At 64.2% G+C, this 57671-nt stretch carries 47 protein-coding genes, 1 tRNA gene and 1 pseudogene (1 of these 49 only partly in view); 12 read left to right on the forward strand and 37 right to left on the reverse strand.

Features of this window, described 5'->3' with window-relative positions:
• Positions 1 to 201 precede the first annotated feature (201 nt).
• The 10 genes and pseudogenes from LNV28_RS07680 to LNV28_RS07725 all read right to left on the reverse strand — a co-directional run bounded on the left by LNV28_RS07680 (position 202) and on the right by LNV28_RS07725 (position 12954).
• Positions 202 to 3345, reverse strand: a complete 3144-nt coding sequence (locus LNV28_RS07680) for a type I restriction endonuclease subunit R (protein WP_263568773.1) — start codon at positions 3343 to 3345, stop codon at positions 202 to 204.
• On the reverse strand, positions 3342 to 4025 hold the full coding sequence (locus LNV28_RS07685; RefSeq protein WP_263568774.1) for a hypothetical protein: 684 nt from the start codon (positions 4023 to 4025) through the stop codon (positions 3342 to 3344). Before LNV28_RS07685 ends, LNV28_RS07680 begins: the two co-directional genes overlap by 4 nt.
• On the reverse strand, positions 4012 to 4560 hold the full coding sequence (locus LNV28_RS07690) for a hypothetical protein (protein ID WP_263568775.1): 549 nt from the start codon (positions 4558 to 4560) through the stop codon (positions 4012 to 4014). Before LNV28_RS07690 ends, LNV28_RS07685 begins: the two co-directional genes overlap by 14 nt.
• Before the next feature lie 16 nt (positions 4561 to 4576).
• A complete protein-coding gene (locus LNV28_RS07695; protein WP_263568776.1) occupies positions 4577 to 5203 on the reverse strand; it encodes a HEPN domain-containing protein in 627 nt (208 codons plus the stop codon).
• A gap of 15 nt (positions 5204 to 5218) precedes the next feature.
• On the reverse strand, positions 5219 to 7336 hold the full coding sequence (locus LNV28_RS07700) for a DUF4357 domain-containing protein (RefSeq protein ID WP_263568777.1): 2118 nt from the start codon (positions 7334 to 7336) through the stop codon (positions 5219 to 5221).
• Positions 7337 to 7359: 23 nt separating this feature from the next.
• A complete protein-coding gene (locus LNV28_RS07705) occupies positions 7360 to 8715 on the reverse strand; it encodes a restriction endonuclease subunit S (protein ID WP_263568778.1) in 1356 nt (451 codons plus the stop codon).
• Entirely contained in the window at positions 8712 to 10550 is a 1839-nt protein-coding gene (locus LNV28_RS07710; protein WP_263568779.1) for a type I restriction-modification system subunit M, read from the reverse strand. The genes LNV28_RS07705 and LNV28_RS07710 overlap by 4 nt, the downstream gene beginning before the upstream one ends.
• 818 nt (positions 10551 to 11368) lie before the next feature.
• Entirely contained in the window at positions 11369 to 12133 is a 765-nt protein-coding gene (locus LNV28_RS07715) for a FecR family protein (protein ID WP_263568792.1), read from the reverse strand.
• A 117-nt stretch (positions 12134 to 12250) separates the two neighbouring features.
• Positions 12251 to 12475: pseudogene (locus LNV28_RS25065) on the reverse strand (FecR/PupR family sigma factor regulator); the annotation flags it as partial.
• Complete coding sequence (locus LNV28_RS07725; protein WP_263568780.1) at positions 12475 to 12954, reverse strand: RNA polymerase sigma factor; 480 nt, start codon at positions 12952 to 12954, stop codon at positions 12475 to 12477. The gene LNV28_RS07725 and the pseudogene LNV28_RS25065, both read right to left, overlap by 1 nt.
• A 262-nt stretch (positions 12955 to 13216) precedes the next feature.
• On the opposite strand from LNV28_RS07725, the gene LNV28_RS07730 reads away from it, so the two are divergent.
• Both LNV28_RS07730 and LNV28_RS07735 read left to right on the forward strand, forming a co-directional pair.
• Positions 13217 to 13468 (forward strand): helix-turn-helix domain-containing protein, encoded by a 252-nt coding sequence (locus LNV28_RS07730; RefSeq protein ID WP_263568781.1) that lies wholly within the window; start codon positions 13217 to 13219, stop codon positions 13466 to 13468.
• A gap of 267 nt (positions 13469 to 13735) precedes the next feature.
• A complete protein-coding gene (locus LNV28_RS07735) occupies positions 13736 to 14587 on the forward strand; it encodes a hypothetical protein (protein WP_263568782.1) in 852 nt (283 codons plus the stop codon).
• Positions 14588 to 14690: 103 nt separating this feature from the next.
• Here the strand turns inward: LNV28_RS07735 and LNV28_RS07740 are convergent, their stop codons facing one another.
• The 16 genes from LNV28_RS07740 to LNV28_RS07815 form a co-directional block, all read right to left on the reverse strand.
• On the reverse strand, positions 14691 to 15164 hold the full coding sequence (locus LNV28_RS07740) for a hypothetical protein (protein WP_263568783.1): 474 nt from the start codon (positions 15162 to 15164) through the stop codon (positions 14691 to 14693).
• Between the two features lie 98 nt (positions 15165 to 15262).
• Positions 15263 to 16285 carry a hypothetical protein gene (locus tag LNV28_RS07745; protein ID WP_263568784.1) on the reverse strand — a complete coding sequence of 341 codons (1023 nt, stop codon included), beginning with the start codon at positions 16283 to 16285 and terminating at the stop codon, positions 15263 to 15265.
• 249 nt (positions 16286 to 16534) lie between these two features.
• On the reverse strand, positions 16535 to 17401 hold the full coding sequence (locus LNV28_RS07750; protein ID WP_263568785.1) for an OST-HTH/LOTUS domain-containing protein: 867 nt from the start codon (positions 17399 to 17401) through the stop codon (positions 16535 to 16537).
• Between the two features lie 541 nt (positions 17402 to 17942).
• A tRNA-Pro gene (locus tag LNV28_RS07755) sits at positions 17943 to 18019 on the reverse strand.
• Between the two features lie 33 nt (positions 18020 to 18052).
• On the reverse strand, positions 18053 to 18619 hold the full coding sequence (locus tag LNV28_RS25165) for a MerR family transcriptional regulator (protein ID WP_411969926.1): 567 nt from the start codon (positions 18617 to 18619) through the stop codon (positions 18053 to 18055).
• Between the two features lie 34 nt (positions 18620 to 18653).
• Positions 18654 to 19052 carry an integration host factor subunit alpha gene (locus LNV28_RS07765; protein ID WP_102766625.1) on the reverse strand — a complete coding sequence of 133 codons (399 nt, stop codon included), beginning with the start codon at positions 19050 to 19052 and terminating at the stop codon, positions 18654 to 18656.
• 34 nt (positions 19053 to 19086) lie between these two features.
• The gene (gene pheT / locus LNV28_RS07770) at positions 19087 to 21513 is read right to left on the reverse strand and encodes a phenylalanine--tRNA ligase subunit beta (RefSeq protein WP_263518287.1); all 2427 of its coding nucleotides are present in this window, start codon (positions 21511 to 21513) and stop codon (positions 19087 to 19089) included.
• A 60-nt stretch (positions 21514 to 21573) separates the two neighbouring features.
• Entirely contained in the window at positions 21574 to 22611 is a 1038-nt protein-coding gene (gene pheS, locus LNV28_RS07775) for a phenylalanine--tRNA ligase subunit alpha (protein WP_263518289.1), read from the reverse strand.
• A 159-nt stretch (positions 22612 to 22770) separates the two neighbouring features.
• The gene (gene rplT, locus LNV28_RS07780; protein ID WP_102766472.1) at positions 22771 to 23127 is read right to left on the reverse strand and encodes a 50S ribosomal protein L20; all 357 of its coding nucleotides are present in this window, start codon (positions 23125 to 23127) and stop codon (positions 22771 to 22773) included.
• Positions 23128 to 23150: 23 nt separating this feature from the next.
• The gene (rpmI, locus tag LNV28_RS07785; protein ID WP_263518291.1) at positions 23151 to 23354 is read right to left on the reverse strand and encodes a 50S ribosomal protein L35; all 204 of its coding nucleotides are present in this window, start codon (positions 23352 to 23354) and stop codon (positions 23151 to 23153) included.
• A gap of 244 nt (positions 23355 to 23598) precedes the next feature.
• Entirely contained in the window at positions 23599 to 24144 is a 546-nt protein-coding gene (gene infC / locus LNV28_RS07790; RefSeq protein ID WP_263518783.1) for a translation initiation factor IF-3, read from the reverse strand.
• Between the two features lie 71 nt (positions 24145 to 24215).
• Positions 24216 to 26135 (reverse strand): threonine--tRNA ligase, encoded by a 1920-nt coding sequence (gene thrS / locus LNV28_RS07795; protein ID WP_263518293.1) that lies wholly within the window; start codon positions 26133 to 26135, stop codon positions 24216 to 24218.
• Between the two features lie 234 nt (positions 26136 to 26369).
• A complete protein-coding gene (locus tag LNV28_RS07800) occupies positions 26370 to 26675 on the reverse strand; it encodes a glycine zipper 2TM domain-containing protein (protein WP_263518294.1) in 306 nt (101 codons plus the stop codon).
• Between the two features lie 108 nt (positions 26676 to 26783).
• Entirely contained in the window at positions 26784 to 27875 is a 1092-nt protein-coding gene (locus tag LNV28_RS07805; protein ID WP_263518296.1) for a patatin-like phospholipase family protein, read from the reverse strand.
• A gap of 19 nt (positions 27876 to 27894) precedes the next feature.
• Entirely contained in the window at positions 27895 to 30087 is a 2193-nt protein-coding gene (locus LNV28_RS07810; protein WP_263518298.1) for a TonB-dependent receptor plug domain-containing protein, read from the reverse strand.
• Between the two features lie 182 nt (positions 30088 to 30269).
• The gene (locus tag LNV28_RS07815) at positions 30270 to 32627 is read right to left on the reverse strand and encodes a Tex family protein (RefSeq protein WP_263518300.1); all 2358 of its coding nucleotides are present in this window, start codon (positions 32625 to 32627) and stop codon (positions 30270 to 30272) included.
• A gap of 215 nt (positions 32628 to 32842) precedes the next feature.
• On the opposite strand from LNV28_RS07815, the gene LNV28_RS07820 reads away from it, so the two are divergent.
• A complete protein-coding gene (locus LNV28_RS07820; protein ID WP_263518302.1) occupies positions 32843 to 33652 on the forward strand; it encodes a MipA/OmpV family protein in 810 nt (269 codons plus the stop codon).
• Here the strand turns inward: LNV28_RS07820 and LNV28_RS07825 are convergent.
• From LNV28_RS07825 to LNV28_RS07845, 5 genes are all read right to left on the reverse strand, one after another.
• Positions 33640 to 34305, reverse strand: coding sequence for a PEP-CTERM sorting domain-containing protein (locus LNV28_RS07825; RefSeq protein ID WP_263518304.1), 666 nt, complete (start codon positions 34303 to 34305; stop codon positions 33640 to 33642). The genes LNV28_RS07820 and LNV28_RS07825 overlap by 13 nt on opposite strands.
• Before the next feature lie 23 nt (positions 34306 to 34328).
• On the reverse strand, positions 34329 to 36980 hold the full coding sequence (locus LNV28_RS07830; protein WP_263518305.1) for a phosphocholine-specific phospholipase C: 2652 nt from the start codon (positions 36978 to 36980) through the stop codon (positions 34329 to 34331).
• A gap of 141 nt (positions 36981 to 37121) precedes the next feature.
• Positions 37122 to 38420 carry a BaiN/RdsA family NAD(P)/FAD-dependent oxidoreductase gene (locus tag LNV28_RS07835; RefSeq protein ID WP_263518307.1) on the reverse strand — a complete coding sequence of 433 codons (1299 nt, stop codon included), beginning with the start codon at positions 38418 to 38420 and terminating at the stop codon, positions 37122 to 37124.
• Between the two features lie 66 nt (positions 38421 to 38486).
• The gene (locus LNV28_RS07840) at positions 38487 to 38972 is read right to left on the reverse strand and encodes a GNAT family N-acetyltransferase (RefSeq protein ID WP_263568786.1); all 486 of its coding nucleotides are present in this window, start codon (positions 38970 to 38972) and stop codon (positions 38487 to 38489) included.
• Positions 38972 to 39988 carry an NADP-dependent oxidoreductase gene (locus tag LNV28_RS07845; protein ID WP_263518312.1) on the reverse strand — a complete coding sequence of 339 codons (1017 nt, stop codon included), beginning with the start codon at positions 39986 to 39988 and terminating at the stop codon, positions 38972 to 38974. The genes LNV28_RS07840 and LNV28_RS07845 overlap by 1 nt, the downstream gene beginning before the upstream one ends.
• 255 nt (positions 39989 to 40243) lie before the next feature.
• On the opposite strand from LNV28_RS07845, the gene LNV28_RS07850 reads away from it, so the two are divergent.
• Together LNV28_RS07850 and LNV28_RS07855 are read left to right on the forward strand one after the other, a co-directional pair.
• Positions 40244 to 41797 (forward strand): methyl-accepting chemotaxis protein, encoded by a 1554-nt coding sequence (locus tag LNV28_RS07850; protein WP_263518314.1) that lies wholly within the window; start codon positions 40244 to 40246, stop codon positions 41795 to 41797.
• A complete protein-coding gene (locus LNV28_RS07855) occupies positions 41794 to 42687 on the forward strand; it encodes a transporter substrate-binding domain-containing protein (protein WP_263518316.1) in 894 nt (297 codons plus the stop codon). Before LNV28_RS07850 ends, LNV28_RS07855 begins: the two co-directional genes overlap by 4 nt.
• On the opposite strand, the gene LNV28_RS07860 is transcribed toward LNV28_RS07855, so the two are convergent.
• The 5 genes from LNV28_RS07860 to LNV28_RS07880 are packed head-to-tail and all read right to left on the reverse strand — an operon-like array spanning position 42688 to position 48591.
• Positions 42688 to 43146, reverse strand: a complete 459-nt coding sequence (locus LNV28_RS07860) for a PaaI family thioesterase (protein WP_263518318.1) — start codon at positions 43144 to 43146, stop codon at positions 42688 to 42690. It lies immediately after the preceding gene.
• Positions 43147 to 43201: 55 nt separating this feature from the next.
• Positions 43202 to 43435 carry a hypothetical protein gene (locus tag LNV28_RS07865; RefSeq protein WP_263518319.1) on the reverse strand — a complete coding sequence of 78 codons (234 nt, stop codon included), beginning with the start codon at positions 43433 to 43435 and terminating at the stop codon, positions 43202 to 43204.
• 20 nt (positions 43436 to 43455) lie between these two features.
• The gene (locus LNV28_RS07870) at positions 43456 to 45267 is read right to left on the reverse strand and encodes an acyl-CoA dehydrogenase (protein ID WP_263518321.1); all 1812 of its coding nucleotides are present in this window, start codon (positions 45265 to 45267) and stop codon (positions 43456 to 43458) included.
• Complete coding sequence (locus LNV28_RS07875) at positions 45267 to 46442, reverse strand: acetyl-CoA C-acyltransferase (RefSeq protein WP_263518322.1); 1176 nt, start codon at positions 46440 to 46442, stop codon at positions 45267 to 45269. Before LNV28_RS07875 ends, LNV28_RS07870 begins: the two co-directional genes overlap by 1 nt.
• Positions 46443 to 46494: 52 nt before the next feature.
• Positions 46495 to 48591, reverse strand: coding sequence for a 3-hydroxyacyl-CoA dehydrogenase NAD-binding domain-containing protein (locus tag LNV28_RS07880; RefSeq protein ID WP_263518324.1), 2097 nt, complete (start codon positions 48589 to 48591; stop codon positions 46495 to 46497).
• Between the two features lie 199 nt (positions 48592 to 48790).
• Here LNV28_RS07880 and LNV28_RS07885 point away from each other — a divergent pair, with 199 nt between their 5' ends.
• Entirely contained in the window at positions 48791 to 49828 is a 1038-nt protein-coding gene (locus LNV28_RS07885) for a DUF3667 domain-containing protein (protein ID WP_263518326.1), read from the forward strand.
• 76 nt (positions 49829 to 49904) lie between these two features.
• Positions 49905 to 51146, forward strand: a complete 1242-nt coding sequence (locus LNV28_RS07890; RefSeq protein WP_263518327.1) for a lipase family alpha/beta hydrolase — start codon at positions 49905 to 49907, stop codon at positions 51144 to 51146.
• A gap of 6 nt (positions 51147 to 51152) precedes the next feature.
• Here the strand turns inward: LNV28_RS07890 and prsT are convergent, their stop codons facing one another.
• On the reverse strand, positions 51153 to 54005 hold the full coding sequence (prsT, locus tag LNV28_RS07895; RefSeq protein WP_263518328.1) for an XrtA/PEP-CTERM system TPR-repeat protein PrsT: 2853 nt from the start codon (positions 54003 to 54005) through the stop codon (positions 51153 to 51155).
• Positions 54006 to 54122: 117 nt separating this feature from the next.
• On the opposite strand from prsT, the gene LNV28_RS07900 reads away from it, so the two are divergent.
• The 5 genes in view from LNV28_RS07900 to LNV28_RS07920 are tightly spaced (at most 59 nt apart) and all read left to right on the forward strand, a layout consistent with a single transcriptional unit that may run on beyond the window.
• Entirely contained in the window at positions 54123 to 55682 is a 1560-nt protein-coding gene (locus LNV28_RS07900) for a protein adenylyltransferase SelO (RefSeq protein ID WP_263518330.1), read from the forward strand.
• The gene (gene msrB, locus LNV28_RS07905) at positions 55679 to 56098 is read left to right on the forward strand and encodes a peptide-methionine (R)-S-oxide reductase MsrB (protein WP_263518332.1); all 420 of its coding nucleotides are present in this window, start codon (positions 55679 to 55681) and stop codon (positions 56096 to 56098) included. The genes LNV28_RS07900 and msrB overlap by 4 nt, the downstream gene beginning before the upstream one ends.
• Positions 56099 to 56147: 49 nt before the next feature.
• Positions 56148 to 56816 carry a septation protein A gene (locus LNV28_RS07910; protein ID WP_263518335.1) on the forward strand — a complete coding sequence of 223 codons (669 nt, stop codon included), beginning with the start codon at positions 56148 to 56150 and terminating at the stop codon, positions 56814 to 56816.
• Positions 56813 to 57088 carry a BolA family protein gene (locus tag LNV28_RS07915; RefSeq protein WP_263518337.1) on the forward strand — a complete coding sequence of 92 codons (276 nt, stop codon included), beginning with the start codon at positions 56813 to 56815 and terminating at the stop codon, positions 57086 to 57088. The genes LNV28_RS07910 and LNV28_RS07915 overlap by 4 nt, the downstream gene beginning before the upstream one ends.
• A gap of 59 nt (positions 57089 to 57147) precedes the next feature.
• Positions 57148 to 57671, forward strand: the 5' portion of a protein-coding gene (locus LNV28_RS07920) for a peptidylprolyl isomerase (RefSeq protein WP_263518339.1). Its footprint extends 280 nt past the window's final position; the window shows 524 of its 804 coding nt (coding positions 1-524); it begins with the start codon at positions 57148 to 57150; its stop codon lies beyond the right edge, outside the window.

Here is a 57671-nt window from a genome sequence, read left to right on the forward strand (position 1 = left end):
ACGGGCCTGAACACGAGCATCAAGCCAACCCTTGCCGCTTTAGAGGTGGGGAAGCTTTTTTGCGGCTTTTCCGTTCAATGAATCGAGGCGCGATGGCAGCGTTATCCGTCACTGCGCTTCGGCGCTTGAGCAGAGAGCCCCGCCAAATTCTGGCAGTTCTTCCAATTGTCCGACAGCACTTCGCAGGGGCTCAGGTGCTACTCACGGTCGTGCGGAGTGCGCACTTTCCGAACGCGCCCGCAGCGCTTCATAGAGCTGAGCCGGACCGAGCAGGATGTCTTTTAGCCCATCGCGCACACGCTCCGAGCCTAGGGCCTGCGTGCTCATGGACTGATGGGCCTCGAAGGCGTCGATGATGGCGTCCATCAGTGCCTTACCCAGGTCGGGCGAGTTCGCGAACTGTTCCTTGGTATTGCTGCCAGCCTGCTGCACCAGGGTGTCGTTCTCCAGCAGCTTGCCCCTGAGTACGCCGTTCACATAGACCAGTTGGTCGTCGTCGCTCAGCTCGCCTTCGAACAGCCCGTTCACCTTCTTGATGATTTCGCCCAAGTAGGCCTGCTGCTTCTCTTGCACCGAGCCACTACCTACAGCGTCCATCGGTGGCAGCTTGTAGCTACCTTCCGCGTTCAAGTTCAACGGCTGATTGCCAGTTTTCTTCAGCGTGTGGTGAGTCAAAACCACCTTACTCAAATCCACCGTGTCTCGCTCGCGGCCAAAGTCCAGCAGTGGGATGAGGCGCTTGAAAAATAGGAACCGCTTCTCGATGCCGGTGTTTCCGTAGTCAAAGATTTGGCTCAGAAAGGCATAGAGCCGCGCATAGGCGCCCATATCGCTCTTGAACAGCAGCAGGGCATCGAGCATGTCCTTGGCTGCCTGGCTGGCCTTACCGTCCTGCTCTGCATCGGCAGCGACCTTGCCCTGCTGTGCGACTTTGTAGCGTTTGAGCAGGCGGTCGGCCACCGGCGCAATCGCCGCATCCAGCGCCTTTTGAGTGCCCTTGGGGTCAAGGTCCACTTTGGCCACGCGCTCGACCTCGAAGTCGTCGTAGTTGCCGCTGGCATCGAGCTTGGCGCGCAGGTCGTAGACAAGATGCGGGTCAGTCGCTGCCTCCAACTCGGCGGTCTCGAAATAGGTCTTGAAGGCCTTCAGGATTTCTGCCGGCTCGTTGACGAAGTCGAGGATGTAAGTGCAGTCCTTCTTCACTCCACCCGCCTCAAAGGCGCGATTCAGGCGCGAGAGCGTCTGTACCGCCTGGATGCCGCCCAGCATTTTGTCCACGTACATGCCGCACAGCAGTGGCTGGTCGAAACCTGTCTGGAACTTATTGGCCACCAGCAGCAAGTGGTAGTCGGGTTCAGCGAAGGCATCGCGGATATCGCGGCCCTTCAGCCCCGGGTTTAGGTCCTTGCTGGTCTCGGTGACGGCCTGCGGATAACTCTCCGGGTCGTTCACCTCCCCCGAGAAGGCCACCATCACGCCGAGCGGGTAGTTCTGCTTTTCGATGTAGGCGCGTATGGCCTTCTGCCAGCGCACGGCCTCGCGGCGAGAGCCCACCACCACCATGGCTTTGGCGCGGCCCTGCAGTAGCGGCTGCACGTTCTCGCGGTAATGCTCGACAACCACCTGCACCTTGCTGGCGATGTTGTACGGGTGCAGGCGAACCCACTGCATGATGCCCTTCATCGCCGCGCTGCGTTCGACCTGGCTTTCGTCGTATTCCTGGCCGTTGTGCGCCAGCTTGAACGCCAGCTTGTAGTTGGTGTAGTTCTTGAGCACGTCGAGAATGAAGCCCTCCTCGATGGCCTGGCGCATCGAGTAGACATGGAAGGGCTGCGGCAGGCCATCGGCCCCGGGCCGCCCGAACAGCTCCAAGGTCTTCTGCTTGGGCGTGGCCGTGAAGGCCACATAGGTCAGGCCCTTGGCGCCGGCGCTGTCACCGGCCCGCGCCGCCATCTGCGCCGCCAGCAGAATCTCCGTGTCGACCTCGCCGCCATCCTGCAATTCCGCCCATTCCTGGGCCGACAGCAGCTGCTTGAGCTTGGCCGCTGCCTCGCCGCTCTGCGAACTGTGCGCCTCATCGGCAATCACCGCGAAGCGCTTGCCCTCAGTGGCCGCCAGTTCCTGCACCGCTTGCAAGGCGAAGGGGAAGGTCTGGATGGTGCAGACAATGATTTTCTTGCCGTCCTTGAGCGCCTGGCCCAACTGCCCACTCTTGCTGCCCGACTCGTTCGTGATGCTGGCCACCACGCCTGTGGTGCGCTCGAAGTCGAAGATGGCTTCCTGCAACTGCGCATCCAACACATTGCGGTCGCTCACCACCAGCACGCTGTCGAACATCTTCTTGTGTTCAGCGTCGTGCAGGTCGGCCAGGAAGTGAGCCGTCCAGGCAATCGAGTTGGTCTTGCCTGAACCGGCCGAGTGCTGAATCAGGTAGCGCTGGCCGGCCCCCTGAGTGAGAACATCGGCCACCAGCCTGCGCGTGGCGTCGAGCTGGTGATAGCGCGGGAAGATGACGCTCTTGAGCTGCTTCTTGTCGTCGCGTTTGCCGATGAGATAGCGATGCAGGATGTCCAGCCAGCTCTCTCGGCCCCAGACCTCTTCCCACAGGTAGGCCGAGGCAAAGCCATCAAGATTCGGGGCGTTGCCGGCGCCGCCAGCATTCCCACGGTTGAAGGGTAGGAAGTTGGTTGCCGGCCCGGCCAGCCGCGTCGTCATCATCACTTCCGACTGACTGACTGCGAAGTGCACCAGCGCTCCACCTGGGAAGCCCAGCAGCGGCTCCTGCACCCCGCCCTTGGGCTGCGGATGCCGGTCGAAACGGTACTGGTCCACCGCATCACCCACGCTCTGCGTGAAGTCGCTCTTCAGCTCGACGGTGGCCACCGGGATGCCGTTCAGGAACAGCACCAGGTCAAGCTCTTCCTTCGGGTTGTTTGGCGAGTGGCAGACTTGCCGCACCACGCGTAGCCGGTTGGCCGCGTAGTTGGCCTGGATGGCGGGGTTGATGGCCAAGGCCGGCTTGAATTGAGCCAGCATCAGCGGCTCCTTCAGGCCCAGCATTTCCACGCCGCGCCGTAGCACGTCCAAGGTGCCACGGTCGGGAAGGTTCAGGCTCTTACGCACCCGTTCGGCCAGCACATGAGGCAGGGATGCGCCGTGGGTCTTGGTCAAGCGCTGCCAGCTGTCGGGCTGAGTGGCTTCGACCCAGGCCAGTAGATCGGGCATGAACAAGCCGTGCGTACGGTTGAAAAGGGCGGAATCACCCTCGGCATAGAGCCAACCGTTCGCAGCCAAGTGGGTGCAGATCTCGCGCTCAAAATGGTGTTCTTGGTGCAGGTTCATCATCGACTCAGCGCCCTCAGGCGGTCCATCACGAGACTGGCGCGCTCCGGCTCGGCAATCAGGCCTGGCAACACGTTCACAAAATCCTGGTGTGACAGCAAAGGCTTGAAGGCCGCGGCCACGGCCTGCCTTAACTCGGCGGGTGCAACAGCCAACTCTTCGGCCAGTTCCTCGCGCCCATCGACGATGTTCAACACGTCTTCCAGGTCGTGGCTGCTAAGAAAGTCGCCGCCACCCCGGCCGGCGAAGGCCTCCAGCTTCGTCGCCACAAAGGCCACCGCGCTCACCAGCCGGACCGCCACGCCCTCACCCAGGTCCATCAGCACGGCGGTTTCCACCGCATACGGATACCAGCGGTTGGAAAATCCGAGCACCTCGGGCTGCACCGGCATCAGGTCGAAGAGCACGCCCGAGGCCTTGTGCACCCAGCGGCAAATCACATCGCTGCTCACGTCGCGCGCGAAACCGCGCTCTGCCACCTGGGCTTCGATGCGATGGAACATGGCGCGGCTGGCATTCACCACCGCATCCACATCGCGGGTGGCACGCACGGGGTCGGCCAGTGGGTCGGTCACCAGCAGGCCGGCCACGGCGCCGCCCACGAAGACCACCTGCTCGCGCAACTCGCCCAGCGCCTCGGCGATGTGGCGCAGATAAGGCAGGTTGGGGTCATCTGCTCGCATCAGCACCTCCAGATTCGAAGCGCATCAGTTCGACTTCCATCAACTTGGCGGCCAAGCCACGCTCGCGCGCACGCCCGATGCGCAAGCCATCCAGCAGGGCCAGCAAGCGATGCAGGGCCGGGTCGGCAAGGGCCGCCAGTGGCGCAGTCCGGTACAGGGGCGAGAGCGTAGGGCCCTTGGCGCTGCCTGTGGAGTGCGCCCAGACCGGCGCTTCGCCTGCAGCCACCGTCAACTGGCTGGCCAGGGGCTCGGCACCAAAAGCAGTCGGCACGCCGCGCTTGATCGGGCCCTGCGTGGCCGGCCAGATGTAGCGTGCACCGTGCAGGACGAATTCCAGTAGGCTGGGGCGCACCGGCGACCACTCGCCGCGCCCCGGTGCCACCGCCAGACCGGACGCCACCGCGCGTTTCACGCTCGCGTGCGCCTCCGAGGCACTGATGGACAGTGCTTCGCCCAACGCTGCATAGGTCCAGCGCTGCGGCGGGTGTGCCGCCACCTTCAGCAGCACCAGCAGGTCTTGGGGTTTAAGTTCCATCGCATCGCCATATTCGCTATTCGCGAATTACGAATATCGCTGATGGCGCGGGTTTTGACAAGCCGGGCGGAGGAGTGACAACTTCAGGCGCCGGCCCTATCCTCCCGGCGGCGTCGGCCAAGGCAGAAAAGAGCTCATTGACTGACTTTTGCAGGTAGCCCACACTCACATAGGTCTCGCCGGGCACTGGAGAAAACTCCTTGCTTCCCCCGTACTTTTCCTCGCCGTATCGGAAGGCCATCGAGTTCGGGTCGAGCGCAGCAATCTCAGCCAGGCGGGAAGTAATCCAACTCGGAACCTCCTGCTGGTACTTCTGGCGGGCAAAGGTTTTCAGGTCCGCGGCCAGCGCATCGAGCCTGTGGTGGGTGCTATTGGTTCGCAGCAGCGCCTTCAGGACCAGCTCAAGCGCATGCCTGTACAGGAACAGCACGGGATTCGCGAGCCGGAAATCTTCCTGCTCCTGGCGCTTGATGGTGTCAGCAAGAATGTTGGCCGCGTGCAGGTATTGCTCGGCCATTTCTAGCTTGGTCGGAATGAATTCCCCGCCGAAGACGAATCCGTGCGGCCCCGAATAGGCATCTTCCCGCTGGTGCTCCTCGGAAAGCTCCACGAAGAGGGGAGCATGGGTGACGGGCTTCTGCATATGCGGTACCTGGTGCTAGTCCTCTGACCGGCCAGTGGTGACTTGGCTCCCCGGCAAGTTGTCTTGCCAGGCCGCGTAGGTAATCGACGTGCCCTTCAAGCGCCAAGTGTTGCGACCGTTGTCTGTCCGACCCAGCACCGTGGCAGAGGCCGCGCTGGGACTCTTGAAATCAGTGTCTGTGGCGAATAACAAATGCGACCCGTCCTCAGACAACTTCAACGTCCCGGCATTGCGCAACTCCTCACGCAGTTGCTGATAAGAGTGAGCCTGACCCGACCAATCGAGCTTAGCTTGCGAGCCAGCGAGCACGGTAAATGCTTTGCCGTTCTCTTGCGCCGCGGCGGCAAGGCCGTGCCTGGAGCTTTCCAGCTCGAAAGTCACCGTATCGCCTGCCCCTTCCAGTTCAGCCAGCAGGGCTTCGGCAAGGGCTGCCTTGCTCTTGCGGTCTTGTAGGCGCCAATGCGCCTCCAGCTTCGCCAGCATGGCGTTCTGGCGCTGCTGCATCACGTCCACCGTCCAGTCTGTGAACTGCAGCACTTGGGTGGTCAGGGCGAAAGCCGCGATACCACCCTTGGTGAAGTAGGCCGACTTCTTCCAGTCGAAATCGCGGTTACTGGCCGAGCTGTTCTTCTTCCTGCTCAGCAAGGCCAGATTGCCCAGCCGATGAACCCATAGCTGATGCACAGCTTTGTCTGGCACCCAGCCTGCCCATTGACTGTTGGGGGCCGGCTGTTGCGGCATGACATGCTCGACCGAGACCACCTCATGCTGGTAGCTAGCGCTGCCATCCGACAGCAGATGGTCCAGACGCAACAACAACAGCGCGAGCGCGCGGGGCGAGTGAGTCTCGTACAGCGGGCCGCTCAGGGCCGCATAGGTCTGGTGCTGCTCTTCCGGCGACAGTTGCAGCGGAGACGAAGCGGCCGACAGGTCGCTGCCAGCTTCGACCGCCCCTGTCAACGCCGAGAAGCGCTCGATACGTTCGTTGACGCCGGCCCTGCGTGCCAACATCGAGTAGCCCAACCGCTCCAGGTCGCGGAAGAAGCTCAGGACGGCTTCAGGCTTCTGTCGATACCGCACAAAGAAGGTCAGTGCAGGGGGTACCCAGTCCTTGAATTCCAGCCGGTTCAGCCAGCGCAGGTGCTCGTTCACCTGCTCAGCATGGTGCGTGCTGGCGTAGTCCGCGTCGCGCAACTCGCAAAACGCCTGCGCCATCGGCAGCAGCACCTCGTCCACGAAGCTGCGCGGCTGCTTTGCTGGCAGCACATGCTCCTTGAATTCCTTGAGCAGCGTGCCGTGCGGCTTGGCCCTGCGGTAAACCATACGGATGTGGCTGAACAAGTCGCCGAACTCGTCGCGGCCAAGGTCCTCCTCTTCGTCCTCCCACTTCTTTGTGTAGGCGTCCCGCAGCGAAGGCTCGATGCCGCCGATGATTTCAGCCTTGAGGATGTCGGTGGCGCTCAGGTCCAGGCCACGGCTGTTAAGCACGCCGAAAATGCGGTAAGCCGAATCCAGGTCCGGCGTCGCCACGGTCACCAAGTAGCACCGAGTAATGACGAACTGCACCAGCCGCACCAGTTCGGATTGCGGCAGCTTGGCGAGCCCTTCCATGAACAGTTGGGCATTCGCGCGCAGTCGTGCTTGCGCGTCGGGCAGCACCGTGTTGAGTTGGGCCACCGCTTGCAGACCGTTCTCATGCTGCACGTACTGGCGGAAGAAGTCGCGATCGCGTTCACGCAGCAAGAGGCGGTAGCGGGCCTGCGTGCCTTTGACCAGGCTACCCTTCTCGTAGATGCAGCCGGTAATGTCCTTCTGCAACTCGTCATCGCCAACCGTGGCACGAATGGCCGACAGCAGCAGCGTCAGCGTCGTCAGGCGCTGCTGGCCATCGACCACCGTCGCTTCGGGCATGGTCTCAGCTTTGATGAGCACGATGCTGCCGAGGAAGTACGGCGCTGCGTCGCTGAGCTGCGAGGGGGCGGAAGCCAGCGCGCCCAGCAGGTCGTCCAGCAGTTCCTGCGCCTGGTCGCGACCCCAGGCATAAGGGCGCTGATAGCCCGGAATCGTGAAGACATAGTCGTCGCTGAAGATTTTGGCGAGCGACTGTTCCTTGGCGGTGAGCGTGTGGGTCATTGTTTCCTCCCTGGTGTTGTTCTTCAGACCCTGCGCACGTCGATTTGGCCGGTGACGGCGGCGGCAATCAATGCACTGCGGCGCTCCTTCAACAGGCCAATCGCGCGGTCGGCCTCAAACTTCAAGGCATCAAGTCGGCTGTTTTCTTGCGCAATGAACTGGGCAATTTCAGATTGTTCGTCGACTGGTGGCAGCGCGACCTTCCGGGATGCCATGGCGCCTAGCGGAATTCGAGAGCGCGTGGTGCCAGTCGCCAAAACGCCGGCGTCGTGTGCCGCGCCAGCACTGAGCTGCCAAGCGACGAACTCTGGTGACGCGCGTGCTGCGTCGAGGCGAAATCGAAAGCAATCGGCTTTGACTAACGCAGGGCCAAGTCTGGCGGGCGCGACACAGGCCCGCCCCAACAGGTTGTTATCGTCGCCAAGGCCGGCCACCAATACATCTCCAGCATGGACGTTGTGGCCCTGAAGCTCGGCTAAGAAATACTCCTCATCAAGGTACACCGATTCGCCCTTGTTGAAGAAGCCTGAGCGAATGTTCTGAAGCCGGACAACTAACGCACCGCCATCCCTGTAGTGCTCCGATTTGATGCCGGAGCCGAACGGCCCGTCACACCTATCCTTGGTGACACGACCAAGCGGGGTCAGCGTCCAATGCGCCGGCACCTCGCTCAGCCACGCGACCCCGGAATCCTTCATCGGCGCGTCGGGGTTGAGGCCCCGGGTGACAGCGTGGGAGATGGTGGCCTGGCGCTTTTCGGCCAGCAGGGCAATGAGCTTTTCCTGCTCGGCAACCAGCGCGTCGATTTTGGCTGTCTCGCGGTCGAGGAACGCGGTGATGGCTGCCTGCTCTTCCTTGGGAGGCAGCACCAGTGGAAGCTCCATTATGTTGGTGGACGAGATGGAGGCGAGATTGGTGCTCTGCTTGGCCCGCGTCATGAAGTAGAACTGTGCGTAGGCCGAGCCAGTGAGCAGGTTCAACCACTCCGGCGATACCGCATGGGGACGCACCGAAAACACATGATTCTGATGAATGCAGTCGGGAATTTCGTCGCGCCAGATGCAGCCGCGCCCAAGCTTGTCCACGTCCCCGCCCTCGTTCATCAACACATCGCCATATTGCAGTGTGTATCTCGACAGCACATCAGGGGGCACCTCGATAGTGGCGACATCGCTCAGAGCCAAGTAGCCGTCTTGAACATTCGCAACACGCAGATATGGCACCACTACGGTCTGCTTGCCGTCGTTGTCCTTGCCTTTTGCGATGCCAGTCTGCACATTGGCACAGTGCCGAAGCCGAGTAATATCCCAATGCGCTGGCACCTCGCCTAGCCACGGCAAGCCGCTGTCCCTGTAGGCCTGATACTTAGGCAAACTCATTCCGACAACCCCCCCAGCATCTTCATGATGCTGGCCGTGACGTTCTTCAGCTCTTCGTCAATCACGTGCAGGCTGCGCGGCGGTTCGAAGACGTAGAAGTGGCGATTGAACGGAATCTCGTAGCCGACCTTGCTCTTCTCTTCGTCAATCCAGGCGTCCGGCGCATGCGGCAGCACCTCGCGCTTGAAGTAGGCTTTGATGTCTTCGCCGAGCGGAACGTTCTCGGTGTCGCGCAGCGCGCTGTCGGGTTGGGGCTTGCCCATCTGCTTGCCCTTGAGGCCGAGCACGACCTGATTCTTGTCGTCGCGCAGCGGGCGCTCCACCGTGATGGTGGTGTAGCCGAAGTCCTCGTTCCTGAAGATGCGAGCGATGGGCACGCGCTTGAGCTGGCCACCCTCCGGAACGCTGGGCGCAGAAGCCCCGGTCGGCAGCACCCATTGCCCGGAGGCATTGCCTTGAGCGTCCAACACGGTCAGCAGCTCGGCCTCCATGAACTCGCCGAACAGGCGTGTCACGGTGGCGATATGCGCGTCGCTCATCTCCTTGCGCTTGGAGCCCAGGCTTTTACGCATCTTCTGCCAGAAACTGCTGGCATCGATTAGCTGCACGAAGCCCTTGCGGTCCGCCGGCTTCTTGTTGGACAGAATCCAGACGTAGGTGGCGATGCCGGTGTTGTAGAACATGTCCGTGGGCAGGCCGACGATGGCCTCCACCAGGTCGTTCTCCAGCACGTAGCGGCGGATTTCGCTCTCGCCGCTGCCGGCGCCGCCGGTGAACAAGGGTGAGCCGTTGAGCACGATGCCGAAGCGGCTGCCACCGTCCTTGGCCGGGCGCATCTTGGACAGCAAATGCATCAGGAAGAGCATGGAGCCGTCGCTGACGCGCGGCAGGCCGGGGCCGAAGCGGCCATCGAAGCCTTTCTTCTCATGCTCCTGGCGCACGGCCTTCTCGACCTTCTTCCACTCCACGCCGAAAGGCGGGTTCGAGAGCATGTAGTCGAACTTCGTGTGGGCATGGCCGTCATCGCTGAGGGTGTTGCCGACGACGATGTTCTCGACCGGCTGGCCCTTGATGAGCATGTCCGCCTTGCAGATGGCGTAGCTCTCGTCGTTGAGCTCCTGGCCGTACATGGTCAGCCGCGCCTGTGGGTTGTGCTCCAGCAGGTATTCGCCCGCCACCGACAGCATGCCGCCGGTGCCGGCGGTCGGGTCGTAGATGGTGCGGACCACGGCATTGCCGGGCGACAGCACGTCGTCGTCCTCGATGAAGAGCAGGTCCACCATCAGGCGGATGACCTCGCGCGGGGTGAAGTGCTCCCCGGCGGTTTCATTGCTGATTTCGGCGAACTTACGAATCAGCTCCTCGAACACAGCGCCCATGGCCGTGTTGTCAACGGCCTCAGGGTGCAGATCGATGTTGGCGAACTTCTCAACGACGAGATAGAGCAGATTGGCTTTGGCCAAGCGCTCGACCTGCGTGTAGAAGTCGAAGCGCTCGAAGATGTCGCGCGCGGCCGGCGAGAAGGCCTGCACGTACGCATACAGGTTCTGGCGGATGTGGTCCTGGTCGCCCAGGAGCTTGACCAGGTCCAGCGGCGAACTGTTGTAAAAACTCTGCCCCGCCTTGCGCAGCAGGAAGGGTGCTGGGTTCAACCCGGCTTTGGACTTGGCTTCTAGTTCCTTAAGCACGGCTGGCTTGGTGGCTTCCAGCACGCAGTCCAGGCGGCGCAAGACGGTGAACGGAAGGATGACGCGGCCGTATTCGGATTGCTTGAAGTCGCCGCGCAGCAAGTCTGCTACAGACCAGATAAAAGACGACAACGCTTGATGATTCATGGAAGCCCAAAAAAAGTAGAGGCACGCGGCCTCCAGAATCTGGCAATTCTCTCAGCAAACGTCTTCTCTCCCTGTCTCGGCCTACCGTAGCCCGCTGTCGCTGAATCGGGCGCCCAGCACAGGCCGCCTGTCGACTGGTAAGGGTTCGAAAAAGCATGGCAGCGGAAGGAAAAGTAGCTTGAGAAAGAGCCGATTGCACCTTGCAACCACCGTGAACTTGCAGCTAAACCAGAGTCAGGCAATGGCTGAAATCGGGCCAACACCAAGGTCAGAAATTCTGCGGTCTGGCATGATCGCAGCGACCGAGAACCGTGGCATCCAAATGCTGGCGCTCAGCCTATCCTGCACTCAGTTTTTCTACTGTTCTTGGTCTTCAAGGCTGCGGCGAAACGCTGAAATTCAGGCCCAGATCACCGCCAATTCCTAACTTCTAGGGCACGCGGTGAGCTGAGTCGCTGGCCAACCGACAGCAATCAGGCGGATGTGGACCGAAACCGGACCATATCCGGACCAAAACCGGACCGTAAGCGAACCGTATCCGGACCGTATCCGGACCAAAAGCGGACCATATCCGGACCGTATCCGGACCCTTTTGAGCCCAGTGCACGTTTGGCCTCCCAGGCGCGACATCAAGTCGGCCTGAACGGGCTCCGGCGGCCCGGCATCGGGCGTGGCGGGTGTCAGCGGTGCCGGTCTGGCCAAAGGCCTGTCCGGCACGGGGGCGCGTTCATGCATCGCATGAAGGCATTGAAGCCCCCATCCGCTGACACGGGAGCGGGCCCGCCTCTCATCTTCCCTGCCGCTGCCGCAGCTGCCTTTCAGCGCGGCGCCAGCTCCAAACGATCAGAGTGCTCTCTGACGTCCAAACCATGCAGTGCCGCCACAGCTCGCGCAAAGCTCGTACTGTCGCCCGTCCTGAACAGGCCACTGACTCGCAGCGCCTTGAGCCTGTCGGAATCGACGATCACGATGGGCTTCGAGCTATAGCGGTTCATCTCGGCCACGGCCTCATTGAGGGTGACATCATCAAACGAGGCCTGGCCACGTGTCCAGGCCACTGCCCGGCCCAGACCTGGTCGATCAACTCGCACCTTAGAGATCCGTGAAGCGGCCATTGCGCCATCAACGCGCACACGCTCCCCTGCAGTCATCACGACCGGACCAGCACCCGCCGCTGCGGCCACCCGACCTGCCTGAGGCCGCAAGACAACCTGCCCCTCGATCAAGGTCACTTCGAGCGACGTGCTGACCTCTTGCATGCTCGGCTGCAAGCGCACGAGAAAAGCGGTTCCAGTCGCTTTGACCTCGGTCCCGCCCGCAGTCACCAGGAAGGGGCGGCTGGCGTCCTTGGCCACTTCGAACAGCGCCTCCCCGGACTCGACGACCACAAGCCGTTCAGACAAAGTCAGACTTGCCCGGACTTTCGTGGCGGTATTCAAAGACATGCGACTGCCGTCCTGCAGCATCACCACCCGGTGCTCCCCCACTCCCGTGGCATACACCTCTCCAGTTCGCCATGGCTGCAGCGCCAAGACCAGCACGGAGGCAAGCACCAGGAACACCGCAGCCAAGGCCCATTGCATCGGCCAGGGGACTCTCAAGCGATGCTCTGAAACCCTTTCGGCACTGCTCCAGGCGTTGACGCAGGCACTGAGAGTGAGATTCGCAACCTCCTGCCATGTCTCCGTACACCGTTCAAAGGCAAGCCGATGCGCGGCTGACTGGGCCTGCCACGCCAAGCACTCGCGCACCATAGCTGGCGTGCGGCTGGGGCCATGCAAACGGGCGATCCACACGGCAGCTTCAGCAGCGAGGTCTGGCGACACCAATGGCGGAGGCCGATCCCCGGCTTCTGCAGCCAACTCGTCTCGTCCACTATCCGTGCGCCCCGCCCTGCCCGGCACCGACTCAAACTCAGCGACCACTACCAACCTTCCATCCAGCTTGTCAGTTGCAGGGTGGCCTTGGCGACATGCTTCTCCACCGTGCTGATGCTCAAGCCATGATTCTGGGCAATCTCTTGGTAAGTCAAACCGTCGATCCGGTGCGACAGAAAAATTTCCCGGGTCTTATCAGTCAGGCGCCCTAACCCGAGACTCAGACGCGCCATGCGCTCCCGTGCCAGCACGATCGCCTCAGTGCCAGGAGCGGTGTCGAGCAGGACCACCTCGTCCACCATCAGCTGTTCGCCATGGCTGACGCTGGACCGGTGAGCATCAATGGACAGATTCAGCGCAGTCCGCATCAAGAAAGCTTCGGGTACATCCACCACCTGCTCGCGCTCATAACAGGCCAGGCGGACCCAGGCCTCTTGCACAAGGTCATCGGCGTCGTCGCCCGATCGCCCACGGCGAATCAGTGCGGCCTTTACCCTCTTGAAGATGGGCGGCAACGGAGTTTTCACGATGGACGCCCAATTAAATTTGACTGAACTGATCCAACGAGATCGCAAGCAACTGGGGTGGGTGAACAGGCATGCTCGCAATCATCCATCCGAAGTCGTGATGACCGAGTCATGGCGCCTCCTTGACGCGGATTGCTTCTCCGGGCACCTGTGACTGTGAGTTCTTTTTGCGAGAAGCAAGCGCGACAGATGAGTCACAGGCTGGCCAAATTGTGACTCAAAAGCGGCTGACTTAAAAGCATCAAAGCGAAAAACTTCGCCGATGCCCAAAGATACGTCGTCCAAGAGTCACCGAAAAAGCGCGCGCGAGCACCTCTCTCGCAACCTCGTTGTATTGCGCCGAAAAAAGGGTTGGTCTCAAGAAGATCTTGCGTTAGAAGCTGGGCTTCACCGCACCTTTGTCGCTCATGTTGAGCGGTGCGCGAGGAATATCTCCCTCGACAACATTGAAAAGCTCGCCATCGTGCTTGGCGTCGAGACTTACAGCCTGTTGCTTCCAAATTCGACCGAATAGCTTTCACCGCGCCTGATCGAATTTAACTCCGGATCTGATAGGGCTAGTTATTCAACCAGTCCAAGTACGCTCATCATGTATTTGCGTTGGCAGAGATTCAGGGGCAGCAGTCCACTACGGGGATGATTGGCAGGCTCACCATGCAAAACTCAATACTCCACAGTGTAGAGAGCATCACTGTTTGGCTGTGGATCTCTGGAAACTGCGAGGCAGGGTCGCTATGGCAGCCAAGAATTCGTAAACCTCCTGAAAGTTGCTTGAGACTGCATGAGCCAAGATAAGCTTGTCATCAACCTGGACTTCGACAGTTCGCGTGGCCACTTCCTGAGGGCTATTCAGCATCAATTAGACATCGTCACATTGCTGATCGCCGGCGCAGAGCGAGTGAGCGCGGAGGAAGCGCAGCCACAAGGAATTCACAACTTTAGCCCGGCACATGGTACCGAGCTGTCTCATGAGGAAGCCAGGAGTGCCGGGTTAGCGTGGCTGAACACCAGCTTCCTTCGAGATTCAATAGAAGCAACGGATCAATTTCTGGGCCGATGCCTATCATTCTGCAATGCCATCCGTATTGCCGGCAAAGGGAATGCCAGCGCCGATGAGCTTGAGCAGATATTGCGGCTCGCACCGCAGAGGCATCACAAAATGCACTTCCCCAAGAAACTGGAGGAACTGGAGCAGAAATATGGGGTCAGGCCCGAGTTCACTGCGCACGTCCTTTCGCTAAACAAGGTTCGAACTTGCCTGGTCCATCGCCTTGGAAAGGTCTCGCGCCTTGACACCAATAGCGAAGATCGCCTTGTTGCGAAGTGGGTCACCAGCATAATGGTTCTACGCGGACTGCAGACTGGAAGAGAACTGGTACTGACAGTGCCCGGTCAAGGCTTAGATGAAGAGACTGAGCTTGAGATGCGAATCGTCGAACATGAAAAGATGTTCAACCTCGGGACACAGATTGTTCTTGAGCAGTACGATATTTTCAGCACCATCTTCACGCTGTGGCGGTTTGGTTTGGCCTGTGCCGACGCGGTAGAACAGTTCGCCCGAGAGGTCGGCGTTTCCGTGAGTAGGCCGAGTGAATCTGGATTGCCGCACTCGCCGCTTCACCGGGATCAATAGTACGGCCCAGATCCTCGTTCGCACTGAGACAGACCTCATTCGGAAAGCGATCTGGCTGCGACGCGGAAATCACCATGTCCGTGTGTTGAACGCTTCCCTGCTCCTAATGAGTGGCCGGAGGTGCAACGGTTTCCCAACCAATCCGCTCCTCGCTTAGTACGACCTGGCTAGATTCCATACGAGCGATGGCGGCCAAGCGCTCGTTCTCTCGCATCTTGGACAGCCTCTGCTGATCACGGAATTCGCGTAGTTGCTCATCCCAATGATGCGCTATCAGAAAACTATAGGTCGCATCAGCTACGCCCAGGCCGGCTGCAAGAACCGTGGCCTCCAACATTGCATGCACCAATTGCTGCGACAAGACAGGCAAAAACGCGACAAGGGCACAAATAGCAACCCACGCCGCCCGAAGCATAAGACGGCGGCGCAGGGCCGTAGCCTTTTCTCTTGTCTGCAAGTAGCCATCAGCCCCAAGCTCTTGCCCGGATAGAACGTCATCGACCTTCGAACGCAGGCTCCATAGCGCAGTACTAGCCAACAAACAATAGGGACCAAGGGCTCCTGAGATCGTGGCCAAGACTTTGATGTCCAGCGCCCGCCAAGCCACCTCCGCCATCCCAAAGCCAATTACGGCAAAAAGGATCCGATAGATGGGGCGAGGGACGATGAGTGCGTCTATAACGCTGAACTCACTTCGCCGTTTTGCAACTTGGCCAGCAACCATTGCTTCATCAAGCCAAAGACTTCGTCAGCACTGGGCAATCCATTCCATACGTCGACATTGATGTGTCCAGTCAGCTTCAGATCGCTACCTGTCAGTACCGTCCCATCCTTCAAATGAACTGTGGGCTCAACACCTTCGGCCGCCCGCAAAGCTGATGCGAGCTTATTCAGCAGCTTCTGACCATCCTTCGTCGTGCTGCGATCATAGGTCACATGCAGCGAGTACTTGATGTTGGAATTATTGAGCGCATCTAGATCCAGCGCGGCAGCACGGTCTTTCGAGATCAACCCCTTCAGCACCCCGAGGATAAGACTGCTTGACTCTGCATCGTTATGCAGATCGAAGTCGCGTACTGCGTGCTCAGATCGCGCAACTCCCCCGTCGCCATCCGAATTGCCCCAGGCTGGTACTAGTGCCCCGCCCAGATCGATCGATTTGACAGGCGACTTCAGCGCTTTGGTCAGCGTTGACTTCGGCGGCTTCGCCGTCAGAACTACCTCTGCAAGTTCATGGATTTGACCAGCCTTGCGCAGCAACCAAGTCAAATGCTCTTCAACATGATCAGACCTTAGTGATTGCGATTGCATCAGGACAACGTGATTGCCGCTGATAGACATGAAGAGCGTACCCTCTACGAGCTCTTGTTGTTTGCCTGATGGAGTCTTGGAAACAGGAACGGCTCGCATCGCGAGCGTCGTCGCGCTGTCATCGTCTTCCAAATACAACGATGCCATACCTGGCGTGTATCGAGCTAGAAGCGCGTGAACAAAGCCAGTCTCTATCTTCGACTGACCGACGAGCCGCCAAATTGGAGATTCGTCCTGTGGAGCCAACGACTCTCGACGCTGCTTGATCATGCGCAGCTTGATGAGAGCCTGTTTGACCATATCCTCAAGAGTGGCAGTCGGCTTGATATTTTTGAACTCAGCGTACCGATAGCTGATCGCCTTTCGTCGGCGTTCTTTTGTTGTCATGCGGCTCCCTTTGCATTCGCGGCTTTAGCCCTTCAGGCCAAAGCCTGACTGTCATCGTCCAACATGAGGAGCGATGTTTCAGTCGCAACAATACCAGTATGTGGAGTCGATTTACTCTGACAATGACAAGTTCAGGTACCTCGTCAGAACACAGCTCAACTAAAGAAATCCATGGGCATCGCCGAGCTCACGTATTGAGACAAACGGTTCCCAATCGTCGGGTCTCTGGGTGCGGTAAACCCATCGAACTCACATCCCGGACCGCAAGCGAAACCAAGCCACCTTGCGACCATCGTCGCCCACCCGGTACTCCAAGTCGAACATTCGAGATTCCGAAAGCACCTGCGGCCAGGTCCGACAGCCGTACTTGGCGGGGGTCTGCTCGGAGTGGTAAGCCTCTATCCAAGCCTGGGCCCGTTCCAGCCTCGCCCAGCCATCCTCAGAAAGCTCCGTGGCAGCCTGCCTTAGCACCGAAACGATGCCGGAAAAAGGCCACCTGAAGCTGCCGTCTGGCGCGATGCCGTTGACCACCATGTCATGGAAGGCTTCAGTTGCTGCGAAGGCCGCCATCATTGCGCGCGCCTTCTCCATACCCTGAGCCCAGGCGAGCAACTCGCAGTGGTGGAGTTCAATACGCTCATAGCAGTGTTCGAGGTGCTCCAGGGCGGCAGTGCAACCCGCGTCGCTGCCAAGGTCGAATTTCTCAATGAGATGGTGCACCAGCTGGTTTCGCATGACCACCAATTCCTCGATAGCTGCCCGCGTTCTGGCCAGCCGTTGAGGCTCCATCGTGATGCGATGACTCACCGCCAGGGAGGTAAGGTCGGTGGGCACTTCGCCTACTGGTAGCAGTTCGCGCTCATGGCCGTCAGGTACGGCATAAGTCTCGAACAAAGACTTGACCAACGTGCCAAGGGTTTTGTCAGCCAACTTCTCGACGCGAGTGGCAAGCTGCGTCTCAATGGTCCGTGCAGGGCCCGCCAACTCGTGGTTGGCCAGCAGAGCCTTCATCAAGCACTCGTACTGTTGCAGGCGCAGCATGCATCGACCCAAGAGGCGCTCGACCTCTACTTGCGGCTCAGTACGTCGATCATCACTCATCGCATATTGGGTCACGAAAAGACTGTATCTCAGGCCCTATGCAGACGGCTGGAGCGCACCTCGGCGCATGCGCAGGGTTTTAGCCTTGGCAAAGCTGATTTCTTTGAGAAACTGGCAAGCCTGGACCGGCATCGTGCAACTCACGCGGCTTGGTGAAGTATCCACGGCCTGGTACACCGGGCAATCACCCAAGACTGCTCCGACCAAAGCTGCCGCATTCGTACCGTGGGAACGCTCAATAGCGAGCATCGATGGTGATCCACTCGCGACGACCTGTTGAAGCGCCGCATAGGGGCACTTTTGCTGACGAACGAGGCTGGCATCCCCGATGACACGAACTCGCGCCAGGTTCGGCGCCCGGCTCCGCGCAGATCGCAGAAAAAAGTCACCGCCAGCAAAAATGTACGTTGGGCTGAGGCCAAAAACGTCCAGCGAAGCACCCCAACAGCCAACTGCCGGTTTACCCATTGGTTTACCCATTGAGCGCAATCGCTGCCGGAAAAGAAAAACGGGTTAGCTGCTTTCGCTGCTAACCCGTTGATTTACTTCAATAAAATGGTCGGAACGGTGGGATTCGAACTCACGACCCCTTGCACCCCATGCAAGTGCGCTACCAGGCTGCGCTACGCCCCGACTTAGCTTTGCATTATAGGAGGTTTTTTACGTTCATGGCAAGAGTGTTTGTCGAATTGCCAATAATTCTTCTTTGACCTGGGCCAGAGTCAGGGGTTCGACCCCGCTCATCGCGCCACCGATGCGCAGCGAGATACCGGCCAGTTCGTCCAGACCTGCCGTGCTGCGGGCGGCCGAAGGCTGGGCCACCAGAGCTGCCACACCCGTGCTGGCGCCCGCGCCACCGGGCAAGGCAGCAGCTCGAACGACGATGTCGCCGCCGGCGAAGCTGGCTTCGTCATCGAGGCGTTGCGCTTCATCGGCTTCTTGCTTGAACACCAAGGCCGCGGCATCGCTACGGGCGGCGCCGCCTTCCATCAACTGGTTGCGAGCACCGCTGATGGTGAAGCCCTGGTCGTAGAGCAGGCCGCGGATGCGGCGGATCAGCAGCACCTCGTGGTGCTGGTAGTAGCGCCGGTTGCCGCGCCGCTTCATGGGCTTGAGCTGGATGAACTCCTGCTCCCAGTAGCGCAGCACATAGGGCTTCACGCCGCACAAATCGCTGACCTCACCGATGGTGAAGTAACGTTTGGCAGGGATGGCGGGCAGCGCGTTTTCCATGCAAATCAAGGGCTTTCGGTGGGGAGGTCAGACTCTACTCGAAGTCATCTTCCCCGCCTACCTCGCCCTGGACCACGTCCTTGAGCTTGTGGCTGGCATGGAAAGTGACCACATCGCGGGCCTTGATAGGGATGGCTTCACCCGTGCGCGGGTTGCGGCCCGGGCGCGGCGCCTTGCGGCGGATGTTGAAATTGCCAAAACCGGACAACTTCACGTCCTGCCCACGCACCAGGGTGCTGTGGATGATGTCGAAGAAGGCCTCGACCATGTCCTTGGACTCGCGCTTGTTCAGACCCAGCTTGTCGAACAGCAGTTCGGCCAGCTCGGCCTTGGTCAAGGTCGGGGTTTCAAGCGTGGGCAGCAGAACGCGGGCCGCGGCGATCAGAGCCTGATCGTCGAGCGCGTCATCGTCCCGGGTGTCGTGTGCAGTCATCAGCGTCTTGCCTTGCTTGCAGTCGTTGCTGCCATCAGCCGCGCAGGCTCGCGCCCAGTTGTTCAGCCAGTGCAGCCACCACGGCTGCCACCGTCTGCTCGATGCGCTCGTCGGTCAAGGTGGCTTCGTCGTCCAGCAGTTCGAGGCGCACGGCCATGCTGCGCTCGCCTTCCTTCAGCTCGGCATTGGCCTGCGTGGGCTTGAAGACGTCGAACAAACGGGCCGAACGGATCAGGCCGGTGTGGGCGCTGGCGATGGTCTGCATCAGCGCATCGTGGCTGACCTGTTCGCCGACGATAACGGCCAGGTCGCGCAGCACCGACTGCTGGCGCGGGATCGCCTGTGCGGCCGGCAGCTGGCGCTCAAGCACGGCCGGCAGGTCCAGCTCGAACAGCACCGGCGCGCTGGGCAGCTCGTAGCCTTGACGCCACTTGGGGTGCAGCTCACCGATCACGCCGATATCGCGGCCATCCAGCTCGACGCGAGCGCTGCGGCCCGGGTGCAGGGCCGGATGTTGGGCCGGCTTGAACTGCAGCTGTCGCGGGGCGAACAAGGCCTCCAGATCGCCCTTCACATCGAAGAAGTCGACCTGGCGATCACGCTGGCTCCACTGCGGCTGGTCCGCCGGGCCGAATGCGAGACCCGCCAGACGCATGGGCTGGGCCACGCCGGCGATGCTGCTGTCGCTCTCCTGCACCGAGGCGTCGCGCAGGAACACGCGGCCGATCTCGAACAGGCGCACGCGGCTGGCGCGGCGGCTCAGGTTGTGGCGCAAGGCCTGGATCAAGCTGCCCATCAGGCTGCTGCGCATCGCGGCCAGGGGCGCGGCGATGGGGTTGAGCAGCTGGATCGGGTTGCTGTTGCCGGCCAGTTCGGCCTCCCAGCGGGCTTCGACAAAGCTGAAGTTGATGGTCTCGAAATAGTCCCGAGCCGCCACGGCATGGCGCAGCGCATGGATGGCGCGGCGCGATTCCGAGGCCACCTTGGCCACCACCGGCGCCAGCGGCGGGGTGTTGGGCAGGCTGGGGTAGCCCTGCACGCGGATGATTTCCTCGATCAGGTCTTCCTCGATCTGCAGATCGAAGCGCCAGCTCGGCGGCGTCACGGTCAGCACGCCCGGCGCCTCGCTGAACTGCAGGCCCAGCCGGCTGAAAACGCGCGCGCAATCTTCCTGCGTCACCGGCATGCCGATCACCTTGGCCGCGCGAGCGACACGCAGGGCCACGGGCTTGCGCTCGGGCAAGGCGCTGATCTGGTCGTCCAGGGGGCCGGCTTCACCGCCGCAGATCTCGAGGATCAGCTGGGTGATGCGCTCGATGTGCAGGGCCGTGTCGGCCGGGTCCACACCGCGCTCGAAGCGGTGACCGGCATCGGTCGAGAAGTTGTAGCGGCGCGAACGGCCGGCCACGGCCTTGGGCCACCAGAAGGCGGCTTCGACGTAGACGTTGCGGGTGTCGTCCGACACAGCGGTGGCGTCGCCGCCCATGATGCCGGCCAGAGACTCGGGCGCCGAGGCATCGGCCACCACGCCCACGGTCTCGTCCAGCTCGACGGTGTTGCCATTGAGCAGCTTGAGGCTTTCGCCTTTCTTGGCCCAGCGGATCACCAGCTCGCGGTCGATCTTGTCCAGATCGAAGATGTGCGAGGGTCGGCCCAGCTCGAACATCACGTAGTTGGAGATGTCCACCAGCGGCGCCACGCTGCGCTGGCCGCAGCGGGCCAGGCGATCCACCATCCAGGCGGGGGTCTTGGCCTGCGTGTTGACGCCACGCACGATGCGGCCAGAGAAGCGGCCGCACAGATCGGCCGCCTCGATGCGCACCGGCAGCTTGGCGTCGTGTTGCGGCTGCACCGGGCTGATGGCCGGCGCCTGCAGCGGCGTGCCAGTCAGCGCAGACACCTCGCGGGCAACGCCGTACACGCTCAGGCAATGGGCCAGATTGGGCGTCAGCTTGAGGGTGAACAAGGTGTCGTCGAGATTCAGATGCTCGCGGATGTTCTGGCCGACGGGTGCACTCGCGTCCAACTCGAGCAGGCCGCCATGCTCCTCGCTGAGCTTGAGCTCACGCGCCGAGCACAGCATGCCGAAGCTCTCCACACCGCGCAGCTTGCCCACGCCGATCTTGAAGGCCTTGCCGTCTTCGCCCGGCGGCAGCTCAGCGCCCACGGTAGCCAGCGGCACCTTGATGCCGACGCGTGCATTGGGTGCACCGCACACGATCTGCAGAGGCTCGCCGTTATTGAAACCAGCACCGGCATTGACCTTGCAGACGCGCAGCTTGTCGGCGTTGGGGTGCTGCTCAGCCTCGAGTATCTCGGCGACCACGATGCCATGGAAGGGCGGCGCCACCGGGCGCAGCTCTTCGACTTCCAGGCCCGACATGGTCAGCAGGTCGGCCAGCTCTTGCGTGTTCAGCGGTGGGTTGCAGAAGGACCGCAGCCAGGATTCAGGGAATTGCATGTGAAATCTCTTCTTCTCTGCTCTCTCGAGCGTGTTCTGGTGGATGGCGGCGCGCGGGGCTTACTTGAATTGGCTCAAGAAGCGCAGATCGCCATCAAAGAACAGGCGCAGATCATTCACGCCGTAGCGCAACATGGCCAGACGGTCGATACCCGAGCCGAAGGCAAAACCGATGTAGCGCTCGGGGTCCAGGCCCATATTGCGGATCACCTGCGGATGCACTTGGCCGGAGCCCGAGACCTCGAGCCATCGTCCTTTCAGCGGACCCGAGCCGAACATGATGTCGATCTCGGCGCTGGGCTCGGTGAAGGGGAAATAGCTGGGGCGGAAACGCAGCTCCAGCTGATCGGTTTCGAAGAAGGCGGTGATGAAGTTCAGGTAGACCGACTTCAGGTCCTTGAAGCTGATGTTCTCGCCCACCCACAGGCCTTCGACCTGGTGAAACATCGGCGAGTGGGTGGCATCACTGTCGACACGGTAGGTGCGGCCCGGCGCGATCACGCGGATCTCGGGCATGGGCTGGCCGGCGTCAATCAGGGCCTTGTGTTTCTTGACATGCTGAACCGCGTAGCGGATCTGCATCGGGCTGGTGTGGGTGCGCAACACATGACCGCCTTCGATGTAGAAGGTGTCATGCATGGAACGGGCCGGGTGGTCTTCCGGTGTGTTCAGCGCGGTGAAGTTGAACCAGTCGTTCTCGATCTCGGGGCCGTCGGCCACGTCGAAACCCATGGAGCCGAAGATGGACTCGATGCGCTCCATGGCGCGTGTGATGGGGTGCAGGCCGCCGGTGCCGCGGGCACGCCCGGGCAGGCTCACATCGAGCGCCTCGGCCTTCAGTTGCATCTCCAGCTCGGCATCGGCCAGGGCCTGACGGCGGGCCGTCAGCGCGGCCTCGATGCCGGACTTCAGCACATTGATCTCGGCACCGCGGGCCTTCTTTTCCTCGACCGGCATAGCGGCCAGGCTCTTGAGCAACTCGGTCACACGACCGGACTTGCCCAGAAAACGCGCCTTGGCGTTCTCGAGGTCGGCGGGAGTGGCGGCGGCGGCGAATTCGCCTTGGGCCGTCTGCAGCAGTTGATCAAGCTCGTTCATCGCGGTGCCAGTCGGGCGGACTGTCAGAAAAATTCGGGCAACAAATAAAAAAGGCCGACACCCTGGTGTCGGCCTAGAGGGTGCTCACCCCGGCTGTCCTGGAAACCCAGGGGCCGGGGCTGCCGCCACCACAAGCCAAAGCTTGCAGCTGAGGGGCAATTAAGCGAGAGCGGCCTTCACCTTGGCGAAGATGCTGGCAAAACCAGCAGGATCGTTGACGGCCAGATCAGCCAGGACCTTGCGGTCGATGTCGATCTGAGCCTTCTTCAGGCCAGCCACAAACTTGCTGTATGTCAGGCCCAGACCGCGGCTTGCTGCGTTGATACGCGCAATCCACAGGGCACGGAACACACGCTTCTTGGCGCGACGGTCACGGTAGGCGTATTGGCCTGCCTTCATCACCGCCTGTTTGGCGATGCGGAAAACATTCTTACGACGACCACGGAAACCCTTGGCCAGAGCCAAGACCTTCTTGTGACGGGCTCGGGCGGTAACACCACGTTTAACGCGAGGCATAGTATTTCTCCTTCAGAAGTCGATCAGAGGCCAGCGAAGGGCAACATTTGAGCCATGTGGCCCATGTTGGTTTCGTGCACGGCCGTCGTGCCACGCAGGTGGCGCTTGTTCTTCGTGGACTTCTTCGTGAGGATGTGGCGCTTGAACGCCTGACCGCGCTTGACGGTACCGCCCGGGCGGACGCGGAAGCGCTTCTTGGCGCTGCTCTTGGTCTTCATTTTGGGCATGTGAGTGCTCCTTTTAAGTACGTCCCAGGGGCGATTGCGGGCCTCGCAATACTTTGACCAGCCTCTGGAGACTAATAAGCCTGCCGACGACCAAATCGGCAGGCCTGAACTTGCGCGAACTGCCTTTGCAGGATGTTCGCCGAACCACCCGAGGGCGGCCTTGCTGCAATTGAAAACGGGCCACGGCCCGCTTTCAATTGCGCCCCTCGCGAGGCGCCATGCCCGCTCAAGGCGGGCCAGGTGATCAGCGCTTCTTCGGCGCCAACACCATGATCATCTGCCGGCCTTCCAGCTTGGGCATGTTTTCCACCACAGCCACGTCAGACAACTCGTCGCGAATGCGTTCCAGCAAGCGCATACCGATGTCCTGGTGGGTGATTTCACGACCGCGATAACGCAGCGTGACCTTGCCCTTGTCACCATCCTCGGCGATGAAGCGGCGCAGATTGCGCATCTTGATCAGGTAGTCGCCCTCGTCCGTACCCGGGCGGAACTTGACTTCCTTGATTTCGATGACCTTCTGCTTGGACTTCGCCTCGGCAGCGCGCTTTTGCTCGATGTACTTGAACTTGCCGTAGTCCATCAGGCGGCACACAGGCGGCGTCGCGGTGGCGGAGATTTCGACAACGTCCACATCCAGTTCGCCCGCCATGCGCAAGGCTTCGTGGATGCTCACAATTCCGAGCGGCTCGTTCTCAGGCCCGTTCAGACGGACTTCAGGAGCCATGATTTCGCGATTCAGCCGATGCTTACGCTCAGGAATGGCTCGACGGTCAGCAAATGTAGCGATGGTGCATACCCTTCAACGAGCCTCAAGGCAGGAGGCCCAAACAAAGCAAAAGCGCGCCTGACTGACAGCCATCAGACCTTGTCGGCAATGTCTTGGGAGGCCTTCGCAATGAAGTCTTCCAGAGGCATCACACCGAGGTCCTGGTTGCCGCGGGCGCGCACCGCAACGGCTCCGTTTGCCTTTTCCTTGTCGCCGACGACGAGGATGTACGGAACCTTTTGCAAAGAATGCTCGCGGATTTTATACGTGATTTTCTCGTTCCGCAAATCAGCCTGGACTCTAAGCCCTTGTTTTTGCAGCGATTTCACGATTTCAGCGACGTAATCGGCCTGCGCATCCGTGATATTCGCCACCACCACCTGCACCGGCGCCAGCCAAACCGGCAATGCGCCGGCATGCTGTTCGATCAGGATGCCGATGAAACGCTCCAGGCTGCCGACGATGGCACGGTGCAACATGACCGGGGTCTTGCGCTGGCTGTCTTCATCGACAAACTCAGCATCCAGACGCGAAGGCATATTGGAATCGATCTGGATCGTGCCGCACTGCCACTGGCGACCCAGGGCATCCTTGAGCGCGTACTCGATCTTGGGCGCGTAGAAGGCTCCCTCGCCATGGGCGATCTCGAACTCGCAGCCCGAGCGGCGCAGCGATTCCATCAGCACCTGCTCGGTGCGATCCCAGTACTCGTCCGTGCCGATGCGCGCCTCGGGGCGAGTGGCCACCTTGTAGACGATGTCGGTGAAGCCGAAGTCGGCATAGACCTTCTTCAGCAGTGCCGTGAAATTGGCGCACTCGTCGAGGATCTGGTCTTCGGTACAGAAGATGTGACCATCGTCCTGCGTGAAACCGCGCACGCGCATGATGCCGTGCAGGCCGCCCGTCGGCTCATTGCGATGGCATTGACCGAATTCACCGAAGCGCAACGGCAGGTCGCGGTAGCTCTTGATGCCATGCTTGAAGATCAGGATGTGACCCGGGCAGTTCATCGGCTTCAAAGCGTAGTCCCGCTTCTCCGACTCGGTGATGAACATATTGTCCCGGTACTTGTCCCAGTGACCGGACTTCTCCCACAGACCCTTGTCCAGAATTTGCGGCCCCTTGACCTCTTGGTAGCCGTTGTCACGGTAGACGCGGCGCATGTACTGCTCGACTTCCTGCCAGACGATCCAGCCCTTGGGATGCCAGAACACGGTACCGGGCGAATGCTCGTCGATATGAAACAGATCCAGTTCGCGGCCCAGCTTGCGGTGGTCGCGCTTCTCGGCTTCTTCCAGGCGTAGCAGGTACTTCTGCAGATCGTCCTTGCTGGCCCAGGCTGTACCGTAGATGCGCTGCAGCTGCTCATTGCGATGGTCGCCGCGCCAGTAGGCGCCGGCCACCTTCATCAGCTTGAAATGCTTGAGCTTGCCGGTGGACGGCACGTGCGGGCCACGGCACAGATCGGTGAAAGCCCCTTCGGCGTAGAGCGACACGTCCTGGTCGGCCGGGATGCTCTCGATGATCTCGGCCTTGTAGGCCTCACCCAGGCTCTTGAAATAGCTGACGGCCTCGTCGCGCGGCAGGACTGAGCGGGTGATCTTTTCGTCTTTCTTGGCCAATTCGCCCATCTTCGACTCGATCGCCGCCAAGTCTTCGGGCGTGAAAGGGCGCTTGTAGCTGAAGTCGTAGTAAAAGCCGTTCTCGATCACCGGGCCGATGGTCACCTGCGCCTCGGGGAACAGCTCCTTGACGGCATAGGCCAGCAAGTGGGCCGTCGAGTGACGGATGACTTCCAGGCCGTCGGCGTCCTTGTCGGTGATGATGGCCAGCTGCGTGTCGGCCTCGATCAGGTGGCTGGTGTCCACCATGCGTGCGGCCTCGCCCTGCCCCACACGCCCCGCCAAGGCGGCCTTGGCCAAACCCGCACCAATGGAAGCGGCCACTTCGGCCACGGTCACCGCCTGAGGAAACTCACGCTTGGAACCGTCCGGCAATTGAATCGAGATCATCTGAGCTGCTCCGAAAGAATCTGAAGCCCTGCAAGTGCAAGGCCGAAAAACAAAAAAGCGCGGCTGTCAGAGCCGCGCTTTTTCTTGGGTTGCTGCCCGCAGGCAGCTGAGTAGGGACGTGTGGAAGCCGCGGCCGACTAAACCTGTGGAGGTGTGGTCGTAGTTCGCGGTGTCATAACCATCGTGCCTTTCTCGCCCTTGTTCGTTGATGAGACCTCGATTGTAGCCAAGGAATCAGCGCCGACGCTGCGAGCGTTCGATCTCGTGGCCAATGACCGCGCCGGCGACGGCACCCACGGCCATGCCCAAGGCGGGATCCTCCCCGCGCGCCAGTTCGTGGCCGACCACAGCCCCGACCACACCCCCAGTCACCAGGCCGACTCCACGTGCCGGGCCGTAGCCGCGCCCTTCGTAGCCATGGTGATGGTGATATCCGCCGCCATGACGCGGAGGCAGGACGATACAGGCACTGAGGCTGGACGCCAGACCGAGCATGAGCGCAGCACGCAGCACCAGACGGAAGACAGAGCGAGGCGACATATGAAATCACTCCAGATGGATTGAGTTCATCTGCAACGCCGGTGCCTGCCCCGCGGTTGGCCGCGCTTGCGAATGCTTACAAGTGCCGGGAATTCAGTGCGGCCCGATTCACAGCGGCAGTGCCTGCACGCTGGGCGCAGCGCAAGCCTGGGCAAATTCATCGCGCAGGCGCTGGCTTTCGGCAATCGCCTGCAGCCAGACCCTGACCCGGCCGGCGGCGTCGTTGCCAAAGTGCTGGAAGTCCGAGCGATCGGGCAGCTTGGCGCGCGGCAGGCTGCGCACCCAGTCGGGATGCGGCGCCAGCAGGACCACATTGTCGAGAAACGGCGTCGCGCCGTGGCGGCGCTTCCAGGCCTTGTCCAGCCAGCCCGGCACCACCTGGCGCTGGAAATGTGGGTAGAGCACCAGGCCCTCGCCCGCCATGGCGGCGTAGTTCAGATGCAAGTGGTAGTCGGTGATGCCGCCGTCCCAATAGGCGCCGCGCGGCGCGCCCGGGATGTCTTGCACCGCCTTCAACCAAAAGGGAATGGAACAACTCGCCAGCAGGCTGGGCTGGAAGTTGGCCGCATCCAAAGCCACCTGCTGACTCGGGTAGTCCGCCAAAGGCAGGGGCAGTGACGTGCGCGCATCCGAGAACAGCACCCGCTCCAACCACTGCCCCATCGCCGGCCGAGCCAGGGCATTGGCGGCAAAGGCGCCGGCATAGCCCAAAGGCGTGCGCAGCCGCCCTTCCCGGCTCAGTAGCAAGCCACGACCACGCGAAGTCAGGATGTGCAGGCGCCAGCGCGGATGGCTGAGCACGGCCGCCTCGCGCCCGCCAAAGACCTCGTCGAGCTTGGCTGCGAAAGAGGCCGACACCGAGGCGGCGCTGGGCGGCTTGCCCGGCTCGCTGTCGTAGTGCTGGTGCACATACTCGTGGGACAGGCGGGCGAATTCGACTGGCGTCTCGGCCGCGTCGGCGCTGAGACAGGCTGTGGCCATACGCCAGGCGCCGATTGAAGCTCCGATCAAGTGCACTTCTTGCTCGCCGCGCAGCAACCAGTCACCGAACAGAAACTGGTCCAACGGGCCGAGAATCAAGCCTTTGGGACCACCGGCCGCGGCCGGCACCACGCGCACATCCTCAGGCCGCAAGCCACGCTCGGCCAAGCGAACGCGAGCTCGCGGGCCGGCGAAGATCTGCAGCGCTGGGGTGCTCATCGGCGGCGCAGTTCCTGCATCAGAGCTTCATCTCCAAATTGATGCCGAAGAAGCTGCGGCCCTTGCGCACGCTGCCGCTGCCGTAGCCGCTGCTGAGCAGAGTCTGGGATTCGGCATCGAGCGGCGCCAGGTTGTTCGCCGACACGCGCATCGACAAGGTCTTGCTGAAGGTCCACTGGGCAAACATGTCCAGCGCGCGCGAGCGGGACTGTTCAACCGTCTGACTCAGGGTCTGCTGGGTCGCATAGCCCGGGGTGTAGGCCAGGCTGGCGCCGGTGACCAGAGGCAGACCGCTGAAACGATAGTCAAAGCCCAGATTGCCGGACCAGGGCTGCTGGCCGTCCAGGCGGTTGTCCGGGCCGGGCAAGGCGTCGACCTTGGACTTGTAATAGCTCAACGAGGCACGCAGATTGAGGGCGGTCTTGGCATCGAACCAATCGGGCATCAGCTCACCGGCGCGACCCTTGATTTCCAGTTCCAGGCCGGTGGTCTGGGCTTTGGAGAAATTGGTCGGGCGCGAGACATAGCGCGGCACGCTGGCCCAAGACACAGTCGACAGGCTGGTGACGTTGCGAATCAGATCGTTGACTTGGCGATGGAACACGCCGACGCTGAGCATGCCGCCGCCGGTCAAGTACTTCTCGTAGGCCACATCCAGGCCGGTGGCCAGTTCGGGCTTGAGCAAGGGGTTGCCTTCGCGGTCCGGCGAGATCTCGGTGTTGGGCTTGCTGGTGTCGGTGAACAGGCTGCTCAAGCTGGGGCGGGCCAGCAAGGCATTCAGGTCTGGCGCCTTGTAACTGCGCGTCAGGCTCGCGCGGATCAGGTCCTTGCCCTTGGGGTCGAACTTGTAGTTCAGGTGCCAGAGCGGGGTCAGCACGGTGCTGGTGTTGCGCACCGGCGCGGCCAGGCCGCGGCTCTCGGTGATGATGCGCTCGCTGCGCAGGCCCAGGTAGGTGGACCATTGCGGCGACAGCTCCCACTCATCTTGCACAAACAAGGCCTGGCGCGTGATGCGGGCACCAAAAGGCTGGCCGTCGAAATCGGGCAGTTGGGGCTTGCCGGCTTCGCTGACTGTGCGGTCTTCCTCGCGGCGGCGCCATTCCAGGTCCCAGCCCACGGTCAGGCTGTGGTCCTCGCCCAGCAGCTGACCGAACTTGCCGGCCTGTGTGAAACCGCGGTCGGTGTTGTCACCGACCGCACGGCGCAGCTGGCTGGCTGGCAGAAAGGTCTGGTTGTCGAACGTACCGCGCGAATGCTGCACGCCGCCCTTGAGCTCGAGCTTCTGCTCGTCATTGAAGCGCTTAGACCAGACCGCGTTGCCGCGCAGGTTCTGCCAGGTGCCGTGGCTCAGGCTGTCGTCATCGAGCACCGCATTGGGACTGCTCGACACGAGCTCGTAGCTGCTGCGGTTGTTCCAGAAGCCTTTTTGCAAAAAGGCTTGCAGGGTCAGCGTTTCCTCGTCGCTGATCTTCCAGTTCAGGCGTGGCGCTGAGTTGAACCCATGGCCCCAGTTGGCCTGCTCACCTTGCTGGACGCTGTCTGAGACCTTGCCATCGCGGCCCGGCATGTGACGGGTGCTCTGGACATCGTTCTGACCGCGCCACTGGAAGAAGGACAGCGGCACGGACAAAGCAGCCGAGCCGATCTTCTCGCCCAGGGTGAAGGTGGCCGAGGGCGTGGGACGCACGGCGCTGTAGCCGATGCCGAGTCGCAAATCGCGCTGCGAGATGCGCGGCGCGTCCTTCAGGATGATGTTGATGGCGCCGGCCACGGCCTGAGCGCTCTGGTCGGCCGTGGGCGCCTTGGTCACTTCGATGCGCTCGACCTGCGAAGGGCTGAGCTGGCTCATGTCGAAGCCCGGGGGCGCCGGGTCGCCGTTGATCAGGATCAGGGTGTAGCCCGAACCCAAGCCGCGCATGCGCGGCGCGCCGCCCTGCATGTTCACACCGGGCAGGCGCTTGAGCACATCGGCCACATTGCTGTCGCCGAACTTGTCCATTTCCTCGCGGCCGTAGACCTGCTTGGCCACCGGCGATTTGCGGCGCAGATCGGTGTCGCTCTGCGGACGGGAGGTCAGCTCCACCCGCTCCAGCTTGTTGCCGGCCGCCGGGCGGTTGTCGCCCATACCAGGCACACCTTCCTGCGCCGCCACCAGCGATGCGCTCAAGGACAAGGCGCTGGTCGCCAACAGCAGGCGACAGGCCCGATTCACGGAAGTGCGAGACAGAGAATTCAATGAGGACTCCAGGGACAAGCATGACAACAGGGCGGCAGCTTAACGAGCGCGCGTGTCGCAGTCTGCCTGCAGCCGACCAAGCGCGACTTGTTGGGGCTGATTTGCGGCCCAGATGCGCCAACGGCGGCCGGGCCGACCGCTCATCCGCCCCGCTGGCCTCAGCTCGGCTTCTTGAATTTGGCGAAAGCTGCCGCCATGGCGCCGCTCGCTGCCGGCTCGGGCGCGCGTGCAGCGCCCTGCCCGGCTCGGCCGCCGCCCGAGCCCATGCGCTCGTTGCGGCCAGCCGGGCGGTAGCTGTTGTCCGGCTTGCTGCCGGCACGCGGCGTCGGCGCGTCCAGCTTCATGGTCAGCGACACGCGCTTGCGCGCCAGGTCCACCTCCAGCACTCGCACCTTGACGATGTCGCCAGTCTTGACCACCTCGCGGGCGTCGGTGACGAATTTGTTGGACAGCTGACTCACATGGACCAGGCCGTCCTGGTGCACACCCAGGTCCACAAAAGCGCCGAACTGGGCGACGTTGGACACCGTGCCTTCGAGCACCATGCCCTCGACCAGGTCCTTGATGTCGTCCACGCCTTCGTTGAAGCGGGCGACCTTGAAGTCGGGGCGCGGGTCACGGCCCGGCTTTTCCAGCTCGGTCAGGATGTCCTTGACCGTGATCGCGCCGAATTTCTCATCGGCAAAGGCCTCAGGCTTGAGAGCCCGAATGACATCGCTCTTGCCCATGACCTCGGCCGCCGGCTTGTTGACGGCCTTGAGGATGCGTTCCACCACCGGGTAGGTTTCGGGATGCACGCCCGAGAAATCCAGCGGGTTCTCGCCATCGCGGATGCGCAGGAAGCCGGCCGATTGCTCGAAGGTCTTGGGGCCGAGGCCGGCGACATCGAGCAACTGCTTGCGGCTCTTGAAAGCACCATTGGCATCGCGCCAGCGCACGATGGACGCGGCTACCGTGCCGGACAGGCCGGACACGCGCGACAGCAGCGGGGCCGAGGCGGTGTTCAGGTCCACGCCGACCGAGTTCACGCAGTCTTCCACCACCGCGTCCAGGGTCTTGGCCATGGCGCTCTGGTTGACATCGTGCTGGTACTGGCCCACGCCGATGCTCTTGGGGTCGATCTTGACCAGCTCGGCCAGCGGGTCCTGCAGGCGGCGGGCGATGGACACCGCGCCGCGCAGGGTCACGTCCAGATCGGGCAGCTCCTTGGAGGCGAACTCGGAGGCCGAATAGATCGAGGCGCCGGCCTCGCTGACCACCACCTTGTCGATGGGCGTGCCCGGGGCCAGCTGCTGGATGCGTTTGATCAAGTCGCCGGCCAGCTTGTCGGTCTCGCGACTGGCCGTGCCGTTGCCAATGGCGATCAGGTTGACGCCATGGGTGGCGCAGAGGCGGCCCAAGGTGTGCAGCGAGCCTTCCCAGTCCTTGCGCGGCTCGTGCGGGAACACGGCGCAGGTGTCCAGCACCCGGCCGGTGTCGCTGACCACGGCGACCTTGACGCCGGTGCGAATTCCTGGGTCCAGGCCCATGACCACACGCTTGCCGGCTGGCGCGGCCAGCAGCAGGTCGCGCAAGTTTTCGGCAAACACCTTGATGGCCACAGCCTCGGCTTCCTCGCGCAGGCGCGAGAACAGATCACGCTCCAAGCTCATGGACAGCTTGACCTTCCAGGTCCAGGAGATGGTCTTGCGAATCAGGGCGTCGCCCGGGCGCGTGCCCATGGTCCAACCCAAGTGGCGAGCGATACGCCCCTCTGCCAAACCCGGTTGACCGGCCACCACCTCTTCGTCCAGCGCCAGCTTGGCATCCAGGATTTCCTGCGTGCGGCCACGGAACACGGCCAGCGCGCGGTGCGAGGGCACGGTGCGGATCGGCTCGTCGTAGTCGAAGTAGTCGCGGAATTTGGCGACATCGGGGTTCTGCTCGTCCTTGCCATCCATCAGCTTGGACTTGAACAAGCCCTCGGCCCACAGCCACTCGCGCAGCTTGCCGATCAGCAAAGCGTCCTCGGCCCAGCGCTCGGACAGCAGGTCGCGCACACCGTCCAGCACCGCAAAGGCATCGGCAAAACCGGCGTCGGCGTTGATGAAGGCGGCGGCTTCCGCCATCGGATCCAGGCTGGGGTCGGCAAACAGCTTGTCGGCCAGGGGCTCCAGGCCGGCTTCGCGGGCGATCATGCCCTTGGTGCGGCGCTTTTGCTTGTAGGGCAGGTAGAGGTCTTCCAGCTCCTGCTTGGTGGGCGCGGCCAGGATGGCCGCTTGCAGCTCGGGCGTGAGCTTGCCTTGCTCCTCGATGCTCTTGAGCACGGCGGCGCGGCGGTCTTCCAGCTCGCGCAGATAGGCCAGGCGGGCCTCGATATCACGCAGCTGGCTGTCGTCCAGCCCGTCGGTCACTTCCTTGCGGTAGCGGGCGATGAAGGGCACGGTGGCGCCGCCATCGAGCAGCTCCACAGCGGCGTTGATCTGGGCCGGGCGAACGCTCAGTTCGGCGGCAATTTGAAGCAGGATCTTGTCCAAAACGTCGGCGAGGCAGTCAAAACAGGAAGCGGCGGAGTGTGCCACAGGGGCCCGGCGGTAGCCGCGCGGCCCGCCCGGGGATTCTCTGGCCCGGCCTAGGCCCAAATAGCCATCTCCAGCAAGCGTCACACATTTGCGCCATATTGCGAGGCGCTTCACGCCACGCGGCCGCCTGCGCGCAAGCCGCACTTGTCCACCTCAGCCCACCCGCCACCATGATGCACACCCTCCGTCACCTGCCCAGCGTCTGCTTGATCGCCGGCCTCGGCCTGTTCAGCGCATCCCCTGCCAAGGCCCAGGCCTTCGACACCGCGCGCATCTACGGCGCCGCCCCCGAGCGCGACGGCGGCCGCGTCGGCCTGGTTGCACTGGCCGGCCATGCCTACCAGGGCTCGAAGAAAAGCCGGGCCATGCTGGTGCCCAGCCTCGACTACCAATGGAGCAATGGCTGGTTCGCCGGCACCAGCAATGGCCTGGGCCTGAATTTCTCCAAGCAAGCCCAGTTCAGCTACGGCCTGCGCCTGACGGCCGATTTCGGCCGCGATGAAGACCGCTCACCAGCCTTGCGCGGCATGGGCGACATCGAGTTCCGCCCCGAGATCGGCGGCTTCTTCAATTACAGCCCGAGCCAAAGCTTGGCCCTGACCAGCTCGCTGCGCTATGGCTCCGGCCAGGATCGCAAGGGCCTGCTGATCGACCTGGGCGTGGCCCACCAGATCCCGCTGGACGCGAGCTGGCGCCTGGGCGTGGGCGCCGCCCTGACCCTGGCCAACCGCGAGGCGCTGCAGTCCTACTTCGGCGTCAGCGCGGCCCAGGCGGCCAGCAGCGGCTATGCGCCCTACCGCGTCGGCGCAGGCCTGCGCGATGTGCGGGCCAATGCTTCGGTCACCCACATCCTCAGCCCGCGCAGCAGCGTAACGGCCGGCCTCTCGGTCAGCGCCCTGCAGGGCGATGCCAAGAACAGCCCGCTGACGCACCAGAAAACCAGCGTCAACGGGCTGGTGTCCTTCGGCTACTTGTTCTGACCCAGGACGCGGCGGCGCTGCACCAGCCCCAGGCCCAGCAGCCCCGCCAGCGTCATCGCCAACGCGCCGGGCTCGGGCACGGCGCTGACCTGCAGGCTGCCGCGCCAGTCGATGGGCAGATTACTCGCACCCTGTGCATAGCCCAGGCCAAGGTTGAGATCGCCCTCGGGGCTGCTGATCTGCAGCCAGGCCTCGCCAGCGCTCAGCAGCTCGAACTGCAGCGCCCCCAGGCTCAGCCAGGACTGGGCGGCCGCGGCGGCAACACCGGGGAAGTTGGACGCACCGATCTCGCCGGGGCGCAGAAAGCCGCTGTCATCGCTCCAACCTTCGGCTGCGCCAAAGCCCTTGAAGCGCAGCTGGCTGGGGTCGAAGTCAAGCTTGAAGCCGTAGAACAAAAACACATCGTCGGCGGCACGGCCGGCGAAGGGTTGATCCAGGCGTATCGCCACGCTGAGGATCTGACCCAGCTGCGCCTGCGCGGGCAACTCCAGGCTCAAGAGCGGCTCCAACGGCAGGCCGGTGGGCGTGATCGCGCCGGCAGCGAAAGTCTGGGCTGAAGCCAGAGACGAAGCCAGGAGGCCGGCGGCGCCCAGCAATGCGGCCACCAGGTTCGGGCGGCCGAGCTTCGAACTGGCAATAGTTGCGAGTGTCATGGTCGTATTCCTGCGTAGGGTGATCAAGGCTTTTGCTGGCGGAAGATGTCGAACCAGGCGCGGTAGTCGGCCTGGGTGATGCAGGCATCGGCATCGAAATTGGCCAGGGGCTGGTAGCGGCTGTCGCCGGTGCAGGCACCCATGGCGGCGCGCTGGGCCTCGCGGTCGGCGGCGTCGATGCGGCCGTCGCCGTTGATGTCGCCGCGCTTGAGCAGGCGCAGGGCCAGGCGCGGCGCCGCTTCCTCGTAACCGTCATTCAGGAACAAGCCGAAGAAGTACTCGCCCTCCGGGAAGCTGGCCAGGCTGAAGCTCTGGCCGCCGGCCGGCGCGGCCACATAGTTCCACTTCAGCGAACCCGGGCCACCGGGCACCATGCCCTTGCGGTAGAAGCCCAGCCAATGCTTGTTGCCGGCCGGCAGGCCTTGCCAGCTCAGATTGATACTGTCGCCAATGCGGGAGACGCTGGCCGAGGCGCTGAAGCGCACCGGGTTGACCGGCGGCGGCGTCGGCACCAGCACCGGCGGCGAATCCTGGGCCTGGGCCAGGCCGTTGAGCACCGGGTCGGTGTAGTCCAGGCCCGCGCCTTCGACATGGCCGGCCAGGCGGCGCCAGTAAAGGCTCTCGCCTTCCAGCGTCACGCCCAGGTCGTACCAGCCGCGGCTGGCCTCCACGCTGCGGGTCTCGCTGTGGCTTTGGCCCGGCTGCAGCGTCAGCTCCAGCAGCTTGCCTTGGCCATAGGCCAGATCCACCAACTGGAGGCGCAGGACCTGGTTGCTGCTGTTGCTGTACTGCAGGCGCACGCTGCGGCTGGCCGGCTCTTCACGCAGGCTCACCTCCAACTGGCGCGCCGCGCTGCCCAGCGCACCGCTGAACTCGCGCACAAAACCGTTCTGGCCATGGACCTTGAGTTGGTAGCTATCGCCGCTCCAGTTCCAGACCTCGCGCTCGACGCGCGTGCCGGCGGCCAGGGTGTAGTGCCAGGGGCCGTCGCTGCGCAGGGCGGAGTAGACGATGAAGGGCTCGGCCACCGTGCCGCCATTGCCGAAGCTCAAAGCGAACTGGCGGGCCGTGCCTTGCACGGCGCCGTCCACCTCGGCGCGGTAGGGCATGGGGCAGGCCGGGCGCGGCTGGCCGGTGCTGACCTGCTCCTGGCGCGGCAGCACCTGGGCGGCGGGCGGCCAGGCCGGCGCGGTGGCGTCGTACTTGGGGTACTCAGCCGTGCGCGGCACGCCGGCCGGCCAGGTCGGGTTCGGCTCGTCGAAGTTGAAGACGCTGAGCAAGTCACCGCACACCGCACGGCGCCAGGGCGAGATATTGGCGCACTGCACGGCCGCACGCGGCAGGCCCTTGCCCTGCACCAGCCACTCTTCGAGGAAACGGATCTGCGAGGTGTGGTCGAAGAGCTGGGAGTTGACGCGCCCGCCCTTGCTCCAGGGCGAGATCACCAGGGTCGGCACGCGCGGGCCCAGGCCGATCGGCTCGCTGCCGTTGTAAACCTCGCCCTGCAAGCTGTTGGCCACCGTGCTGCGGCCGCGGCCGGCGTCCATGGGCGGCACGTTCGAGGGCATGTGGTCGAAGAAGCCGTCGTTCTCGTCGTAGGTGATGATGAGCACGGTCTTGGCCCAGACCTCAGGCTTGTCGACCAGGGCGGCCAGCAGGCGGGCGCTGAAGTTCTCGCCGGCATTGGGCGTGGGCGAGGGATGCTCGCAGTACTCTGTCGGCGCGCAGATCCAGGACACGGCCGGCAGGCGCCCTTCGCGCACATCGGCGGCAAAGTCATCGATCAGCCACTGGCCGGTGGTTTGCGCGGAATTCGATGCATTCGAGCCCGGGGCCATGGCGCGGCACTTCTGGTACAGCGGCGATTCGGGCGTCAGCTTGCGGCCGGCCGCGTCGACGCGGAAGTTCTTGAAGTACTGCAGGTAGTTGTCGCCGTAGTTGTCCCACTCCTGGTAGACCTTCCAGCTCACGCCTTGCGCCTCCAGCACCTCGGCATAGCTTTGCCAGCTGATGCCCTGGGCAGCGGGGTTGTCGTTGGCGATGTCGGCGTTGTAGGTGCCGTTGGTGACGTTGTAGAGCCGGCTGTCCGAGATGCCGGTGACGTAGCCGGCCGTGTGGCCGCTCAGGGCATAGAAGCGGTTCGGGTCGGTGGGGCCGAAGACCGAGCAGTGGTAGGCATCACAGGTGGTGAAGGCATCGGCCAGGGCGTAGTAGAACGGCAGATCGCCGCGGTCGAAATAGCCCAGGGACATGGAGGTCTTCTTGGGCACCCAGACGTTCCAGTCCTTCCAGGCGGCTTCCGTGCCCTTCCAGTGGTGGTCCAGGCCGACGTGCAAGGCGTTGGTGTTCTTGACGTCGTAGTGGTAGGGCAGCACATGGCTGCTGCCGCTGGGCTGGAACCAGACCGGCTTGCCCGAGGGCAAGGTGATGGCGCGCGGATCGCTGAAGCCGCGCACGCCGGCCAGGCAGCCGAAGTAATGGTCGAAGGAGCGGTTTTCCTGCATCAGGAAGACCACATGCTCGATGTCGCCGAGGCCGCCGCTGACGTGGCTGGCCGGTGTGGCCAGGGCGCGGGCGATGGTCTGGGCAAAGCTGGGCGTGCTGGCCAGGCCGGCAGTACCGGCAGCGGCGGCCAGAAAGCCGCGGCGGGAGGGGTTTTGAATTATTCTGCTCATGGCGGTCTCCAGGCCGACCGCACAAGCCAAAAAGCGCGCACGGCCGGGGGTGAAAACCGCCGATTCTGAGAACCCGCGATGTCAGGCGATCCAGCGTGGCATGAGCTGTTCAGACCATGCGCATGCGACCCTGTGCGAATGTCAGACCGCGATGCCGGCGCCGCGCTGCAAATGGCGCGCCGCGCCCTCGCCCGCCACCCAGCCGCTGGCCATGCTGGCGGTGAGGAGGTAGCCGCCGGTGGGCGCCTCCCAGTCCAGCATCTCGCCGGCGCAGAACAGGCCCGGCAGGCGCATGATCATCAAGTGATCATCCAGCTCTTCCAGGCGCACACCGCCGGCCGTGCTGATGGCCTCGGCCATGGGCCGGGTGGAGGCCAGGCGCAAGGGTAGGCGCTTGATGGTGCGGGCCAGGGTGGGCAGGTCGGCGTACTCTTCCTTGCTCAGCACCTCGAAGAGCAAGCCAGCCTTGAGCCCTTCCAGGCCGAGGCGGCTCTTCAGGTGCGTGGACATGGAGCGAGAGCCGCGCGGGCGGGCCACTTCGTCCATGACAAAGCTCTCGCTGCGGTCGGGCAGCAGGTCCAGGTGCATCACCGCCTCGCCGAACTCGGCGATCTCTTCGCGCAGCAGGCTGGAGGCGGCGTAAATCAGCGAGCCCTCGACGCCGCTGGAGGTGATGACGAACTCGCCCTGGCGGGCGAAGCGGCGGCCGCTGCGACCCTGGAAATGCAGGGCCACCGGCTTGACCGGCTGGCCGGCAAAGCGATCGGCAAACAGCGGCGACCAGCCCGGCTGCGGCCGGCCCTCGCGGGCCAGGCCCAGATTGAAGCCGCAGTTGGCGGCGCGCAAGCCGGCGATGTCCACCCCATGCGCGGTCAGCAGCGGCACCCAGCCGGCGTTGGAGCCGAGTTGTGGCCAGGACGCGCCGCCCAGGGCCAGCACCACGGCGCCGGTGTGCGGCAGGGTCAGCTGCTCATCCCCATGAGCGAAGCGCAGACAGCCCTCTTCGTCCCAGCCCAGCCAGCGATGGCGCATGTGAAAGCGCACTCCGCTGCTGCGCAAACGGGCCAGCCAGGCGCGCAGCAAGGGCGCGGATTTCATGTCCACCGGGAACACCCGACCGGAACTGCCGACGAAGGTGTCCACGCCCAGCTCGGCCGCCCAAGTGCGCAGGGCCGGGCCGTCGAAGTGAGCCAGCCAAGTGCCGACTTCCTCGCAGCGTTCGGCAAAGCGGCTGCGAAAACTCAGGCTGTCTTCGGAATGGGTGAGGTTGAGGCCGCCCTTGCCGGCCAACAGGAACTTGCGCCCCACCGAGGCCATGGCGTCGTAGACATCGACGGCCATGCCGGCCGCGCGCAGGCGCTCGGCGGCCATCAGCCCGGCAGGGCCACCGCCGATGACGACGGCATGGCGGGAATCGATGGCAAGCGGGGCTACAGACATGAATTGGGGAACTGGAAGTTGGGCCGGGAGTGTGCCAGATCGCGCCGCTGGGGTCGCCTACCTGTTTCAAGTCTGTGTGTATTCCCGCCGCATATCGATGTGTTCAATGTCATCGTCCAGATAGGGCTCCGACGTGGCGACAAAACCCAGGCTGACATAGAACTCGCGCAAATAGCTCTGCGCTTGGATCTCCACCGCCTGGCCTGGCCAGTGCTCGGAGCAGGCGTGCAAGGCCTGCTCCATCAGCGCCCGGCCCGCGCCCCGGCCGCGTGCGGCCGGCGAGGTGACCACCCGACCAATCATGGGCTGCGTCTGGCCTGGGCCCTTGGTACCGGGCGGCACCAGGCGGGCGTAGGCCAGCAACTCGCCGCTGTCGTCCTCCTGACCCAGCAGATGCAAGACCGCTGGGTCATGGCCGTCCAGATCCAGGTAAACACAGTCCTGCTCCAGCACAAAAACCTGGGCACGCAAGGCCAAGGCGGCGTAGAGCTCGTGGACGCTCAAGCCCTCGAAAGGCAGGCAGCGCCAGCGCAAGGTGGAGTCGGCCGCCATCAGACCAGCTTCACCAGCTGCTTGCCGAAATTGCGACCCTTGAGCAAGCCGAGGAAGGCCTCGGGCGCCGCCTCCAGGCCTTGTGCCACCGACTCGCGGAACTTGAGCCGGCCGCTGGCGACCAGGCTACCGAGTTCCTTGAGCGCCTCGGGCCAGAGCTCCATGTGCTCGCTGACGATGAAACCCTCGACCTTCATGCGGTTGGTCAGGATGAGCTGCGGGTACTGCAGAGGGATGGGCTCGCCGTTGTAGCCGGAAATCATGCCGCACATGGCGACGCGGCTGAAGGCATTGGCGCGCAGCAGCACGGCGTCGAGGATGAGGCCGCCGACGTTTTCGAAGTGGCCGTCGATGCCGTCCGGGCAGGCGGCCTTGAGCGCTTGCGAGAGCGAGGCCAAATCGGGGTGCTGGCGGTAATCGATGCAGGCATCAAAGCCCAACTCCTCGACCACGTAACGGCACTTCTCCGCCCCGCCGGCCAGGCCCACGGCCCGCGCACCGCGCGCCTTGGCGAGTTGGCCCACCACCGAACCGACGGCGCCGCTGGCCGCGCTGACCACCACAGTCTCACCGGCTTTGGGGCGAATGATCTGGGTCAGGCCGTACCAGGCGGTCACGCCGGGCATGCCGACCGCGCCCAGATAGGCCGACAGCGGAATGTGGCGGGTGTCCACCTTGTTGAGCACGCCGCGCTGGTTGGCATCGACCACGAAATGCTCTTGCCAGCCACCCATGCCCACCACCGAATCACCGACCTGGAAGGCGGGGTTGCGCGAGGCGACGACCTCGCCGGCCGTGCCTCCCAGCATGACGGCATCCAGGGCTTGAGGTGCGGCATAGCTCTTGCCGTCGTTCATGCGGCCGCGCATATAGGGGTCCAAGCTCAGGAAATGGTTGCGCACCAGCACCTGGCCTTCGGCCAGCTCAGGCAGGGCCTGCTCGACCAAGCGGAAGTTGTCCAAGCTCGCCTCACCCTGGGGGCGCGAAGCCAAAACGATTTGACGGTTGAAACTCATGAGAGGACTCCTTGTACTGACTGGGTCCGGATTCCACCATGGGCCGCGGCCACCCAGTGCAAAACAGGCGACAAAAAGGGCGGGATACAAACTCTCCTCAAGCCGCTCGTGCTGCAGCCGATACCCGATAGGTCACCGTTTGCTCGGACCCGGCCCCGCCACGCCCACACGGGCCGCGGGGCAAGAGACAGACCCGTGGGAGTGAAGCAGGCCACCCAGAGGGCCAAATTTCGACACATTCACGTTGGAGACTCTATGCAGCTGTCTGACTACAAGATTTCCACCAAATTGGTGGGCGCCTTCACGGCGGTGGCCCTGATCGGCGCCGTGATTGGCACGGTCGCGATCATCAATATGAAGCGCATCAACGATGCCGACACCAAGCTCTATGAGCAAGAGCTGCTCGGCCTGTCGCTGACCAAGGAAGCCAATGTGCGACGCCTGCAGGCCGTGGTGGCCGTGCGCGACGCCATCCTGGCCACCGATGCGGCCGAACGCGAGCGAGCCCTCGGTCTGATGAATGAATCGCGCAAGCAGTGCAACGACTTGATCGAGCAGGCCGGCAAGCTCTATGCCACCGACAAGGGCAAGGCCGAGCTGGCCTCACTGCGCAGCCACTGGGAAAAGGACCAGCAGGTCGCCCAGGAAATGATCAAGCGCATTGGCGTGACCGAGCTGTCGGGCTCCAACGATGCGATCAAATTCATCAAGTCCGACATGACGCCACAGGGTGTTCTGGTCGACCAGACCCTGACCGGCCTGACCCGGCTCAAGGAAGCGGAAGCCAAGGCTCTGTCCGACGCCAATGACGAGCTCTACCACAGCAGCCGCAACACCACGGTCGCACTGATCGTGCTGGGCGTGATGGCCGGCATCGGCCTCGGCTTGGGCATCAGCCGCCATGTCACCGCGCCCCTGGCTCGGGCCATGGAGGGTGCGCAGCGCATGAGCGAAGGCGATATGACCGTGGACCTGCGCAACGAGGGCCGCGACGAAACCTCGCAGCTGCTGCAAGCACTGGAGGCCATGCGCAGCCGCTTGCTGGAGATCGTCGCGAATGTGCGCGACAACTCCGAGAGCGTGGCCACAGGCGCGGGTGAGATTGCCCAGGGCAATGCCGACCTCAGCCAGCGCACCGAGGAGCAGGCCAGCGCCCTGGAAGAAACCGCCGCCACCATGGACGAACTGGGCTCGACCGTCCGCAACAACGCCGACAACGCCAAGCAGGCCAATCAGCTGGCCCTGGGCGCTTCGCAGATCGCCACCCGCGGCGGCGATGTGGTGGGCGAGGTGGTCGAGACCATGCGCGGCATCAACGACAGCTCGAAGAAGATCTCCGACATCATCAGCGTCATCGACGGCATTGCCTTCCAGACCAATATCCTGGCGCTCAATGCAGCCGTGGAAGCCGCCCGGGCCGGTGAGCAAGGCCGCGGCTTTGCCGTGGTGGCCAGCGAGGTGCGCAACCTTGCCCAGCGCAGCGCCGATGCGGCCAAGGAGATCAAGTCACTGATCAGCGCCAGCGTCGAGCGCGTCGAGCAGGGCACGATGCTGGTGGACCGCGCCGGCACCACCATGACCGAGATCGTCGGCGCCATCAAGCGCGTCAGCGACATCGTCGGCGAGATCAGTGCAGCCAGCAGCGAGCAAAGCTCGGGCATCGCCCAGGTCGGCGAGGCGGTCACGCAGATGGACAAGGTGACCCAGCAGAATGCCGCCCTGGTCGAGCAAAGCGCGGCGGCCGCCGAGAGCTTGCGCGTGCAGGCCTCGCAGCTGGTCCAGGCCGTGGCGGTGTTCAAGCTGCGTTGAAAGCTCTGATCTTTCGCGCAGGGCTGTGGCTGCGTGGCGTCACAGCCCTGGCTGGCCTGCTGTGCTGGGCCGGCCTTCTGCTGCTGCCCCACCCTGCCGAGGCGGCCGAGCTGCGCATCTGCCAGGCCGACCCGCAGCGCTATGCCTACCGCATGGCCTTGACGCGCCTGATCCTCGAGCGCACCGAGCGGCCCGGGGAGCGCTCACAGCTGCGCGCCTACGCTGACGGCCCCGATCCCACGCAGGAGCGCTGCCTGGGCCTCCTGCGCCAGGGCCAAGTCGACCTGGTCTACCTGCCGCCCAGCAAGGAACTGCTCCGGGAATTCAGCAGCATCAAAATCGACCTGCACAAAGGCATGTTGGGCTACCGGCTGCTGCTGATTCACAAGAAAGACCGCGCCCTGTTCGAGCAGGTGAACAGCCTGGCCGATCTGCGCCGCCTGACCGGCGGGTTCGGGCGGCAATGGGCCGACTTCGGCATGTTCGAGCGCAACGGCCTGCCCGTGGTCGGCGTGGCACAGGGCAGCGCCTTGCTGCCCATGTTGCAAAGCGGGCGCTTCCACTACTTTCATCGCGGCTTGCATGAGGCCTGGGCGGAACTGGAGGCCCACCCCGAGCTGAACCAGCTGATGGTGGAGCCGCGCATCGCCCTGCACTACCCCTTCCCGGTCTACTACATGTTCCGCGCCGACAAGCTGGCGCTGCGTCAGCGATTTGAAAAAGGGCTGGAACGCATCCAGGCCGACGACAGCTTCGACCAGCTCTTCCTCCAGCATTTCCAAAACATCGCCCGCCGCGCCCGACTGGATTCACGCAGCGTCATCGAGATTGAGCAGCCCCTGCCTCAGGGCCTGCCGCCCGTGGACACGCAGCTGTGGCGCAAGTCCTGATCACTCGCTGCCGCGGCGTTGCAAGGCTTTCAAAGCTCGCCCCTGGGTGGGCAGAGCCCGCAGGTATTTGAAGGTGGCGGTGGCATGGGCCACCAGCTGGCCGTCCTCGCCGAGGATGGAGCCCTCGCAAAACGCCATGGTGGTGGAGCGGTGCAGCAGCTTGCCCAGGGCACGCAGCTCGCCTTCGCCGGGGCGCATGAAGGAGGTCTTCATCTCCACCGTCACCACGCCCGGGCCCATGCCCTCGGCCTTCATATGGATGCTGCGCGCCGCATGGGCCATGGCCACGTCCAGCATGGTCATGAGCACGCCGCCATGGGCCACCTCCCAGCTGTTCAGGTGACCCTCGGAGAGATCCACCCGCAGCTCGGCCCGGCCGTCGCCCATGCTGTGCAGTTCCAGGCCCAGCTGTTCGACAAAGGGGATGTAGACGGGGAATTGAAGCGGAGGTTTGCTCATCGGCGCGATTTCGAAAATGGCAGTGCCGCCATCATCGCAAATGCGCGGCGCGCCGCTATTTCCAGCGCGAACGGATCCAGATCATCAGCACGCCGATCACCACCGCCACACCGCCTTTGATCGCCAGGATCCACCCCAGCAGCTCGGCATCGCTCAGGCCCTGCTTCATCAAAAACACCCCCAGGATGACGGCCAGCAGGCCGCCGTAGATCAAGACCCAGATCAGCGCTTCGACATGGCCCAGCCAGCGCGGCGGCGGGCGTTCCGATGGGTCTTCATGCTCCTCCATCTAGGCGAGCCCTCCCCGGCTCAGAACCACCCGTCCTGCATCTCGCGGCACAGCGGCTCGCGGCTCTCAACCACGGCCAGCCAGGCGCCGATCTTGGGCAGCTCATAACGATAGAAATACGCGGCGGCGGCGCGCTTGCCTTGCGCGAAGTCCGAGCTCACCGCCGCATCGTCCAGCGCCAGTGTGACATCGAGCCACAACCAGGCCAGCACCCCATGACCAAAAGCCTGCAGATACGGTGTGGCATTGGCCAGGGCCACCTCGGGCTCGCCCGTGGCCCAGGCGGCCTTGCTGGCCCGGCCCAGTTGGGCCAGGGCGGCGGCCAGCTGATTGGCCTGAGCCGCCAGGGCCGGCCGCCGCAGGGCGGCCTCGACCGTGCGGTTGATGCGCGCGGCCAGCACGCGCAAGGCCTGGCCGCCGTTCAGCACCACCTTGCGTCCCAGCAGGTCCAGGCCATGGATGCCATGCGTGCCCTCGTGGATCATGTTCAGGCGGTTGTCGCGCCAGTACTGCTCGACCGGAAAATCGCGCGTGTAGCCGGCGCCGCCCAGCACCTGGATGGCCAGGCTGTTGGCCTCCAGGCACCATTCGCTGGGCCAGCTCTTGGCGATGGGGATCAAGACCTCCAGCAGCTGCGCGGCCTCGGCCGCCGCTTCCGGCGCGCCGGTTTTCTGCTCATCGACCAGGCGCGCGCAGAACAGCTCCAGCGCCAGCGCGCCCTCGACATAGCTCTTCTGCGCCAGCAGCATGCGCTTGACGTCGGCATGCTCGATGATCAGCTGCTGCGGCTTGGCCGCGTCTTTAACGCCCATTCCCAGGCTGCGGCCCTGCGGCCGCTGGCGGGCATAGGCCAGGCTGGCTTCATAGCCGGCATAGCCCAGCATGGTCGCGGCCAGGCCCACGCCGATGCGCGCCTCGTTCATCATGTGGAACATGCAGCGCAGGCCCTCGCCGGGCTGGCCGACCAGATAGCCGATGGCCCCCGCCCCGCCTTCGCCAAAATTCAGCAGGCAGTTGCTGGTGCCACGGAAACCCAGCTTGTGGTTGAGGCCGGCCAGGGCCACCGCGTTGCGCTGGCCGTTCAGGCGCCCTTCGGCGTCAACGCCATGCTTGGGCACGATGAAGAGCGAGATGCCGCGCGCGCCCGGCACCAGACGGCCTTGCGCATCGGGGATCTTGGCCAGCACCAGGTGGACAATGTTCTCGCTCAGCTCATGCTCGCCGGCCGAGATCCACATCTTGTGGCCGCGCAGGCGGTAGCGCGGGCCCAGAGGGTCCATTTCAAAGCCCTCGCCATCGGGCACGGCCCGGGTCTGGATGTCGGACAGAGAAGAGCCCGCCTGCGGCTCGCTCAAGCACATGGTGCCGAACCAACGGCCCTGCAGCTGCGGCTGGGCGAACACGGCGCGCTGGCGCTCGCTGCCATGGGCCAGCAGCAGATTGGCATTGCCCACGGTCAGCAAGGCATAGCCGCTGATGCCCACGCTGGCCTTCTGGAAAAATGCATGGGCAGCGGTCTCGATCACGCAAGGCAGCTGCAGGCCGCCCTGGGCCTCGTCCTGCGAGGCGGCCAGCATGCCGGAGGCGATGTAGGCATCCAGCGCCTGCTTGGTGGAGGCGGGCAGAATCACGCGCTCGCCGTCGAAGCGTGGCTCCTCGGCATCGCAGGCGCGGTTGGCCGGCGCGAACTGCTCGGCGGCGATGCGCTCGCAGCTGTCCAGCACGGCGGCATAGCCCTCCAGCGAATGCTCGGCAAAGCGCGGCCGCTCACTCAGCGTCTGGACCTGCAGCCAGTCGCGCAGCAGAAAGTCCAGGGTGGCGCGCAAGCCCATCACAGCACCTCGAAGACGCCTGCCGCGCCCATGCCGCCGCCGATGCACATGGTCACGCAGATGCGCTTGGCGCCACGGCGCCGGCCTTCCAGCAGCGCATGGCCCGTCATGCGCTGGCCCGAGACGCCGTAGGGGTGGCCCAGGGCAATCGCGCCGCCGTTGACATTGAGCCGCTCCTGCGGAATGCCCAGCCGATCGGCGCAGTACAGCACCTGCACGGCAAAGGCCTCGTTCAGCTCCCAGAGGTCGATGTCGTCCACCGTCAGGCCCAGGCGCTGCAAGACCTTGGGCACGGCGAAGACCGGGCCAATGCCCATCTCATCGGGCTCACAGCCGGCCACGGCAAAGCCGAGGAAGCGGCCCAGAGGCTGCAGGCCTTCGCGCACGGCCAGAGCTTCGCTGACCAGCACGCAGGCGCCGGCGCCGTCCGAGAACTGGCTGGCATTGCCGGCCGAGACCAGGCCGCCGGGCAGCGCGCTGCGCAGGTCCTTGATGCCCTCAAAGGTGGTGCCTTCGCGCAGGCCTTCGTCGTGGCTGACCGTCACTTCACGCGTGCTCAGGCCGCGCAGCTTGTCGGCCACGCCCATCTGCACGGTGATGGGGGCGATTTCCTCGGCAAAGCGCCCGGCCGCCTGGGCGGCGCAAGCACGCTGCTGGCTTTGCGCGCCGTACTGGTCCATGCGCTCGCGGCTGATGCCGTAGCGCTGGGCCACGGTTTCGGCCGTCTGCAACATGCTCCAGTAGAGCTCGGGCTTGTGCGCTTGCAGCCAGGGCTCATGCGCCATGTGGCGGTTCATCTCGTTTTGCACGCAGGAGATGCTCTCCACCCCGCCGGCGACAAACACCTCGCCCTCGCCGGCCATGATGCGCTGGGCCGCCAGGGCGATGCTTTGCAGGCCGCTGGAGCAAAAGCGGTTGACCGTCATGCCGCTGACGCTGACCGGCAGGCCGGCGCGCAAGGCGATCTGGCGGGCGATATTGCCGCCGGTCGTGCCCTCGGGGAAGGCGCAGCCCATCAGCACATCCTCGACCCGCTCGGGCGCGAGGCCGGCGCGGGCCACCGCGGCCTGCACCACATGGCCGCCCAGGGTGGCGCCGTGGGTCATATTGAAAGCGCCCTTCCAGCTCTTGGCCAGAGGGGTGCGGGCGGTGGACACAATCAGGGCGTGGCTCATGGCGATTTAGCTCCGGAATTCTTCAGATGAGGGGTCGAGGCGGGAGGGAGGTTCAGCCGTTGAAGCTCTTGCCCTCGGCCACCAAGCGCTGCAGCAGGGGCGCGGGCTCCCAGAAGGCCGCATCGTCCCGCGGGTTGCGTGCCAGGCGCTTCATGGCATGCAGCACATTGAAAAGGCCCAGGCTGTCGGCATAGCACATGGGGCCGCCGCGCCAGAGCGGGAAGCCGTAGCCGCTGAGGTAGACCATGTCGATGTCCGAGGCGCGCTGAGCGATGCCCTCCTCCAGCAGACGGGCGCCCTCGTTGACCAGGGCCAGCACCAGGCGCTCGACGATCTCCTCATCGCGGATCTGGCGCGGCTGCAGGCCCAGGGCGGCGCGGTGCTCGGCCAGCATGGCCGCCACCTCGGGGGAAGGCAGCGCCTCGCGCCGGCCGGGCCGGTAGTCGTACCAGCCTGCCTGGGTCTTCTGGCCGAAGCGGCCGCGCTCGCACAGGCGGTCGGCGCTTTGCGAGTAACGCAGCTCGGGCCGCTCGATCGCGCGGCGCTTGCGGATGGCCCAGCTGATGTCGTTGCCGGCCAGATCGTTCATGCGGAAGGGGCCCATGGCGAAGCCAAAGGCCTCGGCCGCGCGGTCCACCTGTTCGGGCGAGCAGCCCTCGTCCAGCAGAAAACCGGCCTGGCGCGCGTACTGCTCGATCATGCGGTTGCCGATGAAACCGTCGCAGACACCGGCCACCACCGCCGTCTTGCGTATCTTCTTGGCCAGGGCCATGGCGGTAGCCAGCACATCGTGGCCGGTGGCCGCGCCGCGCACCACCTCCAGCAGCTTCATCACCTGGGCCGGGCTGAAGAAATGCAGGCCCAGCACATCCTGCGGGCGGCGGGTGAAACCTGCGATGGTGTTGATGTCCAGGGTCGAGGTGTTGGAAGCCAGGATGGCGCCGGGCTTGGCCGCGGCGTCGATCTGCTCGAAGACCTGGCGCTTGACGGCCAGGTCCTCGAACACCGCCTCGATCACCAGGTCGGCCTCGGCGATGTCGGCATAGCTCAGGCTGCCGCGCAGCAAGGCCAGTCGCGCGTCCAGCTTGTCCTGCTTGAGCTTGCCTTTGCTCAGCTGCGCCTCATAGCTGCTGCGGATGCGGGCCAGGCCGCGCTCCAGCGCCTCGGCTTGGCTCTCCAGCAGCACGACGGGCAGGCCAGCGTTGAGGAAATTCATGGCAATGCCGCTGCCCATGGTGCCGGCGCCGATCACCGCCACCTGGCGGATCTCGCGCAGCGGCGTGCCGGGCGGCAGATCGGCGATCTTGGACGCGGCCCGCTCGGCCACAAAAGCATGGCGCAAGGCCTTGGACTCAGGCGTGATCATCAGGGCCGCAAAGCCCTCGCGCTCGGCGCGCAGCCCTTGCTCGAAGGGCAGGTTTACGGCGGCGGCCACCGCCTCCAGGCAGCGCAGCGGCGCGGGGAAGTTGCGGCTCTGCGCGGCCACCATGTTTCGAGCGAACTGGAAGAAGGCCTCAGGGTTGGCATGTGTGGCCGGCAGATCGCGCACGCGCGGCAGCGGGCGCTGCGCAGCGACTTCGGCTGCAAACGCCAGGGCCGCCTCCAGCACCTCGCCGGCCACCACCCGGTCGAACAGCTTTTGCCCGGGCACCTGGGCCAGCAGTTCGGCCGCCACGATCTCGCCGCTGACGATCAGGTTCAGCGCCGCCTCGACACCCAGGGCACGCGGCAGGCGCTGCGTACCGCCGGCGCCGGGCAGCAGGCCCAGCTTCACCTCGGGCAAGGCGACCTTGGTGCCGGCGGCCACCACGCGGTAGTGGCAGCTCAGAGCCAGCTCCAGACCACCGCCCATGCAGACGCTATGCACGGCCGCCACCACCGGCTTGCTGCAAGCCTCGACCAAGGCCACCACGCTGGGCAGATTGGGCTCGCTCATGGCCTTGGGGCTGCCGAACTCCTTGATGTCGGCCCCGCCCGAGAAGGCCGCGCCGGCACCCGTCATCACCACGGCCGTGACGGCCGGGTCGGCCTCGGCCCGCTCGATGGCGGCGACGATGGCCTGGCGTGTCGCCAGGCCCAGGCCGTTGACCGGCGGATTGTTCAAGGTGATGACAGCGGTGCTGCCGCGGACTTCGTACAAAGCGGTCATGGCGGGGCCTTGTGAACAGGTTCAAACAGAGGGCACAGCCACCAGAGCTGGCCCGGAAAATAGAACGATCGTTCGATTCTAGGCAGAGCCTGTGCTGCCGTCCTGTCCCAGCGGCGACAAACAAGGCCTGCGGGCCTCAGGGTTAGCCCGAGTCGGCCGGCTTGCGCCTAATATGCGCGGCCTTCCAGAATCCAAACCTATGCGTCTTTCACTGCGTCCCCCTCGGTTTTTATCCGCGGCACTGCACCCCGACATCCCCAGCGATCCGGCGCTCTGCCCCAACTGCGGCAGCCGCTTCGCCGAGCCGCGGCCGAGCTACTGCGGAGAATGCGGGCAGGAGTCAAGGCTGCGCGCGCCGACGCTGGGCGAGTTCGGCCAGCAGCTGGGCGGCGCCTACATCTCCATGGAAGGCGCGCTCTGGCGCACGCTCTGGCGGCTGCTGCTCCTGCCTGGACAACTGACGCTGGAATACCTGAAGGGCCGCCGGCGCCGCTATGTGCTGCCGCTGCGTCTGTACCTGACCATCAGCGTGCTGGCCCTGCTGGCCCTGCGCCTGGTGACGGCGCCTATGCTGGAGGCGCAAGCCGAAGCGGACGAGCAAGAAGCTGTAGCCATCGCTGTCGCGGCGTCGGCGCCGGCATCCACGGCGCTGCGGGCGGGCGTTCCAGCATCGGCGCCTGCCTCGGCACCGCGCGGCGCCGTGGTGCAGCTGGACCCGGGCGACGATCAGAACTTTCAGGTCGGTGGCCTGGCCGGCCTGCGCTTTGGCATCAAGAACCAGAAGTTCTTCTGCGAGGGCCTGCCCGTGTCCATGTGCAAGCGCCTGGAAAAGCGCCTGGCCCAGGGCCGCGGGCACTTCAAGCAGGAAATCCTGCATGTGGTCACGCGCAGCCTCAACAACCTCGGCCTGACGATGTTCCTGCTGCTGCCGGCCTTTGCCCTGTGGCTGAAGCTGATCTTCATCGACAAACGCCTGCGCTACACCGAGCACCTGGTCTTTGCCCTGCATCTGCATGCCTTCTGGTTCGCCATGTTGCTGCTGATGCTGATCCCGGTGGAAGGGCTGCAGCTCACGGCCACACTCGCCAGCATGAGCTACCCCCTGGTCGCCATCCAGCGGGTCTACCGCACGCGCTGGTGGAGCACGCTGCTGCGTGCCGCGGTGCTGGCCATGCTCAACCTCTGCGTCACCACCCTGGTCGTGGCCCTGCTCTTTCTGGCCAATCTGGTGAGCTGAATCTAGGCACGGCCGGGCCGGGCCGCCCACAATGCGCGGGCGCAGCGCGATCTCTTGTCATCCGCCCGCCCAAGCCATGTCCACAAGCCCCCGCCGCAAGGCCACCCATCTCTTGAGCGCCAGCGAGCTGCGCGGCCTGGCCCAGCTGGCCACCCAGGGCACGCTGGGCGTGACCGACATCGTCGAGGGCATGCATCAGGCCGTCTGGTCACGGCTGGGAATGCAGGGCCGCCGCGAGGAAGAAAAAGCCCGCAGCGCTGGCCTGACCGGCCTGGTCTACCGCAGCATCCGCGGCGGCACCCGGCTGCTGGGCCAAGGGGTCGACCAACTGCTGGCGGCTTGGCCCGCCGATGCAAGCCAGCCGGCCAGCGAACCCTCGCCCCAGCGCCTGGCCCTGTTGGCGGCGCTCAACGGCGTGATGGGCGACCACCTGGCCGAGAGCGGCAATCCGCTGGCCCTGCCCATGACGGTGCTGAACCCGGATGCAGCAAGCGCAGCGCCCACGGGCCACCTGCTTCTGCTGATCCACGGCCTGTGCATGAACGATCTGCAATGGCGCAGCGAGAACAAGGCCGGCCACGCCCATGACCACGGCGAGATCCTGGCTCGCGCCCTGGGCGCCAGCCGGCTCTACCTGCGCTACAACTCGGGCCGCCATATCTCGGAGAACGGCCGGGACCTGGCGCAGCTGCTGCAGCAAACGCTGGACACCTGGCCGGTGCCGGTGAAGCGCATCACCATCGTCGGCCACAGCATGGGCGGCTTGGTCGCACGCAGCGCGATACAGCTGGCGCAAGCGGACCGTCTGGGCTGGCCCAAGCGCCTGCACAGTCTGGTTTTTCTGGGCTCACCACACCAGGGTGCACCGCTGGAGCGGGCCGGGCATTGGGTGGACCTGCTGCTGGGCAGCAACCGGCACAGCGCGCCACTGGCCCGCCTGGGTCAGCTGCGCAGCGCCGGCATCACCGATCTGCGCCACGGCCTGGTGCAAGACGCCGACTGGCAGGGCCGCGACCGCTTTGCCCCCGGCCATGTGCCGCATCAACCCCTGCCCCTGCCGGCCGGCATCGCCTGCTACACGTTGGCGGGCACCACGGCTGCCAAGCGCAGCCCCATGGCCGACCGGCTGCTGGGCGACGGCTTGGTGCCGCTGCGCAGCGCTCTCGGCGAACATGAGGATCCGGCCTTGCGCCTGGACTTTGCGCCCGAGGCCCGCAACATCCAATACCGATGCGGTCACCTACAGCTGCTCAGCAGCCCGGCGGTCAGCCAGCAACTGCTGGCCTGGCTGGCGCCTTCGCCCGCAAAAGCGGAATAAAGCGCGTCAGAGGCCGCGCAGCAGCTGCTGCACTTCGGCCTGATTGCCATACTGTTTGCCACTGGTGGCCAGGCGGTTCAGCTCGACCGCGGCCAGGCGCTTGTCGCCGGCCTTGAGGTAGAGCTTGGCCAGGCGCATGCGCAGATCGTGGTTCTGCGGCTGCAGCTCCAAAGCCTGCACCTGCACCTCGATCGCGCGCGGCAGCTTGTTGTCGGCCTCCAGCACCGAGGACAAGGTGTCCAGGAAGGCCGGCTGCTTGGGCGCGATCTGCACCGCTTTCTCGGCCAAGGCCAGGCCGCCCGGTTTGTTCAGCTTCATGGCCAACCAGGCCAGGTTGTTGAGCACGGCCGGGTTCTCGGGCTGCAGCTTCTGCACCGCCGCAAAGCGGCCTTCTGCCGCGGCCAGCTGGCCCTGATTCAGCTCGACGCCGCCGAGGTAGAACAGGAACTCGGCGTCGTTCGGGTGGGCCTTGAGCCAGTCCTGCGCATGCTTGTCGGCCTCGGCCTTGGCGCCGCCCAGGCTCAGGGCCAGGTGCAGCTTGCTCGCCACCGCCGGATCGGGCGCTTTCTCCAGGCTGCGGCGCATGGCGGCGGCGGCCGCCGGCCATGCCTTCTGGTTGGCCTGCACATCACCTTCGAGGCTGTAACCGAGCGGCGAGGCCGGCGCGCGTTTTTGGATCAGGGCCGCCGTGGCCAGCGCTTCCTTGGGCTCGCCATTGGCCAGCTGCAGTTCGCCGAGCCGGCGCTGCACCACCAGGTTGTCGGGCGACAGCTCCAGCGCGTGCTTTAAATTGCTGATCGCGGTCGGGTACTTCTTGAGCGCGGCATAGACCTCGGCCAGGCGCAGCGACGGCAGCGGCGAACGCGGCATGGCGCGGGACAGCGCGTTGAAGGACTCCAAGGCCTGCTGGTACTCACCGGCCACGGTGCGGGCCCGGCCTTGCGCTTCCATCAAGTCGGCACTTTCCGGCATGGCGGCAATGCCTTGCTCGGCGGCGCTCAGCGCAGCCTTGAGATTGCGTTCCTTGAGCTGGAAATCGATCAAGGCCACACGCGGCGCCGCGGCACTGGGCTTGCTGGCGATGGCCTTGTTGATCATGGCCTCGATCTCGGCCTTGGGTGCGCCGCGTTGCTCGGCCAGCTCGGCCAGCGCCAGCTGCGCGTTGACATTGTCCGGGTCGGCCACCAGCAAGGTCTCGAAGCGCTGCTTGGCTGCCGCCGGCTGCTTGTCATTGATGTCCAGCGAAGCCAGCAAGGCGGCGGCAGGATAGAACTTGGGGTCGATCTTGAGGGCCTGCTCCAGGCTCTTGCGGGCTCCGGCCGTGTCGCGCCGGGCCAGGAACACCAGGCCGCGCAGATTGTGCGCCATGGGTTTGTCCGGCTGCTTGCGCTCCAGCACGGCGATGGCGGCCAGCGCCTTGTCCAGATCACGGCGCTGCAGATGGGCGCGGATCAAGGCCACATCAGCCACCGTGCTGGGGTCAGAGTCGGAAATGCTCTTGAGCTCCGCCAGCACGTCCTCTGCCGAGGCGCTGGCGCCACGCCCCAGAGCCAGCTGGGTGCGGCTGCGCGTGTCGGCCGGGTTGAGCTTGGCCGCCTGAGCGAAATAGCCGGCCGCCTTCTTGTCGTCGCCATTCTGGCGGTAGGCCTCGCCGGCCAGCGAGTAGAGCTGGGCATCGATGGGTGACGCGCCTTGCAGCAGGGGCTGCAGCGCCGCCACGGCCTTGGCCGGCCGTCCGGTCAAGAGATAGACCTGGGTCAGCATGCGCCGGGCCAGCCCCAGATTGGGGGAAATCTTGAGCGCCTTGCCGAGATACTCCTCGGCCTGCACATAGCCCTTGAGCTCGAACTCGATCGCGCCGCCCAGCTGCAAGGCCAGAGGATTTTCGGGCGCCATCTTGAGCAGTTGCTGACTGAGCTCGCGCGCCTTGGAAAACTCGCGCTGACGGAAGGTCAGCAAGGCCTCGAAATACAGGGTTTGCGGATGGCCGGCCAGCACCTTCTTGAGCGCGGCCAGCTGTTCGGCCGCGGCCGGCAGGTCGCCGCTGTCCAGCCAGTGGTTGAGCAGGCCGGTGTGCGCGGACACATCACCGGGCTGCAGAGCCAGAGCCTGGCGGTAGGCCGCCACAGCGGCCTGGCCACCGGCCTCGGCCGCCTTGCTGCCCTCGGCCTTGTCAAGCGGCTTGCCGGCGCTGGCGGCTGCAGCCTGGGCTTGCGCGGCCTCGACCCGGCGCGTCACCATCAGGATGTCACCCTTGAGGCGCCAGCCCTCGGCCAGCTTGGGCTCGCGCTGCAGCAGCGCGTCCAGCATCTGCAGCGCGCCCGCGAAGTCGCCGTCACGGGCCTTCATGCGCACCTGGAGGATCTGGGTGGCCGGGAAATCGGGCTGGGCCTGGAGTGCCTCGGCGATTGCCGCACTGGCTTTGTCCTGGGCGCCGGTGGATTCATAGGCAATCGCCAGCGAGGTCAGCAGGTCGGCGCGCGCCTTGGCGTCGCCGGGCCGCGTGCCGCCATGCTGCTCGATCAAGGCCTTGTAAGAGTCATTGGCAATCATGGCCCGAGCCAAGACCGGCAGCACCTGGTCGGCCGATGCCTTCAAGGCCAAAGCCTTGCCCAGCTCCACCTCGGCCGAACGGCTGTCACCGGCGGCCAGAAAAGCCTGGCCCAGCAGGAAGCGCGCCTCGGCCGCCTCAGGCGACTTCTGCAGGGCATTCTTCAACTGGATGATGGCGGTCTTGTGGTCACCCTTGCCGATCGAGCCCCGGGCCGAAGCCATCAGGCTGTCATAACTCTCTCCGCCACAGGCCGCCAAGAGGCAAGCGGTCAGAACACTGGTGGCAATCAGCTTGGGAGTGGACATGGGATAGGCGCAATGGGTCTGAGGCTGAAGAAACCGGCCCCGCCGCTGACAGGGCGGCTGGAGCCAAGGAATGGCCGGCAAAGTATAGGGGCGGGTCCGGCTGGCTACACTGGCCCGATGCCTGCTCCAGACCTCGTTTCACCGGCCAATTCGCCTCGCGATGCCGAGCTTTTCTCTGCCAACCAAGCGGGCCGGGTGCCGCCGCCTGAGGTCTGGCTGAACCGCTTCGCAGCCCTAGGCCCGGCCTTCCATACCGAGCTGCCGCCGCAAGGCTTGCCCCAACCGGTCTGGGTGGCGCAGAGCACGGCCAGCGCGGCCGAGCTGGGCTGGCCCGAGGACTGGTGGCAGCGCGAGGACTGGAACGCCCTGGAGGTGCTGAGCGGCAATGCGGCCTGGCCCGGCATGCGCACGCTGGCCAGCGTCTACAGCGGCCACCAGTTCGGCGTCTGGGCTGGCCAGCTCGGCGACGGCCGCGCCCATCTGCTGGGCGAGATCGCCACACCGGGCGGCAGCCTCGAGTTACAGCTCAAAGGCGCCGGCCTCACGCCCTACTCGCGCCGCGGCGACGGCCGCGCGGTGCTGCGCTCTTCCATCCGCGAATTCCTCTGCTCGGAGGCCATGCATGCGCTGGGCATCCCCAGCACCCGCGCCCTGGCCCTGACGGCCTCGTCCCTGCCAGTGCGGCGCGAAACCTTGGAGACCGCGGCCATCGTCACCCGGGTGGCGCCAAGCTTTCTGCGCTTCGGCCACTTCGAGCATTTCTCGCACCGCCAGCAGCACCAGGAGCTGCACCAGCTGGCCGATCACTTCATCGATTTGCACGCGCCCGAATGCCGCGCGGCGAGCGAGCCCTATCTGGCCTTGCTGGAGCGGGTGGCCCGGCAGACCGGCGCCTTGCTGGCCCAGTGGCAGGCCGTGGGCTTCTGCCATGGGGTGATGAATACCGACAATATGTCCATGCTGGGCCTGACCATCGACTACGGCCCCTTCGGCTTTCTCGACGGTTTCAACCCAGGCCACATCTGCAACCACTCCGACCACCAAGGCCGTTATGCCTTCGCCCGCCAGCCCAGCATGGCTTTCTGGAATCTGCATGCCCTGGCCCAGGCCCTGCTGCCCTTGATCCAGAACGAGGGTGAGGATCCCGAGGCTGCCAGCGAGCGCGCGCTCGATGCGATCGAGCCCTACAAGCAGGCCTTCAGCGATCACTTCATCGCCCTGATGCGGGCCAAGCTGGGGCTGCTCAGCGAGCAGACCGAAGACACTGCCCTGATCGACGACTGGCTGCGCCTGCTGGCAGCGACCCAGGTGGACTACACCATTGCCCACCGCCGGCTCAGCCGATTCGGCCTGCACGATGACACCGGCGCCTTGCGCGACCTGTTCCTGGACCGCGACGCCTTCGACGCCTGGGCCCAGCGCTACCGCCAGCGCCTGCAAACCGAGGCCAGCCAAGACGGCGCGCGCCAGGCGGCCATGCGCGCGGTCAACCCGGCCGTGGTGCTGCGCAACCATCTGGCCGAGGGCGCCATCCGCGCCGCCCAGGCCGGCGATTTCTCCGAGACGCAGCGCCTGCTCCAGGTCCTGCAGCGGCCCTTCGACGACCCCAAACAGGCCAGCGACGCGGCCTTCCCGCCCGACTGGGCTCAAACCCTGGAAGTGTCCTGTTCATCATGAGCGACAAGAGCAGCAAGACCTACCCGGTTCAAAAGAGCGAGGCCGAATGGCGCGCCCAGCTGGACCCCATGCAATACCAAGTGGCCCGGCAATCGGGCACCGAACGCGCCTTCACCGGCAAGTACTGGGACCATTTCGAGAAGAACGGCCTGTACCGCTGCGTCGGCTGCGGCACGCCCTTGTTCGAGCCGGACACCAAGTTCGACGCCGGTTGCGGCTGGCCCAGCTACTGGGCCCCGGTCAATGCCGAGCTGATCGAGCGCATCGTCGATGAAAGCCACGGCATGGTGCGCGTCGAAGTGCGCTGCAACAACTGCGGCTCCCACCTGGGCCATGTCTTCCCCGACGGCCCCGAGCCGACCGGCGAGCGCTTCTGCATCAACTCGGCCGCGATAGACTTCGCGCCCCGGACCTGAGTTCCTCCAGGCCGCCCTTACTGCGGAGCCACGCCGGCCCGCCTTGCCCATGAAGCTTCTGCTCGACTTTCTACCGCTGATCCTGTTCTTCGCCACCTTCAAGTACGCGGACAGCCACAAAGACTGGGCCGCGGCCTTTGCCACCGAGCATTTCGGTTTCATGGTCTCGGGCGGCAAAGTCGGCACCGAGGAGGCGGCGGTCTTGCTGGCCACCCTGGTGGTGATGGTGGCTACCCTGGCACAGGCGCTGTTCCTCAAGTTGCGCGGCAAGAAGATCGACCTGATGCTCTGGATCAGCCTGGCTCTGGTCGTGACCCTGGGCGGCGCCACCATCTGGTTCCACAACGAGACCTTCATCAAGTGGAAGCCAACCGGCCTCTACTGGGGCATGGCCCTGGTGTTCTGGGGCTCGGTGCAGTTTTTCAAGAAGAACCTGATCCAGAAGATGCTGGGGGCCGAACTGGAACTGCCGGCTTTTGTGTGGCAGAACTTGAACCGCGCCTGGGTGCTGTTTTTCGCCACCCTCGGTATCGTCAACCTCTACGTGGCCTACAACTTCTCGACCTCGAGCTGGGCTGACTTCAAGGTCTTCGGCGTCACCGGACTGATCCTGGTGTTCACGGTCGCACAAGGCGTTTACCTGAGCCGCCATCTGCCCGAACTGCCGGACGACAAGGCCGAGCCCGCCAAGGCCGATGAAACTGGAACGCAACCATGAGCACCCACCCCGCCCTGAGCGAGATCATCACGGCGCGCCTGCAGGCTGCGCTGAGCCCTGAACGCCTGGAAGTCCAGGACGACAGCCACCTGCATGCCGGCCACGCCGGTGCCCGGGAAGGTGGCCATTACACGGTGCGAATCTGCAGCAGCCGCTTCGATGGCCTCGGCCGCGTGGCCCGCCATCGGCTCGTATATCATTCGCTGGGTGAGTTGATGCAGCAAGGCATCCACGCGCTGGCGATTGATGCCAGCACACCCCAAGAGAACTGATTCATCTCGAAATCGATCAGCGCCGATACGGCGCATTTTTTTAGCCCAAAGCCCTACCCATGAAGAAGTTTGTGCTCGCCGCCTCCGTCGCGGCCCTGTCCGCTGCGCTCCTGCCCATGTCGGCCAGCGCGCAGAACCTCGCCATCGTGAACGGCAAAGCGGTGCCCAAGGCCCGCGCCGAACAGCTGATCAGCCAAGTCACCAAGAGCGGCCAGCAAGCCCGCACGCCTGAGCTGGAAAACCAGGTCAAGGACGAAGTCGTGCTGCGCGAAATCTTCATGCAGGAAGCCGAAAAGCGCGGCATTCCGGCCAGCGCCGACTACAAGGCTCAGATGGAACTGGCCCGCCAGAGCATCTTGATCCGCGAACTGTTTGCCGACCACGCCAAGAAGAACCCGGTCACCGACGCCGATGCCAAGGCCGAGTACGACAAGTTCAAGGCCCAGAACAGCGGCGAGGAAGTGCGCGCCCGCCACATCTTGGTCGAGAAGGAAGAAGACGCCAAGGCCCTGATCGCCCAGATCAAGGCCGGCGGCAAGTTCGAAGAACTGGCCAGCAAGAACTCCAAGGACACCGGCTCCGC

Source organism: Paucibacter sp. DJ2R-2 (assembly GCF_025717675.1).
In the GTDB taxonomy this organism is placed as follows: domain Bacteria; phylum Pseudomonadota; class Gammaproteobacteria; order Burkholderiales; family Burkholderiaceae_C; genus Paucibacter_A.

Excerpts from the sequence above, each read along its gene's own strand:
- LNV28_RS07680 (WP_263568773.1), bottom strand. The coding sequence starts at position 3,345 with ATGATGAACCTGCACCAAGAACACCATTTTGAGCGCGAGATCTGCACC.
- LNV28_RS07685 (WP_263568774.1), bottom strand. The coding sequence starts at position 4,025 with ATGCGAGCAGATGACCCCAACCTGCCTTATCTGCGCCACATCGCCGAG.
- LNV28_RS07690 (WP_263568775.1), bottom strand. The coding sequence starts at position 4,560 with ATGGAACTTAAACCCCAAGACCTGCTGGTGCTGCTGAAGGTGGCGGCA.
- LNV28_RS07695 (WP_263568776.1), bottom strand. The coding sequence starts at position 5,203 with ATGCAGAAGCCCGTCACCCATGCTCCCCTCTTCGTGGAGCTTTCCGAG.
- LNV28_RS07700 (WP_263568777.1), bottom strand. The coding sequence starts at position 7,336 with ATGACCCACACGCTCACCGCCAAGGAACAGTCGCTCGCCAAAATCTTC.
- LNV28_RS07705 (WP_263568778.1), bottom strand. The coding sequence starts at position 8,715 with ATGAGTTTGCCTAAGTATCAGGCCTACAGGGACAGCGGCTTGCCGTGG.
- LNV28_RS07710 (WP_263568779.1), bottom strand. The coding sequence starts at position 10,550 with ATGAATCATCAAGCGTTGTCGTCTTTTATCTGGTCTGTAGCAGACTTG.
- LNV28_RS07715 (WP_263568792.1), bottom strand. The coding sequence starts at position 12,133 with ATGCAATGGGCCTTGGCTGCGGTGTTCCTGGTGCTTGCCTCCGTGCTG.
- LNV28_RS07730 (WP_263568781.1), top strand. The coding sequence starts at position 13,217 with ATGCCCAAAGATACGTCGTCCAAGAGTCACCGAAAAAGCGCGCGCGAG.
- LNV28_RS07735 (WP_263568782.1), top strand. The coding sequence starts at position 13,736 with ATGAGCCAAGATAAGCTTGTCATCAACCTGGACTTCGACAGTTCGCGT.
- LNV28_RS07745 (WP_263568784.1), bottom strand. The coding sequence starts at position 16,285 with ATGACAACAAAAGAACGCCGACGAAAGGCGATCAGCTATCGGTACGCT.
- LNV28_RS25165 (WP_411969926.1), bottom strand. The coding sequence starts at position 18,619 with ATGGAAAACGCGCTGCCCGCCATCCCTGCCAAACGTTACTTCACCATC.
- LNV28_RS07765 (WP_102766625.1), bottom strand. The coding sequence starts at position 19,052 with ATGACTGCACACGACACCCGGGACGATGACGCGCTCGACGATCAGGCT.
- pheT (WP_263518287.1), bottom strand. The coding sequence starts at position 21,513 with ATGCAATTCCCTGAATCCTGGCTGCGGTCCTTCTGCAACCCACCGCTG.
- pheS (WP_263518289.1), bottom strand. The coding sequence starts at position 22,611 with ATGAACGAGCTTGATCAACTGCTGCAGACGGCCCAAGGCGAATTCGCC.
- rplT (WP_102766472.1), bottom strand. The coding sequence starts at position 23,127 with ATGCCTCGCGTTAAACGTGGTGTTACCGCCCGAGCCCGTCACAAGAAG.
- rpmI (WP_263518291.1), bottom strand. The coding sequence starts at position 23,354 with ATGCCCAAAATGAAGACCAAGAGCAGCGCCAAGAAGCGCTTCCGCGTC.
- thrS (WP_263518293.1), bottom strand. The coding sequence starts at position 26,135 with ATGATCTCGATTCAATTGCCGGACGGTTCCAAGCGTGAGTTTCCTCAG.
- LNV28_RS07800 (WP_263518294.1), bottom strand. The coding sequence starts at position 26,675 with ATGTCGCCTCGCTCTGTCTTCCGTCTGGTGCTGCGTGCTGCGCTCATG.
- LNV28_RS07805 (WP_263518296.1), bottom strand. The coding sequence starts at position 27,875 with ATGAGCACCCCAGCGCTGCAGATCTTCGCCGGCCCGCGAGCTCGCGTT.
- LNV28_RS07820 (WP_263518302.1), top strand. The coding sequence starts at position 32,843 with ATGATGCACACCCTCCGTCACCTGCCCAGCGTCTGCTTGATCGCCGGC.
- LNV28_RS07825 (WP_263518304.1), bottom strand. The coding sequence starts at position 34,305 with ATGACACTCGCAACTATTGCCAGTTCGAAGCTCGGCCGCCCGAACCTG.
- LNV28_RS07830 (WP_263518305.1), bottom strand. The coding sequence starts at position 36,980 with ATGAGCAGAATAATTCAAAACCCCTCCCGCCGCGGCTTTCTGGCCGCC.
- LNV28_RS07835 (WP_263518307.1), bottom strand. The coding sequence starts at position 38,420 with ATGTCTGTAGCCCCGCTTGCCATCGATTCCCGCCATGCCGTCGTCATC.
- LNV28_RS07840 (WP_263568786.1), bottom strand. The coding sequence starts at position 38,972 with ATGGCGGCCGACTCCACCTTGCGCTGGCGCTGCCTGCCTTTCGAGGGC.
- LNV28_RS07845 (WP_263518312.1), bottom strand. The coding sequence starts at position 39,988 with ATGAGTTTCAACCGTCAAATCGTTTTGGCTTCGCGCCCCCAGGGTGAG.
- LNV28_RS07850 (WP_263518314.1), top strand. The coding sequence starts at position 40,244 with ATGCAGCTGTCTGACTACAAGATTTCCACCAAATTGGTGGGCGCCTTC.
- LNV28_RS07860 (WP_263518318.1), bottom strand. The coding sequence starts at position 43,146 with ATGAGCAAACCTCCGCTTCAATTCCCCGTCTACATCCCCTTTGTCGAA.
- LNV28_RS07865 (WP_263518319.1), bottom strand. The coding sequence starts at position 43,435 with ATGGAGGAGCATGAAGACCCATCGGAACGCCCGCCGCCGCGCTGGCTG.
- LNV28_RS07870 (WP_263518321.1), bottom strand. The coding sequence starts at position 45,267 with ATGGGCTTGCGCGCCACCCTGGACTTTCTGCTGCGCGACTGGCTGCAG.
- LNV28_RS07875 (WP_263518322.1), bottom strand. The coding sequence starts at position 46,442 with ATGAGCCACGCCCTGATTGTGTCCACCGCCCGCACCCCTCTGGCCAAG.
- LNV28_RS07880 (WP_263518324.1), bottom strand. The coding sequence starts at position 48,591 with ATGACCGCTTTGTACGAAGTCCGCGGCAGCACCGCTGTCATCACCTTG.
- LNV28_RS07885 (WP_263518326.1), top strand. The coding sequence starts at position 48,791 with ATGCGTCTTTCACTGCGTCCCCCTCGGTTTTTATCCGCGGCACTGCAC.
- LNV28_RS07890 (WP_263518327.1), top strand. The coding sequence starts at position 49,905 with ATGTCCACAAGCCCCCGCCGCAAGGCCACCCATCTCTTGAGCGCCAGC.
- prsT (WP_263518328.1), bottom strand. The coding sequence starts at position 54,005 with ATGTCCACTCCCAAGCTGATTGCCACCAGTGTTCTGACCGCTTGCCTC.
- LNV28_RS07900 (WP_263518330.1), top strand. The coding sequence starts at position 54,123 with ATGCCTGCTCCAGACCTCGTTTCACCGGCCAATTCGCCTCGCGATGCC.
- msrB (WP_263518332.1), top strand. The coding sequence starts at position 55,679 with ATGAGCGACAAGAGCAGCAAGACCTACCCGGTTCAAAAGAGCGAGGCC.
- LNV28_RS07910 (WP_263518335.1), top strand. The coding sequence starts at position 56,148 with ATGAAGCTTCTGCTCGACTTTCTACCGCTGATCCTGTTCTTCGCCACC.
- LNV28_RS07915 (WP_263518337.1), top strand. The coding sequence starts at position 56,813 with ATGAGCACCCACCCCGCCCTGAGCGAGATCATCACGGCGCGCCTGCAG.